49 protein-coding genes and 2 pseudogenes are annotated in these 52,289 nt (G+C 69.0%); 28 read left to right on the forward strand and 23 right to left on the reverse strand.

What is annotated here, in order from left to right:
* The 4 genes and pseudogenes from ACIBO1_RS29470 to ACIBO1_RS29485 form a co-directional block, all read left to right on the forward strand.
* A partial coding sequence (locus ACIBO1_RS29470) for a PH domain-containing protein (protein ID WP_396752111.1) occupies positions 1 to 1,097 on the forward strand: 1,097 nt, incomplete at its 5' end.
* A 317-nt stretch (positions 1,098 to 1,414) separates the two neighbouring features.
* A pseudogene (locus tag ACIBO1_RS29475) lies at positions 1,415 to 2,195 on the forward strand (transposase family protein).
* Positions 2,196 to 2,421: 226 nt separating this feature from the next.
* The gene (locus ACIBO1_RS29480; RefSeq protein ID WP_396752113.1) at positions 2,422 to 3,573 is read left to right on the forward strand and encodes an IS110 family transposase; all 1,152 of its coding nucleotides are present in this window, start codon (positions 2,422 to 2,424) and stop codon (positions 3,571 to 3,573) included.
* A gap of 576 nt (positions 3,574 to 4,149) precedes the next feature.
* Complete coding sequence (locus ACIBO1_RS29485) at positions 4,150 to 5,622, forward strand: hypothetical protein (RefSeq protein WP_396752115.1); 1,473 nt, start codon at positions 4,150 to 4,152, stop codon at positions 5,620 to 5,622.
* A 254-nt stretch (positions 5,623 to 5,876) separates the two neighbouring features.
* Here ACIBO1_RS29485 and ACIBO1_RS29490 read toward each other — a convergent pair whose 3' ends face one another.
* Together ACIBO1_RS29490 and ACIBO1_RS29495 are read right to left on the reverse strand one after the other, a co-directional pair.
* The gene (locus ACIBO1_RS29490) at positions 5,877 to 6,626 is read right to left on the reverse strand and encodes an ABC transporter ATP-binding protein (RefSeq protein ID WP_396752117.1); all 750 of its coding nucleotides are present in this window, start codon (positions 6,624 to 6,626) and stop codon (positions 5,877 to 5,879) included.
* A gap of 3 nt (positions 6,627 to 6,629) precedes the next feature.
* The gene (locus tag ACIBO1_RS29495) at positions 6,630 to 9,425 is read right to left on the reverse strand and encodes an FtsX-like permease family protein (protein WP_396752120.1); all 2,796 of its coding nucleotides are present in this window, start codon (positions 9,423 to 9,425) and stop codon (positions 6,630 to 6,632) included.
* 70 nt (positions 9,426 to 9,495) lie between these two features.
* On the opposite strand from ACIBO1_RS29495, the gene ACIBO1_RS29500 reads away from it, so the two are divergent.
* The gene (locus tag ACIBO1_RS29500) at positions 9,496 to 10,104 is read left to right on the forward strand and encodes a helix-turn-helix transcriptional regulator (protein ID WP_396752122.1); all 609 of its coding nucleotides are present in this window, start codon (positions 9,496 to 9,498) and stop codon (positions 10,102 to 10,104) included.
* A gap of 102 nt (positions 10,105 to 10,206) precedes the next feature.
* Here ACIBO1_RS29500 and ACIBO1_RS29505 read toward each other — a convergent pair whose 3' ends face one another.
* Positions 10,207 to 11,070, reverse strand: coding sequence for a tyrosine-type recombinase/integrase (locus ACIBO1_RS29505; RefSeq protein WP_396752124.1), 864 nt, complete (start codon positions 11,068 to 11,070; stop codon positions 10,207 to 10,209).
* A 184-nt stretch (positions 11,071 to 11,254) separates the two neighbouring features.
* Positions 11,255 to 11,566 (reverse strand): hypothetical protein, encoded by a 312-nt coding sequence (locus ACIBO1_RS29510; RefSeq protein ID WP_396752125.1) that lies wholly within the window; start codon positions 11,564 to 11,566, stop codon positions 11,255 to 11,257.
* A gap of 407 nt (positions 11,567 to 11,973) precedes the next feature.
* On the opposite strand from ACIBO1_RS29510, the gene ACIBO1_RS29515 reads away from it, so the two are divergent.
* Positions 11,974 to 13,134, forward strand: coding sequence for a hypothetical protein (locus ACIBO1_RS29515; RefSeq protein WP_396752128.1), 1,161 nt, complete (start codon positions 11,974 to 11,976; stop codon positions 13,132 to 13,134).
* 306 nt (positions 13,135 to 13,440) lie between these two features.
* Here the strand turns inward: ACIBO1_RS29515 and ACIBO1_RS29520 are convergent, their stop codons facing one another.
* The 9 genes from ACIBO1_RS29520 to ACIBO1_RS29560 all read right to left on the reverse strand — a co-directional run bounded on the left by ACIBO1_RS29520 (position 13,441) and on the right by ACIBO1_RS29560 (position 24,614).
* The gene (locus ACIBO1_RS29520) at positions 13,441 to 15,966 is read right to left on the reverse strand and encodes a S8 family peptidase (protein WP_396752131.1); all 2,526 of its coding nucleotides are present in this window, start codon (positions 15,964 to 15,966) and stop codon (positions 13,441 to 13,443) included.
* A gap of 83 nt (positions 15,967 to 16,049) precedes the next feature.
* Complete coding sequence (locus tag ACIBO1_RS29525; RefSeq protein ID WP_396752133.1) at positions 16,050 to 17,006, reverse strand: AAA family ATPase; 957 nt, start codon at positions 17,004 to 17,006, stop codon at positions 16,050 to 16,052.
* A gap of 548 nt (positions 17,007 to 17,554) precedes the next feature.
* Positions 17,555 to 17,866 (reverse strand): hypothetical protein, encoded by a 312-nt coding sequence (locus ACIBO1_RS29530; protein WP_396752135.1) that lies wholly within the window; start codon positions 17,864 to 17,866, stop codon positions 17,555 to 17,557.
* 72 nt (positions 17,867 to 17,938) lie between these two features.
* A complete protein-coding gene (locus tag ACIBO1_RS29535; RefSeq protein WP_396752137.1) occupies positions 17,939 to 18,556 on the reverse strand; it encodes a GNAT family N-acetyltransferase in 618 nt (205 codons plus the stop codon).
* A gap of 492 nt (positions 18,557 to 19,048) precedes the next feature.
* Positions 19,049 to 19,273 (reverse strand): TetR/AcrR family transcriptional regulator C-terminal domain-containing protein, encoded by a 225-nt coding sequence (locus tag ACIBO1_RS29540; RefSeq protein ID WP_396752140.1) that lies wholly within the window; start codon positions 19,271 to 19,273, stop codon positions 19,049 to 19,051.
* A 338-nt stretch (positions 19,274 to 19,611) separates the two neighbouring features.
* Positions 19,612 to 20,652: an ABC transporter permease gene (locus ACIBO1_RS29545; protein ID WP_396752143.1), complete on the reverse strand. Its 1,041-nt coding sequence runs from the start codon at positions 20,650 to 20,652 to the stop codon at positions 19,612 to 19,614.
* Complete coding sequence (locus ACIBO1_RS29550; protein WP_396752146.1) at positions 20,642 to 22,132, reverse strand: sugar ABC transporter ATP-binding protein; 1,491 nt, start codon at positions 22,130 to 22,132, stop codon at positions 20,642 to 20,644. The genes ACIBO1_RS29545 and ACIBO1_RS29550 overlap by 11 nt, the downstream gene beginning before the upstream one ends.
* Positions 22,129 to 23,598 carry an amidase gene (locus ACIBO1_RS29555; protein WP_396752149.1) on the reverse strand — a complete coding sequence of 490 codons (1,470 nt, stop codon included), beginning with the start codon at positions 23,596 to 23,598 and terminating at the stop codon, positions 22,129 to 22,131. Before ACIBO1_RS29555 ends, ACIBO1_RS29550 begins: the two co-directional genes overlap by 4 nt.
* A 26-nt stretch (positions 23,599 to 23,624) precedes the next feature.
* Entirely contained in the window at positions 23,625 to 24,614 is a 990-nt protein-coding gene (locus ACIBO1_RS29560; protein ID WP_396752152.1) for a sugar ABC transporter substrate-binding protein, read from the reverse strand.
* 442 nt (positions 24,615 to 25,056) lie between these two features.
* On the opposite strand from ACIBO1_RS29560, the gene ACIBO1_RS29565 reads away from it, so the two are divergent.
* From ACIBO1_RS29565 to ACIBO1_RS29640, 16 genes are all read left to right on the forward strand, one after another.
* On the forward strand, positions 25,057 to 25,773 hold the full coding sequence (locus ACIBO1_RS29565) for an aspartate/glutamate racemase family protein (RefSeq protein WP_396752155.1): 717 nt from the start codon (positions 25,057 to 25,059) through the stop codon (positions 25,771 to 25,773).
* Positions 25,770 to 26,564: an alpha/beta fold hydrolase gene (locus ACIBO1_RS29570; protein WP_396752158.1), complete on the forward strand. Its 795-nt coding sequence runs from the start codon at positions 25,770 to 25,772 to the stop codon at positions 26,562 to 26,564. Before ACIBO1_RS29565 ends, ACIBO1_RS29570 begins: the two co-directional genes overlap by 4 nt.
* Before the next feature lie 86 nt (positions 26,565 to 26,650).
* Positions 26,651 to 27,445, forward strand: a complete 795-nt coding sequence (locus tag ACIBO1_RS29575; protein WP_396752161.1) for a 2-keto-4-pentenoate hydratase — start codon at positions 26,651 to 26,653, stop codon at positions 27,443 to 27,445.
* Positions 27,442 to 28,380: an acetaldehyde dehydrogenase (acetylating) gene (locus ACIBO1_RS29580; RefSeq protein WP_396752164.1), complete on the forward strand. Its 939-nt coding sequence runs from the start codon at positions 27,442 to 27,444 to the stop codon at positions 28,378 to 28,380. The genes ACIBO1_RS29575 and ACIBO1_RS29580 overlap by 4 nt, the downstream gene beginning before the upstream one ends.
* A complete protein-coding gene (gene dmpG, locus ACIBO1_RS29585) occupies positions 28,377 to 29,432 on the forward strand; it encodes a 4-hydroxy-2-oxovalerate aldolase (protein ID WP_396752167.1) in 1,056 nt (351 codons plus the stop codon). Before ACIBO1_RS29580 ends, dmpG begins: the two co-directional genes overlap by 4 nt.
* Positions 29,429 to 30,379: a PDR/VanB family oxidoreductase gene (locus ACIBO1_RS29590; protein WP_396752170.1), complete on the forward strand. Its 951-nt coding sequence runs from the start codon at positions 29,429 to 29,431 to the stop codon at positions 30,377 to 30,379. Before dmpG ends, ACIBO1_RS29590 begins: the two co-directional genes overlap by 4 nt.
* A gap of 88 nt (positions 30,380 to 30,467) precedes the next feature.
* Positions 30,468 to 31,652 (forward strand): Rieske 2Fe-2S domain-containing protein, encoded by a 1,185-nt coding sequence (locus tag ACIBO1_RS29595; protein ID WP_396752171.1) that lies wholly within the window; start codon positions 30,468 to 30,470, stop codon positions 31,650 to 31,652.
* A complete protein-coding gene (locus ACIBO1_RS29600) occupies positions 31,642 to 32,463 on the forward strand; it encodes an alpha/beta fold hydrolase (protein ID WP_396752172.1) in 822 nt (273 codons plus the stop codon). Before ACIBO1_RS29595 ends, ACIBO1_RS29600 begins: the two co-directional genes overlap by 11 nt.
* Positions 32,464 to 32,541: 78 nt before the next feature.
* Entirely contained in the window at positions 32,542 to 32,673 is a 132-nt protein-coding gene (locus ACIBO1_RS29605) for a hypothetical protein (protein WP_255446597.1), read from the forward strand.
* A 28-nt stretch (positions 32,674 to 32,701) separates the two neighbouring features.
* Positions 32,702 to 34,021: a M20 family metallopeptidase gene (locus ACIBO1_RS29610; protein WP_396752174.1), complete on the forward strand. Its 1,320-nt coding sequence runs from the start codon at positions 32,702 to 32,704 to the stop codon at positions 34,019 to 34,021.
* Positions 34,018 to 34,950, forward strand: a complete 933-nt coding sequence (locus tag ACIBO1_RS29615) for a hypothetical protein (protein ID WP_396752177.1) — start codon at positions 34,018 to 34,020, stop codon at positions 34,948 to 34,950. The genes ACIBO1_RS29610 and ACIBO1_RS29615 overlap by 4 nt, the downstream gene beginning before the upstream one ends.
* A gap of 30 nt (positions 34,951 to 34,980) precedes the next feature.
* Entirely contained in the window at positions 34,981 to 35,832 is an 852-nt protein-coding gene (locus ACIBO1_RS29620) for an alpha/beta fold hydrolase (RefSeq protein ID WP_396752180.1), read from the forward strand.
* Entirely contained in the window at positions 35,829 to 36,851 is a 1,023-nt protein-coding gene (locus ACIBO1_RS29625; protein WP_396752183.1) for an LLM class flavin-dependent oxidoreductase, read from the forward strand. Before ACIBO1_RS29620 ends, ACIBO1_RS29625 begins: the two co-directional genes overlap by 4 nt.
* Positions 36,848 to 38,176, forward strand: coding sequence for an MmgE/PrpD family protein (locus ACIBO1_RS29630; protein ID WP_396752186.1), 1,329 nt, complete (start codon positions 36,848 to 36,850; stop codon positions 38,174 to 38,176). The genes ACIBO1_RS29625 and ACIBO1_RS29630 overlap by 4 nt, the downstream gene beginning before the upstream one ends.
* 100 nt (positions 38,177 to 38,276) lie before the next feature.
* Positions 38,277 to 38,966, forward strand: coding sequence for a TetR/AcrR family transcriptional regulator (locus ACIBO1_RS29635; protein ID WP_131055310.1), 690 nt, complete (start codon positions 38,277 to 38,279; stop codon positions 38,964 to 38,966).
* Positions 38,967 to 39,142: 176 nt separating this feature from the next.
* Entirely contained in the window at positions 39,143 to 40,165 is a 1,023-nt protein-coding gene (locus ACIBO1_RS29640) for an asparaginase (protein WP_396752191.1), read from the forward strand.
* Positions 40,166 to 40,221: 56 nt separating this feature from the next.
* Here ACIBO1_RS29640 and ACIBO1_RS29645 read toward each other — a convergent pair whose 3' ends face one another.
* The 7 genes from ACIBO1_RS29645 to ACIBO1_RS29675 form a co-directional block, all read right to left on the reverse strand.
* Positions 40,222 to 40,842: a response regulator gene (locus tag ACIBO1_RS29645; RefSeq protein WP_396752194.1), complete on the reverse strand. Its 621-nt coding sequence runs from the start codon at positions 40,840 to 40,842 to the stop codon at positions 40,222 to 40,224.
* Positions 40,839 to 42,056 (reverse strand): sensor histidine kinase, encoded by a 1,218-nt coding sequence (locus ACIBO1_RS29650; RefSeq protein ID WP_396752197.1) that lies wholly within the window; start codon positions 42,054 to 42,056, stop codon positions 40,839 to 40,841. Before ACIBO1_RS29650 ends, ACIBO1_RS29645 begins: the two co-directional genes overlap by 4 nt.
* A gap of 19 nt (positions 42,057 to 42,075) precedes the next feature.
* Positions 42,076 to 42,837 carry an ABC transporter permease gene (locus tag ACIBO1_RS29655; RefSeq protein WP_396752199.1) on the reverse strand — a complete coding sequence of 254 codons (762 nt, stop codon included), beginning with the start codon at positions 42,835 to 42,837 and terminating at the stop codon, positions 42,076 to 42,078.
* Positions 42,837 to 43,742 (reverse strand): ABC transporter ATP-binding protein, encoded by a 906-nt coding sequence (locus ACIBO1_RS29660; RefSeq protein ID WP_396752202.1) that lies wholly within the window; start codon positions 43,740 to 43,742, stop codon positions 42,837 to 42,839. The genes ACIBO1_RS29655 and ACIBO1_RS29660 overlap by 1 nt, the downstream gene beginning before the upstream one ends.
* A 489-nt stretch (positions 43,743 to 44,231) precedes the next feature.
* A complete protein-coding gene (locus ACIBO1_RS29665; protein ID WP_396752205.1) occupies positions 44,232 to 45,407 on the reverse strand; it encodes a zinc-dependent alcohol dehydrogenase in 1,176 nt (391 codons plus the stop codon).
* On the reverse strand, positions 45,404 to 45,946 hold the full coding sequence (locus tag ACIBO1_RS29670) for an SRPBCC family protein (RefSeq protein WP_396752208.1): 543 nt from the start codon (positions 45,944 to 45,946) through the stop codon (positions 45,404 to 45,406). The genes ACIBO1_RS29665 and ACIBO1_RS29670 overlap by 4 nt, the downstream gene beginning before the upstream one ends.
* A gap of 791 nt (positions 45,947 to 46,737) precedes the next feature.
* Positions 46,738 to 47,319, reverse strand: a complete 582-nt coding sequence (locus ACIBO1_RS29675; protein WP_396752210.1) for a type 1 glutamine amidotransferase domain-containing protein — start codon at positions 47,317 to 47,319, stop codon at positions 46,738 to 46,740.
* A gap of 233 nt (positions 47,320 to 47,552) precedes the next feature.
* Here ACIBO1_RS29675 and ACIBO1_RS29680 point away from each other — a divergent pair, with 233 nt between their 5' ends.
* On the forward strand, positions 47,553 to 48,395 hold the full coding sequence (locus ACIBO1_RS29680; RefSeq protein WP_396752213.1) for an aldo/keto reductase: 843 nt from the start codon (positions 47,553 to 47,555) through the stop codon (positions 48,393 to 48,395).
* A 153-nt stretch (positions 48,396 to 48,548) separates the two neighbouring features.
* Here ACIBO1_RS29680 and ACIBO1_RS29685 read toward each other — a convergent pair whose 3' ends face one another.
* Both ACIBO1_RS29685 and ACIBO1_RS29690 read right to left on the reverse strand, forming a co-directional pair.
* Complete coding sequence (locus ACIBO1_RS29685; RefSeq protein ID WP_396752228.1) at positions 48,549 to 48,722, reverse strand: hypothetical protein; 174 nt, start codon at positions 48,720 to 48,722, stop codon at positions 48,549 to 48,551.
* Between the two features lie 91 nt (positions 48,723 to 48,813).
* Positions 48,814 to 49,161 (reverse strand): annotated as a pseudogene (locus ACIBO1_RS29690) (transposase family protein); the annotation flags it as partial.
* Between the two features lie 924 nt (positions 49,162 to 50,085).
* On the opposite strand from ACIBO1_RS29690, the gene ACIBO1_RS29695 reads away from it, so the two are divergent.
* The 3 genes from ACIBO1_RS29695 to ACIBO1_RS29705 all read left to right on the forward strand — a co-directional run bounded on the left by ACIBO1_RS29695 (position 50,086) and on the right by ACIBO1_RS29705 (position 51,057).
* Complete coding sequence (locus tag ACIBO1_RS29695; protein ID WP_131053372.1) at positions 50,086 to 50,331, forward strand: FitA-like ribbon-helix-helix domain-containing protein; 246 nt, start codon at positions 50,086 to 50,088, stop codon at positions 50,329 to 50,331.
* The gene (locus tag ACIBO1_RS29700) at positions 50,328 to 50,756 is read left to right on the forward strand and encodes a type II toxin-antitoxin system VapC family toxin (protein ID WP_396752216.1); all 429 of its coding nucleotides are present in this window, start codon (positions 50,328 to 50,330) and stop codon (positions 50,754 to 50,756) included. The genes ACIBO1_RS29695 and ACIBO1_RS29700 overlap by 4 nt, the downstream gene beginning before the upstream one ends.
* A gap of 100 nt (positions 50,757 to 50,856) precedes the next feature.
* A complete protein-coding gene (locus tag ACIBO1_RS29705) occupies positions 50,857 to 51,057 on the forward strand; it encodes a hypothetical protein (RefSeq protein ID WP_396752231.1) in 201 nt (66 codons plus the stop codon).
* On the opposite strand, the gene ACIBO1_RS29710 is transcribed toward ACIBO1_RS29705, so the two are convergent.
* Positions 51,041 to 51,247 carry an ATP-grasp domain-containing protein gene (locus tag ACIBO1_RS29710; RefSeq protein ID WP_396752219.1) on the reverse strand — a complete coding sequence of 69 codons (207 nt, stop codon included), beginning with the start codon at positions 51,245 to 51,247 and terminating at the stop codon, positions 51,041 to 51,043. The two genes, ACIBO1_RS29705 and ACIBO1_RS29710, sit on opposite strands and share 17 nt — an antisense overlap.
* A 148-nt stretch (positions 51,248 to 51,395) precedes the next feature.
* Between ACIBO1_RS29710 and ACIBO1_RS29715 the strand changes: the two genes are divergently transcribed.
* Both ACIBO1_RS29715 and ACIBO1_RS29720 read left to right on the forward strand, forming a co-directional pair.
* The gene (locus ACIBO1_RS29715; protein ID WP_396752222.1) at positions 51,396 to 51,659 is read left to right on the forward strand and encodes a hypothetical protein; all 264 of its coding nucleotides are present in this window, start codon (positions 51,396 to 51,398) and stop codon (positions 51,657 to 51,659) included.
* A 68-nt stretch (positions 51,660 to 51,727) separates the two neighbouring features.
* Positions 51,728 to 52,168: a hypothetical protein gene (locus ACIBO1_RS29720; protein WP_396752225.1), complete on the forward strand. Its 441-nt coding sequence runs from the start codon at positions 51,728 to 51,730 to the stop codon at positions 52,166 to 52,168.
* Positions 52,169 to 52,289: the final 121 nt, after the last annotated feature.

A 52,289-nucleotide genomic window follows, 5' to 3' on the forward strand; every position in this document is an offset into this window, starting at 1 on the left:
CACCCTGCACTGGTCAATCTGGCGACGAACATCCCAAGCCCGAGCCCGCCGATCCCACTACCAGCGCAGACAGGCCAAGTGACGTTGGAGTACTAGCCGGAGAGCAGAGCCCGATCGAGCAGGTGCTGCGGTCGACCGGCCTCGTGGACTGGGTTCAACAGCGACTTCATCCCCGCCTCGTTCGCCTGCTGGCACCGCTCGGCCGACGGGTAGATACCCGCGCTGCGGCCGCCGGGGTGGAGGCCGATGGTGACCTCACCCGTCGGTTCACCGACGAGGCTGTCTTCGTCCTCCAGGATGAGCGGCCAGACCTGCCGGCAGTGGCCACGCGCGCTGCGCGAATCGTTGTCGACGAGCGTGGACGCGCGGCGGGACATCTCCCGAACGGACGTCTCATCGCCGCGGCCACTCTACGGCTGCCGTTGGGATTCGGCCGGGCCCGCCGCTATCTGCGAGAGCACGCCGAATCATTTTCCTGGCCCAGCGGAAAGCCGATCGCCGACGACATCCCGGAACTGGAAAACATTCGCTTCCCGGTAGAGATGCCAGCTGTTCCGGCCCCGTTTGCACGGCCCGGAGAGACCGTGATCCGAGAGTTTCGGCGGCACCCAGCCCCCAGCCTGATACCGATCTTGTTAGGCCTCGTGGTCGCCATCGCTACGACGATCTTGATCGATGTGGACGTCGGCGGGGTCGAGACGCTCATTTGGGCGCTCTTCGCCCTATGGAGCGCATTCAGGATTGCCGATCATTACGGTGAGATTTATATCTTGACTGATCGACGCCTGGTTCACCGAAGAGGCCTCTTAACCCAACGGATCCACGAGACGCCCGTCAGTTCTATCATGGGATGCGTCGCCTACCAGGGGCCAATCGATCTAGCCCTCAACGTCGGGGAAGTCTTTCTAGACAAGCGCCGAGAGCATCTGCAAGCAACTCGTGAAACCTCCGTCCTCGGACGGATCCTGAACTACTCGACGTGGCTATTCTGGCCGGAGGACCGCAGTTGGATCCCCCAAGTCAGCCGACCGCTCGATGTCTTCATCGCACTACGCGATGCCACACGCAATGCTGCCGCGGGCAGGGACCGAACATGACCTGATGTCGCCGGTAGGCAGCTGCGGGATCTGATAGCACCACTCACGAACCCGCTTCGCGAATACCGGCTGACTATCGATCACATTCTTTGGTCATCACAATGCCAAATCCCCACCCAGAAGAATCGACGATTCGACTGGCCGGGCCCGGTGTCAATGTTCATGTTCAGCGTACTCATCTCGGCTACTTGTTTCATTGAGCCTTTTCCAACCTGGTGGTGCAGGTCAGTGGCGCGAAGGGGCCGGTAGCCGGGTGAGGTGAGGCTCCCGGTAAGACAAGCAATCGACCAAGAAAGATGCCCCTCCCGGGAGCCTCGTTGCTGTCTTACCCTGCCTCGATCCCGTTGTCCACTCGATCCTTGAACCACGTCGCCGACCTGATCCGTACCCATCGCCACCAGCGCCGATCCCGGTGGCGCCGCCTCGACCCCGGCCGCCAAGCCCTGCTCGTGCTGGCCCATCTCCGCAACGGCGACACCCTTGCCCGCCTGGCCGCCGGGTTCGCCATTGGAGTGGCCACCGCCTGGCGCTATGACCACGAAGATCACCCTGCTCGCCGCGACCGCCGACGACCTGCACCAGGCGATGAACAGGATCCGACGGCTGGCCTACGCGATCCTCGACGGCACCCTGATACCGATCGACCGCGTGTACGACCAGAAGCCGTACTACTCCGGGAAACACCGACGGCATGGGATGAACGTGCAGGTCATCGCCGACCCGGCCGGACGCCTCGTCTGGACGTCGGCCGCGCTGCCCGGCTCGACACACGACCTGACCGCCGCCCGCACCCACGACATCGTCGCCACGGTGACCGGCGCGAACGTGATGACCTTCGCGGACAAGGCGTACCAAGGAGCCGGCGGTTCAGTCCGCACACCGTTCAAGCGCCATCGCTACCGCCCGACCCTGTCACGCCGACAGAAGGCCGTGAACAAGACCCACGCCCGCATCCGCGCCCACGGCGAACGCGCTGTCGCCACCCTGAAAACGTGGAAAGTCCTGACCAAGCTGCACTGCAGCCCATCCCGAACGACCGCGATCGTGCAGGCGATCCTCGTCCTGCACCACGTCGAAAACCCGATCTACCCAGGATGAAAAACGCTCATTGAGCTGCGACCGTGGCCCGGCCAGGCTTCGGTCGAGGCGCCCGGGTTGTCGCTCTCATTTCGGCTGCCCACGCTGGTCGTGTGGCTCTCATTTGGCCTGCGCGGCCCGGGCGTCGCCCCAGGGCGGGGAGAGGCTCAAGAGGGGTTTGCTCGGCTCGAAGTAGCGTTGCCCTCCCGGCTCGATGAACCAGGTAGATCGAGCATCGGAGGACCTGTTGAGCATCACGCCGGATCGTGTGGTCATCGGGATGGACCCGCACAAGCGCTCGGCCACGATCGAGGTCATGGCCCGCGACGAGACGATCGTCGGTGGCGGCCGGTTCGACACCGACCGCGACGGCTACACGGCGATGCGCAAGTACGCCAGCCGGTGGCCGAACCGGGTCTGGGCGATCGAGGGCTGCCAAGGGATAGGCCGGCACATCGCCAACCGGCTCCTGGCCGACGGCGAGCAGGTCGTCGACGTGCCACCGAAGCTGTCCGCCCGGGCGCGGGTGTTCGCCACCGGGCAGGGCCGTAAGACCGATGCCACCGACGCCCACTCCATCGCGCTGGTCGGCACCCGCATGGCCGGGCTTCGCCCGGTGGTCAACGACGAGCAGCTGGCCCTGCTGCGGATTCTGGTCGACCGGCGCCGTTCCCTCGGCGTCGACCACACCCGGATGGTCTCCCAGCTGCACCAACTGCTGCTGGAACTGATCCCCGGTGGAGCGAAGAAGAGCCTGTCCGCCGCCCAAGCCAAGGCCCTGCTGGCCACCGTCCGGCCCCGAGACGCCGTCGGAAAGGCCCGACGGCGGGTCGCCGCGGAGCTGATCGCCGACCTCGAGCGGATCTACCGACGCTCCAAGGAAGCCGACAAGGAACTCAAGGAACTGGTCGCCTCCACCGGCACCACGCTGATGAACCTGCACGGCATCGGACCCTCCGGCGCCGCCCGGCTGCTGGTCGAGGTCGGCGACATCACCCGGTTCCCGAACCGGGCCCACTTCGCCTCCTGGAACGGCACCGCCCCCATCGACGCGTCCTCCGGCGAGCAGGTACGCCACCGGCTCTCCCGCGCCGGGAACCGGCAGATCAACCGGGTACTGCACATCATGGCCACCGTCCAGCTCCGCAACCCCACCGAAGGACGCACCTACTTCGACCGGAAGAAAGCCGGCGGCAAGACATCGATGGAGGCCATGCGTGCGCTGAAACGACGCCTGTCCGACATCGTCTACCGCAGCATGATCAACGACGCGGTGGCCACGGCGGCGAGCCCGGGAGGACACCGGGGAACGGCAACTGGCTCCAGCGCGACCGACTCGCATCCCCAAGCCGGCTCTTCGGAGAAGTCCACTCCCCGGACCCGCCGCCACCCAGGATAGAGCTCTCCTCCCGGCGGTGTCTTGACACAGAGGGGAGCCATGAGCGCGCACCACGTCAGGTCGTGGAGACGCGTCCGGCTGACGCGCAATGACGGGCCCCGACGGCCTGGCTCGGGACCCGTCAAGGCGGCCTGATCAGCCGAGCGGAATCGCGCCGATAAGCCGCATCCCGCGCTGGGTATCGGTCTGTGTCGATCCCGACACACACCCGATGCCAACACGCCTGGTCAAGCTCGATTTCGGGGTGTTGACCTTCGAGGCGACTCGAACCCCAACGTTGCACGCGTCGTCGCAGTCGCGAGGTGCCGAGAGGCCGGTAGGGCGCGCGGGGATGGTGCTGGGGCGATAGCGGGTGCCTCAGCGGCCGGGTGCGGCGGGTGGAAGCAGCGAAGCCGTCTGTGGGGTCGATGATCGGGCCGGATCGAGTTCGATCGGATGTGTTGGCTCGGGCAGGATGTCGGGGTGATCTGGGGGAGACGGGGCAGCGGGGTTCAGCGGTCGTCGGTGGGGGAGGGTGGGCCTCTCGGGGCGGTGCGGGTCGCGGTCGACGGTGCCGCTGCGGGTCGGTGGGAGGCGTTGGACCATCTGGTCGAGGTTCTGTTCGAGGTCGATGCTGCCGGTGATGAGGTGGTGGCGGGGTCGGCGTTGATGTTGGTGGCTGGCGCTGCGGGGGTGGTGGTCCGGTTGGACCGGCACGCGCGGCGGGCGCCGTGGTGTGGCCCGTACCAGGAGTCCGCGTTGTGGCGGGTCGGGGCGCGTTTTTCGGTCGCGTCGTCGGGGCCTGTCGCGATGGCGCTGGCGAGCATGCTTGGGGACGGGCGGATCCGGGAACGCGCGGTCGCGGCGATGGTCGGTCGGCCGTGCCCGGAGGTGATGCCGTTCCTGGTGCTGCGTGCCGGTGATTGGGTCAAGCCGGTCCGGGACCGGGCGCGGGCCGGGCTGGCGTTGTTGCTCGCCGATGATCCAGGTCGTTACCTGCCGGCGGTGCTGCCGATGGCGTTGCGCCTCGACGCGCGGCTGCGTGGTGGCTTCGCCGTCATCCAGGTACAGGCGGCGTTGCTGTCGAGCCCGGCGGAGGTGTGGCGCGGGCTGCTGGGATCGGGTTGCCGCAGGCAGCGGCGGTTCGTGTTCGACGTTGTCGTGGCTCAGGGCTGGCTGCGTCTGCCCGACTACGTGGCCTGCGCCGAGACTGATGCGGATGTGGGGATTCGGGTCCGGGCAGCTGAGGCGGCCTGTCGTGAGGCGGTCTGGACCCGCCGGCATGACGTTCTGCATCGTCTGGCCCGGTCGGTTCGGGCTGAGGTACGGGTGGTGGCGTTGACCGGGCTGGTGCGGGTTGGTCAGGACAGTCAGGTTGCCGCGTACCTGGACGATGATGCGCCGCTGGTCCGGGCGGTAGCGCGGGACGCGGCGCGTCGGATCGGCATCGACGCCCGGGCGCATTACCGGACTGCGGTCAGCGCCGGAGAGCCGGCGCTGGGTGTGATCGTTGGGCTTGCCGAGGCCGGCTCGGCAGCGGATACCCCGCTGCTGCGTCCGCTGCTGAGTTATCCGCAAGCCAAGGTCCGCGCCCAGGCGGTACGGGGCCTGCGCCTGCTCGATGCAGTTGTCGTGCAGGAGATGCTTCCGCTGCTGTGGGATCCGTCGCCGGCGGTGGTCCGGGAGGTGACCGCCGCGCTGCGGCCCTTGACCGGTGCCCTGCCGCGGGGCTTGCCGTGGGAGCTGCTGGCGGATGGCCGGGTGGAGTTGCGTCGGGCCGGCTACCGCCTCCTGTGTGGCCAGGGCGTCGACGTCCAGTTGCGTGCTGCCCTGATGCTCACCCTCGACCCGGACCCACGTCTGGCTGAACGTGGCAAGGCCGACGTGACCTGCCTCGCCCGCGACGGCGCACGAACCACCTGGCGCCGCACCCCTCGGCCGCAGTTGTCGGTCACCGCCGCCCAGCACGACGAGCTCGCCGTATTGGCGGCACAAGCGGTGTTGGCACTCGGCGAGGACACCAGCCGGATGCTCACCACGTGGCTGGCGGATACCCGCCCCGACACATGAGTGCGCTCCCCGCCTCACAATGGTCAGCGACCGACCCTGGGCTGGCGGATCTGCCAGTGTGCGTTGGGGGACTGCACGAGGAAATCGCCGCCGATGGATACTCGATGGCGGCAGCGTGACGTCAGGCCCACACCTGGACCGCTTCGGCAGCACGCTGGTTCCTCACCGGGCAGATTCCGGCCGCTCGGCCAGACCACGCGCGACTTGCGGCAGAAGCGGATGCTGGGATTGGCCGGTGGTTGCTGTGGTGGGGGTCAGAGCCGTAGTCGGTTGGCTCGGCTGAGGGTGTCGGTGGGGTCTTCGCCGTTGGTGAGGTCTAGGTCGTCGACGATCTGGCCGTCGGTGAGTCGGAGGAGTCGGTCGCAGCGGGCGGCGATGCGTTGGTCGTGGGTGGCGAGGATGATGGTCATCTGGTGTTCGGCTCTGAGGCGTTGCAGTAGGGCGAGGATCTGGTTTCCGGTGGTGGAGTCCAGGTTGCCGGTGGGTTCGTCGGCGAGGAGGAGTCGGGGTTTGGCCATCAGGGCTCGGGCGATCGCTACTCGTTGTTGCTGGCCGCCGGAGAGTTGGGCCGGGAGGGCGCGTTCCCGGCCGGTGAGTCCGACGTCGGCGAGTAGTTCGCGGGCCCGGGTCGAGTGGTCGGCGCCGCGGGTTCGGTAGGGCAGTACCGGCGCGATGACGTTGTCGAGCACGGTCAGCGCGGGTAGCAGGTGGAAGCGTTGGAAGACGAATCCCACTTGTCGCCGGTAGGTGGCGAGGGCAGCGCGCCGTAGAGTGGTGATCTTCAGATCGTCGATCCGGATGGTGCCGGCGTCGGCCTGTTCGATCGCACCGATCAGGTGCAGCAGAGTGGACTTTCCGGAACCGCTGGGTCCAGTCAGGGCCACCATCGACCCGGCGGTGATCTCCAGTGTCACGTCGTTGACGGCTTTGAGTGGTGCTGTTCCGGTCCGGAAGTGTTTGACGAGGCCGGTGATGTGGATTTCGGCTCCGCTGACGGCGTGCATCGGTTACTCCTCGGCCAGTAGTTGAGCGGTCGGTAGCCGCCGTAGGAGGTGCGCGGGGATGAGCGCGGCGAGACAGGTGACCGCTGTGCCGACCACCGCCACCACGGTGGTGGCCAGTACGAGGGTTTGCGGAAGTTCGCCGACCAGCCAGGTGGTGCCGGCCAGGCCGAGTGCGGCACCGGCGGTGGCGCCGAGCAGCCCCAGGAGGAGTCCCTCGTAGGTGATCAGGCGGCTGAGTAGGGTGTCGGTCCAGCCGATGGCCTGCAGGGTGGCCAGTTCGCGGGCCCGGTCCCGGATGTTGAGGTAGAGCACGTCGGCGACGGCGGCGGCACCGAGCAGCACGGTGGCCGCTGCTGCTGCGGCGTCGGGTCCGCGGATGCTGAGCGAGATGGTGTCGCCGAGCAGGCTGCCGACGATCGCACCATGAAATGCGTACGCGCCGGCGGACACCAGGGTCAGCGCGGCGACCCCGATGGCGAGGGCACTCGCCGCAAGCAGGGTGCGGCCGGGGGTGCGGACGAGGTTGACCATGGCCAGGCCGAGCAAGGTGCGTGGTCGTCGTACCCAGCGGGCAGTCGTGACCGGCGGCCCGAGTGCGGCGGCGGGGTGGGCGCGGCTGGCCCGCAGCGCGGGTAGCAGGCCAGCCGTGAGTGCGAGTAGCAGCGCCACCGGTAGGGCGAGTAGGGCTCGCTGCCATCCGATGCCGAGGCCGAGGGCTGCGGAGATGGGCAGCGCGAGCGCGAGGGAGAGCAGTCCGGCCGCCAGCCCGAGTACGGCCACCTCTCCGAGGATCAGTTGGGTGATCCGCCGTGCCGGCCAGCCGAGGCAGGCGAGCACGGCCAGTTCGGACCGTCGGTCCCGTACCGCAGCGGACACGGCGTTGCCGAGGAACAGCGTGCAGACCACCAGGACCAGCAGGAAGAGCAGCAGGCTCTTACGGTCGACCGCCTGCACGATGGTCGAGGCGACGCCGAGCGCGGACCAGTTCTCGGTCAGCCGGAGTTGCGGTCGGCCGAACGAGCCAGCGGGCACCTCGACGGTCTGCGGATCGGGTGAGGAACCCAGCGTGATGTCGACTTCCAGGCCGGTGTCCCGGGCGATCTGCTCGGCGATCAGCCGGACCCGTTCGGCCGACCGTTCGCTGTAACCGTCGACGTCGGCGACCCGGACCCTAATCGCACTGATGGGCGCTGATCGCTGCGGGCTGCTGCCTCCTTCTAGCAGCTGTGGCACGCTGGCCAGGTTGGTCAGCAGCAGCGGCGGGGCGGAGAGGTACCCGGCCGGGTTGCCACTGGGTAGCAGCGGCTGATGACCGAGTGCCTCGCGGCTGCTCTCATCGGTGCCCTCGGCCAGCGGTGGTTCATATGTCTCCAGCGGCACCTGGGACAGCTCGCTGAAACCGGCCAGCTTCCCCGGGTCGAAGACACCCACCGCCTGCCACTGGCGGACCGGTCCGGAGCCGTGGAGCAACGACAGGCTGGTCAGAGGCCGGTAGGCGAGGTCGTCGGAGAGCCAAGGCAGGGGTACGTAGTTGTACTCCTGCTTGCCGCCGTAGGCGTCCAGGTTCGGTGCGAACGTGCGCGGCCGGAGCGTGCCGTCGGGAAGCTGGTCGTACTCGGTGTGTCCGGGCTGCACCACCACCTGGAGTTGGCCGAAGCAGCATGTATCGCCCAGTCCTTCGGCCAGTTGGGCGCGGTGACCCGCTGCGAGGTCTTGTTCGCTGTTGCCGGCGGGGACAGCCGGAACCTTGCTCAGCACCCGCTTCAGCCGCTCGGGCGGCGTCCCGGTCACCGGCGGCGGTGCGGCGAGCCGGTGGTAGCTGGCGCGGATCGCACCGTCGACGTACGGATGGCTGGTGGCGAGCACCGGGAACAGCCGAGCCGAGCCGTTCGGGCTCATGCTAACGGTGTCGTCGGCATTCAGCGGCCGCCCGTCCACGAGCGCGCCGGTGAGCCCGACCAACTGGTCCTCGGCCTCCGGATCCACAGCGGCGAGTAGATACGGCACGGTGAGTGGTAGGGACATCACCAGCCGGTCGCTGGATCGGTGCGGGACCCAGGCGGAGCCGTACTCGAAGCGGCCATCGGGCAGCAGCCGGGCTGCGTCGACCGACCAGGCCTGACGCTCGCTGATGGGAACGAATTCCCCGTCCGGGTACCAACTGGGGTCGCACACCGGTTCGGTGCGTCCTCCTGTCAGGACCTCCAGTGGCACCGGGCCACAGCGCTCGACGTTGTACGAGCGGCCGTCGGAGTAGGGCAGCGCAGTGAAATCAAACGTGTCCCCGAGCACCGGGAAGATCAACGGCCGTTTGGTGAGGTACACGTACCTGGGGTGGGCTGCGGAGGTGGACAAACCCCGCTCCGCGACGTAGGTCGGATCGACCCGGATCACCTGCCGGTCGACGCTGCGGTCGATCGCGTCGGTCAGGTCGAACTGGGTCTGCACCACCGACGTCGTATGGCCGAGCATCGCGATCGGAGCCGCGACCTCCACCCCCGCCAGCGCTTTCACCTGGTCGTACTGTTCCTTGGTGATGCCACCGAACAAGCCCGAGAGGTAGTTGGGACGGACCAGGCGACGCTCCGCCTCCAGCGGGGTCCGAGCCCCCTCCGGGCGGACCAGGATGTCGTACGCCGCGCGGGTGTTCTGCTCCACCGTGCCGATCACCTGCAACCGGGACGCGGTGGTGGTGCCGGTGAGCACGACGAACCCGGTCGTGGCCACCAGTACGCCGAGCAGCAGTGCCACCGACCGCCCGGCACGGCCACGAAGCTGTTGCCAGATGACATTGAACAAGGCGCCTCCCCTGTGCTGGCACCCACTGTGGGGGATACATTGTGACAATGCAAGAGGTGGAAGGGGAGACATGGCAATCCAGCACGCGGTCCTGGCCCTGCTCGCCAGCGGACCCAGCTACGGCTACGAACTCAAGGCCTCATTCGAGAACGCGGTCGGCCCGCAGTGGGGTCCACTGAACATCGGCCACCTGTACCAGATCCTCGACCGCCTCTCCCGAGACGGACTGGTGGTCGCCGAACGCCAGGCGCAACCAGTCAAGCCCGACCGCGTCGTCTACGAGATCACCAAGAACGGGTACGCGGAACTGGATCGCTGGCTAGCCGAGCCGAGCCCCCGCACCGGAGGCTTCCGAGACGACTTCTTCCTCAAAATCATCGCCGCCGCCCGGTCGGGCTCACCCGAGGCCGTACGCACCGTACTGACCAACCAGCGCGGCCACCTGCTGCGCGAACTGCGCAACCTCGGAAGCCTGCAAACCGAAGCCACCGACATGGTGGTCGGACTGCTGCTCTCAGCCGCGACCCGACACGTCGAAGCCGACCTCGCCTTCATCGAGGACGTCGAGGCAGCACTACTCACCGATGGCGGTGCATCCCTAGCCAAGCTCGCCGAGCCGCACAAGGAGGAAACCAAGACACCGGCCAACACTGCAGAACCACGACGGCGCGCGGGCTGACCACCGGAACCCGCACCGCACAGCGATGGACGCCCACCGCGCTGATGATGGCCCGAAGCCCGACAAGTGCTCGCTCTCATCGGCAAAGCCGTGAGTGGCTAATCATGTTCCGGAGGCCATGTAGGCGGCGAGGATGTAGTTGGGGTGGCGGTCGAGGTTCTTGCGGGCTCGGTCGTAGCGCATGGTGGTTCGGGGGTCGGCGTGGCGGGCGGCGATCTGCACGTCGCGGAGGCTGACGCCGGCGTCGAGCATGGTAGTCACGAACGTGTGGCGCAGCATGTGCGGGTGCATCCTCGGCATCCGGATCCCTGCGGCGTGGGCGAGGTGTTTGAGTCGGCGGGTGGCGGCGTGCCGGTCCATCCGCCCACCATGGATGTTGCGCAGGATCGGCCCGGCGTTGCGGTCGTCGACGGCCCGGTCGATGGCTCGGGCCACCGCTGGCGGTAGTGGGACGAGGACGACCTTGCCGCCTTTACCGCGTACGCGTAGGACCCGGTGGCCGTGTTCCTCGCCGAGGTCGGTGATGTTCGACCCGCAGGTTTCGAAGATCCGCAGCCCGAGCAGGCCCAGGAGCGCGACCAGGGCGAAGTCGTTCGGGTTCGAGGAGTTGCGGGCGGTGGTGATCAGGGCTTCGAACTGTAGGTGCCCGAGTCCGAGGGTCGGTGATTCGGCTGGCACGGTGGGTCGGCGGACGTAGTCGGCCGGTGAGTGCTCCCGGATGGCGTCGATGACGCAGACCCGGTAGAAGCCGACCACGACGGACAGCCGACGGGAGACGGTCGAGGGCTGGTGCCGGCGGATGTCTTGCAGCCATCGCACGTACCGCTCGATGTCCACCCGCGTCGTAGCCAGCGGGTCCAGTTCGTGGTCGGCGCACCAGCGCAGGAAGACACGTAGGTCGGACTCGGTGTGCACGCGGGTCTGGCCGCGGTAACGGCCCAGGAAGGCCGACACCGCGGCGCGCACAACGAGTTGATCGGCCGGTACCACAGGAGACGCGGAAGCAGGAGAGGTAGCCATACATCACCGTGCGTCACCACCGGTGATGAACACCAGTCCACCCCGAGCGGCAGATCAGGTTGGCTGGCTCCGCGGTACCTTATCGTTCTCCCGGGAAGCGGGCGCAGGTGCGGCGGGTGGAGCCAGAACTTCAGACGACCGGGAGGTCGATCCGTCGCTCGGTTCCGTCACCGTTGATGATGGCGAAAACGCCGTTCGGCACACCGTCGAGAGTTGCTACCCGTGACGCGGCGGTCAGCAAGCTGGCCTCGGTCTCTCCGGCGATGTAGAAGACATACACGTCGCCGAGTTCCTCGCCGTCATCATGTACCTCGACCGCACCTTCGTCTTCCAGGTCGACCAGGAAGTCCTCGACCTGGTCGATCCAGGGAAACGCATCGACGCCCGGGTCAAGACCCGGACTGGGTACCAACGGAACGTGAATCTCGACGACACCGGCCATACGACACGATCTCCCAGGCAGACGGCAGAGGCCAAGCAACTCGAAGCAGGGCTACCAGCGTGCGCAGTCGGCGGCATGAGCGTGCATCGCCGCTGGGCCTCGGAGGGAGAGGGACCCATAGGGCAGACGGCCGCGCCGTCTGGAGGAGCCTTCCCGGTTCACACGGGCTTATCGTGTAGGTACTCCCAGTTGAACTCGAGGGGTTGCGACTTTTGGCGGATCTCAGTTTTTACTCCCGCGAGCCCAAAAACACAGATGAGCTACGACGGTTACACCATCGAAAACGTGTCGAGGTGAAACCGAGAGCGCTGGCGATTCGCGCGCTGCACAGTCTGAAATTTGGGTCGGTATGCCCTGGCGAACCTGACGACGGGACAAATGCGGGACGTCTGCTGTCTGGGACCGCGATGAGCTCCGCCATTGGAGGGTTGATCGTCTGGATAATGGTCACTTTCCACATCAACCTCTTCATTGCAGTTCTTTCGATTGCGGCGTTTTTTCTCCTCCTGCTCATGTTGCAGATTCTTCGCATCCTTCGACCGCGTGTGACGTTAAGCGTAACCGTGCTAATCTGGGGCGCTTCCGCTGTCCATGCTAGCGCGAACATGGGCCCGATTGCCCTGCTCTTAATTTGCGTCGCTCCAATTCTGTCGATAGTCGCCCTACGCGCTTCAGTGCGCGCCGCCATACTTGCGCTGCGGGTGCCTGCGTTCATTCCGGCAGCGCTCGCCCTCGTGCTTGCTCCTCTGTTTACCGAGGACCCATGGCGGTTTGCGGCTGCGTCGCAGGAGAGGATCTTCCTTCTCGGCGGCATCGCCGTTCTGCCATTACTGTTCATGGTATTGTTGAGGTTGCGACGAATCCCGCTTGAACCCATATTCGAACGGGCAGGATCGGCACTGGTCGCAGATGCAGACAGGGCAGTTGAGGTAAGCCAAAGGATCCTGAAAAGCCGCGTCCGCTCGACCGAGCATCGTCCACCCGCCGAGGCCATCGAACCTTTCCTGCGCAGGGGATTCCAGGGACACCATTTCGCGGCGACGCTCGACGAACTGCGTTTACGAGCTACAAGCGAATTCCGGCGCCGCGCTGCACTGCGAGTGCTCTCGCTGCTCGCCGGAACCACGACCGCGACATATGCACTTATCTACTCAATGACCGCTGCAACAATGCCGGCCCCACTCGCGGCGGACTGGTCGAACGCTTCCTTCTCAGAGGTCTCTCTCGAGTGGCTGCTTGGCATGCCTATTACGGTGCCGCTGTGGCCCTATGTCGGAGTCGCAGGACTCTTCTCGATCGTGGCGGCAGTGGCGTTCCTCGCGTTAATTCTTACCGAGGAGAGTTACACGACAGCGGTCATCGACGCGGTCTACGGCCATCTTGCCACGCTTTTAATTGCAACGGGAGCACCCCTTCTGGCTAGCGACAAAATCAGGGGCTCCACTCCGGGTTTCTCTGCGGAGACGTCGACTTTAACGTCTACGCCTGACGTTCCCGTGCAACATACCCCGGATTCATCCCCCGGTATTGTCCAAGCTGGCCGCCGCAAGAGAAAGCGCAGGCGGTAACGCAGATGATGAGCCGGCCTTCCTGACACATGACATCTGCCGCAGTCGCGACCCGAGCGTTGGCGCTCTTGTCTGCTCCGAGGGTCCGCTGGTTGTGGTGACCACGTCTCAATCGCGTCGCGCGCTCATCGGCAAGACCGAGCGTTGCGGCACCGGGTAGTCGGTCCCGGCCCGTAGCGCCCGGTCGGCGGCATGTCCGTGCGTGTGGTCAGGTGCCTTGCCCATCCATGGCACGGCGAGGGCAGCGAGCATTCGAATCTGCGCAGAGAACTGACGGTCTCTGTGGCAACCTTCGCTTCGGCGAGGTCAGCTCTGTACCCGCTGACGGGCGCGGTCACGCACGCGCTGCTGCAGTCGTGCCCGTACCTCGTCGTGAATGGTGGTTGAGGTCTGTTCAGCGGTTTCGACCGAGACGACGAGGGCATAGCGGATGCTCTGCTGGGCTCGGAGTCGTTGGGCGTCGTCCATGCATTCCACATGGACTGGGAAGTTGTCGCCGTCGCGGAAGACCATCGCTCGCGTGCCTTGGACGATCTCGTGTTGGAGGCTGCCTCTTCTGACCGTGTTGTGCTCGGCGTCGGCACGATCGCCACCGGCGAGGGCCATGTTGGGGGTGGTGAAGTAGACCTTGGCGCCGCGGTACTGGGTGAGGACGCCGACGGTAGGAGCCATGTAGGCGAGGGTGATCGTAAAGCGGTGCCATTCCGCTCGTGCACGTAGGGATGGCGGTAGGGGGAGCTCGTAGGTGTGGCGCTGGTTTCTGGCGATGCGTCCGCCGGCGATCAGGACAGCTCGGTTGGTAGCCGCCGCACCGAGTCGGCCGACATCCAGTCGGCCATATCCGAGGAAGGCGGTGAGTTGTCGGCGAGCCTGCGGGCTGGTGAGGCCGAGTTCTCGTCGGATTCTCGCTTCCCAGTCGCCCCAGCTGCTGGCATGGGCTAAGAGGGCTCGGACGAGCAGCGGGTGGTACTGCGGGTCCGGAAATGGGCCGTCGTCAGCGTCGGTCGCACGTGCTTCGAGGACGTCGAAGAGCCGATTTGCTTCGCGGGTCACCAGCGCCGTGGCGTGGCTCGTGCCGGTGTCGAAAACGGTGTTGTTGGTTGCGCCAGCTCGCCCCGGGGCCGCGACCTGGAGACCGGGACCGGAGATTGTTGTATGTGCGAGCTCGACGGCGACGGTCTTTTCGTCGCGTGCGGCGACGGGACGCAGGTAGAGCGCTCGGCCGCCGATGTGGTGAAGGTCTGGTTTGACGGAGCGGCCCACCCCCGGGCCTGTCGCGCCATAGTGGGCGGGCGCGCCGGCGTAGGTGATGTCCCATGCCGTGTCGGGCACGTCGATGTCGCCAAGCCCATCCTCATGGATGGAGCCGATAGTCAACGCGTTGAGCGCGTCCCCTGGGGGCAGGATGCCTCGTAGGAGGGTCTCCTCGTAGACGGCTCGACCAACCGCCAACCGGGCGGTCGCAGGGTCGTCCGCGGCGTCGGCCGGGATCGTGATCGGATCTGTGTGATTGCCGGCGCTGACAACGAACAACAGGTTGTAGGAGTGTGCCAGCCAGTCCAGTAGCCGCCCGACCGGGCTCATTCTCCGCACGAGCGCTCTCGTCTGTGCGCCGATGGAGAGATTGACGATTCGTACGCTGGGTGCGGCGGCGCTCCGACCGGCCTCGCCCTCCACGATGCGCCTGACAACGCGGTGAAGTAGATCGGTGAGCAATCTGTTCGGAAGGACCTGCTCGGACCCTGCTGCGAACTCATGCGGACGCATGATGGGCCGCACGTACAGCGGCCGGTGAAGAGCATCGCTGGGAGCAGAGAGGTCGCCGTGGATGATGAGCGACGCCATCGCGGTGCCGTGGTTGCGCGAAGACGCTGGGTAGTTCTCGCCCAGCCCGTCCGGGTCGTCAACCAGCAGCCGGCCGGACAAAGCGTCATGGTTGGGAAATGGCAAACCGTCCAACAGCGCAACTCGCGGCAGCCCGTCTACGCGTGTCCCCCGTGGTAGCCGCACTACCGCGACAGGGTCGAGCAGGGGCGGCGCCACGGTCATGGGGGTGAACGGGCTGACGAACATGACCTCTTCGGCGACCAGCAGTTGGATCGATGCCGCGCCGTCGTCGAGCACCGAGTGGACCTGCTGGATCGGCAGTTCCGCCAGCAAGGCGTGATATGCGATATTGTCGATCTGTGAGCGGTCCAGGACGGTGCCGCCGCTGGCCGTAATGATCTGTTCGGTGTGGGCTTCCGTGTCGGCGCGCTGGGAGGGGTCCCGTCTGTACCAGAGCTCGACTTCGACGATAACGGTGCTGACGGACTGGCCGACCATGTCAAGGGTTTCCTGCCACCGCTCGCGAAGACCGGTCTCACGGATGCGGTCTTCTGGCCCCCAGCGTCGGATCGCGGTCAACCGCTGAAACGCTTCCTTGAACTTCCCCAATCCTCTCTCGAACGATGCCGTCGGGTCTCGCTGCCATTCGGCGAACAGGCGAAGCAGCTGTTCGACTGCCTGAGTGTTGGACATCACCAGGTACAGCGAGTGTGTAACGGGCTTGTTGGTGCGGCCCGTCGCTCGTTCGGTCATGTGAAAGTCGTCGTCGGGTTCGGCTCGGTCTCCCAACAGCTCAGAAAGGAACTCCAGCCCGTCTATCCGTCGGATCGCGTTATGGAAATCTTGGATGCTGCCGGCGATGTCGAACACCACCACCAGCTCTGGGTCGACCTCGTCGGGTGTGCCTTCGGCGAAACGTGCCCGCTCGGCTGCGAACGCTGCGACCAGCGCGTTGAACTGGGGCGTCAGCCGTTCTCCCTGCCGGCCTGGGCTCGGCCGGGACAAGCGGGGCACGTCCCGCGGACTCTGTGTTGGCCGTTCACCGACGACTGGCGGTCCAAATGCCAGGAGCGGCCTGCGCTCCCCGGTCATCCCGTCGCCTGGCCGTGCCGGTGCTCAAGACGTTCCTGGACAATACGTCGAAGGTCACTATTTGGCAGTTCCAGCACCGCCCGGCGGCGTACATCCAACGCAAACTCCTCCAACTCGGCGAAGCTCGCCCCGGCGAGTTTGTCCGCCAGCGTCCGGGGCGCGAAGCCAAGGTCGCCGCCAAGGCGGCCAGCAAGCCGCTCCAGGAACCGGGTGGCCTGGGCACGGCTAGGTGGTGCAAGCTCGGCTCGAATCTGAAACCGCCGCCATGCCGCACGATCGAGCAGCTCACCATGATTAGTTGCGCCGACGAAGATCACGTGTGCTGGGAGCCGGTCGATCTGCAGCAGCAGCGTGGACACCACGCGTTTGATCTCTCCCGTCTCGTGTTCGTCCGATCGCTCCTTGGCGATGGTGTCGAGCTCATCGAAGAATAGGACGCAGCGGCGTGTACGGGCGAAGTCGAAGGCGTTGTCGAGCCGAGCGGCGGTCTCACCGAGGAAGCTCGACACGACGCCTTCGTAACGGACGACATAGAACGGGAGCATCAGCTCGGAAGCTATGGCCTCCGCCACGCTCGTCTTGCCGTTTCCCGGAGGGCCGGACAGCAAAAGCCGGCTCCGCGGCTCGATGCCGTAGCTTCGCAACAGCTCGGCACGCTTCTGTTCCTCGATCAACTCTTGCACGACTCGAAGCGGCACCGGCGCGAGTTCGAGGTCGCTCAGACGACGATCCGGCACGACCTCACGCACCAAGTCGCGGATAGCCGAAGCACGGTCGTCGCGGATGAGACCCTGCCCGGTCGTAGTGATGAGCTCGGAGAGACGGTCAGCCAAGAGGTGGTGCTGGTTGGCGCGCTCCTCCGCGATGACGGCCTCGACCAGGACCCGGAAGCGGTCTCGATCGCCGCGACGCTCTGCCTCAACGAGGTCGAGGAGCAGATCGGCGCGTGCCATCGTGCAGCTCCCTCACTCGCGCGACCACATGACACTCGGATCCTAACGTCGGCCCTCCTGAGTGCGCCATGCCGCGCCGACTCACCGAAGCCGAAAGGTTACCCGCCGGATCGAAACCGCTACCGACTCACCGCGCCACAACAAACGTTCGACTAGATGCATCAGGTGACTACCGCCCATTTGGGTGGATTGCCGACAGGTCGTGTCAGGACGATCTGACCGGTGCGGCACCCGTCGTTGCGCGCCGGCGTAGGCCCAACGGGCGCCGGTTGCGCGAGCTGAGCCGGCCCCGCAGTGGTTGCCGGGATCATCACTGCAGTCGCGCAGCAAGTTGCGGCATAGATAAAATCGCATACGAGGCAAAACATAGCCATACGCCAACTCACCGGACTCCACGGCCGAATCACATCGCCCGGCAGATGATCCGGCATCCGCTCATCGGCCATGAGCGCGCACCGGGTCAGGTCGTGGAGACACGTCCGGCTGAGGGATGCTCGCGCAAAGACGGGCCCCGAACGCCTGGCTCGGGACCCGTCAAGGCAGGCTGATCAGCCGAGCGGGATCGCGCTGATAAGCCGCATCCCGCGCTGGGTATCGGTCTGTGTCGATCCTCGGACACAAACCGAATCCCAACGGTGCGCGGCAAGGTCAACACTTGCCCGCACCGTTTGTGCTTGCGGGTTGTAGGTCAGGTGTAGGCCGAGGTTGCGGTAGACCTCCAGTTTGTGTTCGGGGTCGGCGTCTCGTAGTGCGGTGACCAGGTCGCCAAGTTCGTCGATGATGGCGAGGAGTTCGTTCTTGGTGAGGTGGCTGGCCTTGTCTGGGGCCTTGGCCGTGGTCGCTGTCTGCTGGCCTGCCAAGTTCCCGGACGCTCACTTAGACCTTGATCTCGGGCAGCGGGAGCACCTCGTGTCCGGTCAGGGGGCCCCGGGTCATCGGTCGGCGGTCGGCGGCGAGGTGGAGTCCCGCACGAGCTTCATCGACACGAGTTCGGTAAAGCCGGCGCGTCGCGCGAAGCGCGCTTTCCGACGCTTGTACACCGTGAAGCCGAGCTTGGCGTACAGGCCGAGGGCGGGAGCGTTGGTGTCCTTGATGTCCTCGAGGACGTACTCGCGATACCCCGGCAACGTCAGCAGGTGACGCAGCAACGCGGTCGCGACGCCGCGTCCCTGATGAGCCGGCTCGGTGGCGACGAACCCGATCTCGGCGAGCCCGGGCCGGGCGTGGTCGGAGGGACGCATGAACCATCTCCGGATCACCACGTAGCCGAGCAGCCCCCGCGCCAGCCCGAGATGACGCCGGAGCTCCCGCCAGCGCGGCGCGAACAGCGTCTGGTCGCCCTCGGTGAACGAGGCGAGACCGGCGGGCTCCCCGTCCACGAGCGCGATGTAGAACCGTTCGAGCAGCAGCATGTGCTCGAACGCGTCGGCCAACTTCCCGGTGTCGCGCGAGAACGCGACGAAGTCCGCTGCAAAGCTGCGCACGTAGACCTCGGTGATGCGGCGCCGGTATCCCGCGCCGAGTTCGTCTCCCCGCTCGACCACGACCATCGCCCCGACCATCCTCGTCCACTCCACGTGACACGCACCGGTACGGGTTCGACCATATCCACGGCACACACCCGACCACGCGCCTGAGGCGTGACACCGCGAGCGCCTGGGTGACGGGGGTGTCGGACCGTCGTAGCCGGTGAAGTTGGAGTTGCCGGTCCAGGCTGTCGCCGAACAGGGTGAAGGGGTTCGAGTACCCGGACAGTGGCGTCGGGTCAGGTCCGCTTGCGGCTCGCGGCGATCATCGGTCGCCGGCCATTCCCTTCCGGCCCGGGCGTCCCGTCGGTTCCGGCCACCGGCGGGTGTTGCTTCACTCCCCACCTGCAGCGGCTTGATTGACGGGCGGCGGTTCTGCCCGTTAGAGGCCGGGAGAGGGTGTTGATGAGGCCAAGAGAGGGCCGGGCCATCTGAGTTGTCTTCTCACTCCGTGAGCATGGCGGCCCACTCCTGCTCTGCGGCCAGGCCCTGCGTCAGGATCCTGGCTTTGCGTGTTCAGGGCCGGTATCGGGCGATCCGGGTCTCGACCGTCTCCTCCACGGCCCGCTCGATCGCGGAGCGCTCGGGCGCCCAGTCGGTGAGCAGGAGAGTGGGCCAGTAGACGAAGTTGGAGATCATGCCGAGGAACTGGGTCGCCGCGAGGGTGGGGTCCTCGACCTTCGCGGAGCCGGCGGCGTGTGCGGCGGTCAGGTACCGGCTGACCGACTCCAAGTAGGGCATCTTCCCCTTGGCTGAACTGAACTTCCCCGAGTTCGGGGAAGCGTGGCGGCTCGGCGATGACGATGCGGAACAGTGCGGTCATTCCGGGGCGGGTGAGTAGTTCGGCGTAGTGGTGGCCGATCGCGGTCAGGCCGGCCCGGAGGTACCGGCGGGTTCGGAGGCGAACGACCGTTGTCGGCTCGGCGGGCCGGATCACCGTGCACGCGAGACCGTGCTATCCCGGGTACTCGGCTCTGGTCAGGGAGCTGGGGGATGTGCGTGAGGGGCGGCGTGGGTTACCACGATCACCACCACCCCCCACCGGCGCGTCCACGGGCTCTCAGGCGTGTGCAGCGGGGTCAGGTTCGGCTGCGGCTCTGGAGTCGGTCGAGTGCCACGGCGGCGATGAGGACCGTGCCGGTCACCACGCCCTGCCAGAACGAGGAGACGCCCATGAGACCGAGTCCGTTCTGCAGGACCGCGATCAGCAACACCCCGACCACCGTGCCGCTGATACCGCCGATACCGCCGAAGAAGCTCGTTCCGCCGAGCAGGACGGCGGCGCCGGCGGTCAGGGCGATGGTGGAACCCGCGGTGGGTGAGGCCGCTGAGAGGCGGCTCGCCATGACCAGGCCGGCCAGCGCCGCGGTCAGCGACGCGATGGTGTAGACGGAGATCAGTACCGCCGTGACGTTGATGCCGGCGAGTCTGGCGGCCTCGCGGTTACCGCCGACGGCGTAGACGGCCCGGCCGAACGGGGTGAAGCGCAGCACGGCGCCGGCCAGCAGGACCGCGGCCAGGGCGATCCAGATCGGCGCCGGTACGCCGAGGACACTTCCGTTGCCGATGGCGTAGAAGATGCCGGGGGAGTCGATCGAGTAGGTGCTGCCGTTGGTGGAGACCTGGACGAGCCCGCTGATCAACGTCATCGTGCCGAGGGTCACCACGAAGAAGTTGAGGCGGAAGCCCCCGATGAGTAGGCCGTTGAGCCCGGCGCCGAGCAGAGCCCCGGTCGCGAGCCCGGCGACGAGCGCCACCGGTGCCGGTGCCCCGGCATCCAGCACGAAGTAAACGGTGACCCCGGTGGCGGCCATCACCGACCCGACCGACAGGTCGAAGCCCGCGCTGAGGATGACGAAGGTGAGCCCGACCGCCACCAGCATCAAGGGGCTGTTGGTCGCCAGGACGTTGAGGATGTTCGCCTTCGTCAGGAAGAACGGTTGGGTGCTGATCAGGTAGACGAGCAGGATCAGCAGGCCGCCGAGGGCGCCCCCGTACCCCTTGACGCTTTGGTAGACGTGGCCCACGACGGCCCGGCCGGCCCGGTCGCGCCGGCCGGCGCCACCACCGGCGGGCTCACGGTCGGCCGGTTGCGCCGCGATCGCAGTGTCACTGCTCATGTCCACCGGCCGCATAGTGGGCCACCTCCACCTCTTCGAGTCCGTCGCACTCGCGCTCGGCCACGACGCGCCCGTCGAAGAGCACCAGCACCCGGTCGCAGACACCGATCAGTTCGGAGTTCTCCGAACTGCTGAGGACCACCGCCACCCCGGCGGCGGCCAGTTCGTCGATCAGGCCGTAGATTTCCGACTTGGCGCCCACGTCGATGCCCCGCGTGGGCTCGTCCAGCAGCAGGAGCCGGGGGCCCAGCGCGATCCACTTGGCGAACACCACCTTCTGCTGGTTGCCGCCGGAGAGTTCGCCGGCCAGCCGGTCGGGGTCCGGTGGCCGGATCCGCATCCGTTCGATCAGCTTCGTGACCGTGGCGGCCTCGCCACGACCGGAGATCGGCCGCAGCGAGAGCCGCCCCCGGGCGAGGGTGATGTTCTGCGCCACGCTGCGGCTCAACACCAGGCCCTCGCCCTTGCGGTCGCCGGTGACGAAGGCGACGCCGGAGCGGATGGCTGCTCTGGGCGAGCCGGCGCGCAGCTGACGGCCGTTGACCTGGATCCGGCCCTCGGTGGGCCGGTCGGCGCCGAACACCGCGCGCAACACCTCCGTACGCCCGGAGCCCACCAGCCCGGCCAGCCCGAGCACCTCGCCGGCCCGGACGGTGAAGGACACGGTCTCGGCCCGGCCACCCGCCGCGAGTCCGGAGACCTCCAGGACCGGTTCTCCGGGGCTGCGTCGACGGGAACGGTGGAAGTAGTCGTCCAGGGAACGCCCGACGATCAGGCGGGTGATCCGGTCCTCGGTCGCCTCCGCCACGGGCAGCGTGCCGACCACCTGTCCGTCGCGCAGCGCGGTGATCCGGTCCGCGACCTGACTCAGGTCGGGGAGCCGCTGCGAGATGAAGATCAGCCCCAGGCCCTGGTCCCGGAGGCGTCGTACGATGTCGAACAGGGCCTGGGCCCGGTCCTCGGTCAGCGAGCTGGTCGGTTCGTCCAGCACGATCACCCTGGCCTGGGTGGCCAGCGCGCGGGCGATGGCCACCACCTGACGGTCGTTGGGGGCCAGCGCCGACACCGGTGTCCCGGGATCGAGGGTCGACTGGAGCTGATCGAGGACCTGTGCGGCCTGGTCCCGCATCCGTCGCCGACTGACGACCGTGCCGGCCCGCGGCCATCGCCCGAGGACGATGTTCTCGCCGACGCTGAGGCTGTCGACCAGCGGAACCTCCTGCGCGACCGCCACGACGCCGTGCCGGGCGGCGTCCTGCGGGGTACGCAGGGTGACCGTCTCGCCGTCGACGCGGATCTCCCCGGCGGAGGGTTGCAGCTCACCGTAGGCGATCTTCATCAGGGTCGACTTGCCCGAGCCGTTCTCCCCGACCAGCCCGTGCACCTCACCCGGGCGTACCTCGAAATCCACCCCGGCGAGCGCGGCCACCGGGCCGAACCTCTTGTGGATCCCGGTCAGTTGCAGCAGCGGAGCACTCATTCCCGTACCTCCGCTCCGGGCCGGAGCGCGGTGCCGGCCAGCCCGACCGGATGACGACCGGCCCATGGGCGGGCGTCCTCCAGCTGTGCGGCGAGTTGGAGCAGCAGGTCCTCGCGGCCGTAGTCGGCGACGAGTTGCACGCCGAGTGGCAGGCCGTCGCGTTCGAACAGCGGCACCGCCACGGCGGGCTGGCCGGTGCTGTTGAACTGGGGAACGAACCGGAGGAACTCGATGGACCGTCGGACCCCGGCCGGTCCGTCGAACCAGCCCAGCGGCGGGGGCGGCCACGGCGACACCGGGGTGACCAGCACGTCGTGTTCCCGCCACCAGGCCAGCATCCGCTCGCGGTAGCGGTCCATCCAGGCCATCACCCGCCGGTGGCCGGTGGCGTCGAGGGCCCGTCCCCGCTCGATCCAGAAGCGCGAGATGAGGCCGTATTCGCTCTCGTCGACCGGGCGACCGACCATCGTCGGGATCAGCTCGGCGAGGAGGCTGACCGCAGGGCTCAACGCGTCCACGAACCGTTCGTGGTAGTCCGGGTCGAACAGCGCCTCGGGATGGGAGGTCCGCACGGTGTGCCCGAGTTGGCCGAGCAATTCGCCGCACTCCCGTATGGCGTCGCGGTTGGCGGGCTCGACGAACTCCTGCGGCAGCCGGTCGGCGTCGAGGAGCCCGATGGTGAGCCCGGTGGCGGGACGGGTGATCGCCTCGGTGTAAAGGCTCGACGGCCCCGGCGCGACCGCCGGATCGCCCGGCTCGTAGCCCTGGAGCAGGTCGAGCAGCGCGGCCGTGTCGCGCACCGATCGGGTGAGCACCCCGAACGTGGCGTGACCGACCAGAGCGTCCGGGGTGTCCGGGCCGGAACTGACCCGGCCCCGGCTGGGCTTGAGCCCGACCAGCCCGCAGTAGGCCGCCGGGTTGCGGATCGACCCGCCGCCGTCGCTGCCCTGGGCGAGGGGGACCATGCCCGCCGCCACCGCCGCGGCGGCCCCACCGGAGGAGCCCCCCGCGACCCGGTCGAGGGCCCACGGGTTGCGGGTCGCGCCGTGCGCGGCACTCTCCGTGCTGCCCGCCAGGCCGAACTCGGGGACGGCGGTCCGGCCGAGCACGACGAAACCGGCGGCCCGCAGCCGGCGGGTGGCGTGGGCGTCCCGGGCGGCCCGGTGGTCGGCGTCGCGTAGGACCACCGAACCCTGCTGGTCCGGCTCGCCGGCTATCGCGCAGCCGAGGTCCTTGAGCAGCATGGGCACTCCGGGGAAGGGCAGGTCCGAGCGCCCGGCCAGGGCGTCGGCCTCGGCGACCGCGGCGGCGAAGCGGCGGTGGATCACGGCGTTGACCGTCGGATCCATCCGTTCGATCCGCGAGACCGCCGCCCGCACCAGGTCACCGGGCGTGAGCTGGCCCGCGTGGACCAGGGCCGCCTGGCTGTGGGCGTCCAGCCAGGTCAACTCCTCGGTAGTAGTCATCGCTCTCCCTGCTCGGTGCCGGCCGGTCAGCGCAGATGTTCCGGGCATCCCCCGTTGGCGCAGGTCAGCTCGCCACTCTCGATCTGCCTGATCGCCTCGTCCCAGTCCAGGCGCTCGCCGATGGTCTCCTGGGTGTAGAGCTCCGGCTGCAGGTAGGTGACCGGCTTGACCGTCTCGCCCGCGAGGAGGCGCCGCATGATCTCGACCCCGACGAGGCCCTGACGCCAGGGAACGAGGTCGACGATCGCGTCGATCTGCCCCTGCTGCACCGCACGGGCACCCTCCGGGTCGCCGTTCTGCCCGACGATCACGACGCCGTTGATGCCGGCCCGGTTGAGCGCCACCGCGGCGCCGATCGCGCTCGCCGTGTTGTAGGCCATCACCGCGTCGATCTCGCCCCGGAACCGGGCGATCGCCTCGGTGGCGGCCCGCTCCCCGCCGGCCTGGTCGTCGGTGGCGTTGTCGACGGTGCCGAGCCACTCGATGCCTGGCCGGTCCTCGGTCACGTACTTCTCGTAGTTCTCGACCATGAACTTGATCGAGGGAACGGGAGCGCCGATGCCGATGCCGAGCACGCGGCCCTTGCCGTTGAGCCGCTCGGCCACATGGTCGGCGAGCAGCCGGGCGCCGCCGACGTCGGAGTTCTGGTTGAAGGCGGCGTCGTAGGGTGCGACCGGTTCGGTCGGCTCGCTCTCGGAGATGATCGCGGAGGCGCCCAGCACCTTGATCCCGGCGGTGCGGGCACGTTCGAGGGCGGGGTCGACCGCGTTCGGGGCGAGCGGGAAGACGATCACGCCGTCCATCTGCTGGGCGACGAACTGGTCGATGTCGGAGACCTGCTTGTTGGCGTCGAGGGCGGCGTCGAGCACGGTCACGTCGATGCCGGCGCGCTTGCCCGCCGCGATCGTGGCCTGTCCCCAGGCGCGGTCGAGCGGTTGCGACGACACCGGGTCCGACAGGCCCACCCGGTAGGAGCCGTTCGCGGCGGCGGAGTCATCGCTTCCGCAGGCCGCCACGGAAGGTAGGAGAAGAACTGCCACCGTCGCCGTCACGGCAGAGGTTTTCCACTTCATCTGGCACTCCCAAAGGGTCGAGACACCGCGGGACGGATCGGTGAGAAGGGTTCGGCAACTACGGGGAACTCCGGCGGCCTGCACCACTGAGGACATCACGCTCCGTGCCGGCCAAACGCTTGCCGTACTATGTACCGTTCGATGTCACCCGGTCAAGGGGTGGATGCGTGATCGTGACTTCCGAGGTCTCCTACCAGCTCCATCGAGAGATCGGGTCGTCCTCTGGTTGGCCTTTCGCCGGGCGTACACCCTTTTCGGAAGATGAAGGTGCTCACGCGAAGTAACTGCGAGCGGCAACCCCTGGCCGTGCCGAACAACCTACCGTACGTTGTACGAGTCGGCACCGGTTCGGTGGCGGCCTTCGGCGAGACACGGAGGTGGTGGGATGAGTCTGGGATTCGGCACAGCGGCGCGGATCGGACATCTCTATCCGTCCGGTGGCCTCTGCGACTACGAGTTGCAGCTGATGGCCCCGGACGGGGTGCAACTGGTGACCACGCGGATGCCGTTTCGTCGTTCGAGCCTGGCCGACGATCACGCGCTCCTGGCCGACCTGGAGGCGCACAGTCGGCTGCTGGCCGATGCCGAAGTCGACCTCATCGCGATGAACTGCACCGCGGCCACGCTGCTCGCCGGCCCGGAGTCGGTGAACGCCCGCATCCACGCCAGCACCGGTCTGCCGTCGACCACGACCATCGAGGCGGTGCTGGACGCGCTCGAACGCGCCGGGATCGGCCGGATCGCGTTGCTCACCCCGTACGTCGAGGAGGTGACCTCGGCCGAGGTCGAGCTGCTCACCGCCCGCGGTCTCGAGGTCGTCTCCGTCGCGAGCCTGCCCTGTGCGACCCCGGTGGAGCAGGCCACGCACGACCCACAGGTCTGGCGGGACCTCGCCGCCGGTCTGGCCGGCAGCACCGCGGACGGACTGTTGATCAGCTGTGCCGGAATCCGGCTGGCGCCGGTGCTGGCCGCGATCGAGGAGGACTTCGGCCGGCCCGTGGTCGCCAGCAACCAGGCCCTGCTCTGGCGCTGCCTACGGACCTGCGGCGTGTCCGAGCGGCCACAGGGATACGGCGCGCTGTTGGCGGGGGAGTTCGATTGAGCGCCCGCCGCCGTTATGTCGACACCGCTCTCGGACAGTTGCACCTGGTCGAGTGCGGGGCGGGCCCGCCAGTCCTCTTCCTGCACCAGACCCCGCGATCCTGGCACGAGTACGCCGGGGTGCTGCCCCTGGTGGGGCGGCGGACCCGCGCGATGGCGATGGACACCATCGGGTTCGGCCAGTCGGCGCGGGTGACTGACCCCTGGTCGATCGGGCTCTTCGCCGACGGGGTCGAGGCCCTCCTCGACGCACTCGACCTGCCGTCCGTGACCCTCGTCGGCAACCACACCGGCGCGGTGGTGGCGGTCGAGGTCGCCGCGCGGGCCGCCGAGCGGGTCTCCGCGCTGGTGCTCTGCGGCATGCCCTACGTCGACGAGGCCCGTCGCCGCCGGGTCCGGGCCCAGCCGCCGATCGACCACGTCGAGCCGCGTGCCGACGGCACCCACCTGACCGAGCTGTGGTCCCGCCGCCGGGGCTTCTACTCGCCCGGCGAGGAGCGCTACCTGACCCGGTTCGTGGCCGACGCGTTGGAGGTCGCCGACCGGGTCGAGGAGGGGCACGTGCGGGTGAACGAGTACCGGATGGAGGACCGGCTGCCGCTCGTCCGCGCGCGGACGCTCGTGCTGTGCGGTGCGGACGACCGTTATTCGCTGCCGGACGTGCCGATCCTGTCCCGGCTGCTCGACTGCTGCAGCGTGGTGCTGGCCGATGGCGGGGTCGCCCTGCCCGAGCAGCGTCCCGAGGCTTTCGCCCGAGAGGTGCTCGCGTTCCTCGGCCATGCCGAGCGGTGAACCCTTGACCCCTCGTACTATGTACGGTACAAAGCTTTGGCGCGGCCGGCACAGGCCGGCGCACCCCCGACCGGCAGGAGCATGACGTGACCGAGCAGCAGCTCACGGAGGCCGCTGAACGCCTGCACGAGGCGGGGCGTACCGGCCGACCGTGCGCGCCCGTGCGGGATCTGTTCGCCCCGGGTGACGTCGACGGCGCCTACGCGGTGCAGCGGCTCAACGTCGCGCGTACCGAGGCCACCGGCGCGCGACGGGTCGGCCGGAAGATCGGCCTGACCTCGGTCGCGGTGCAGCGTCAGCTCGGCGTCGACCAGCCCGACTTCGGCACGTTGTTCGACAGCATGGCGGTGGGCCAGGACGAGCCGATCGCGGCGACGCGGCTGCTCCAGCCGAAGATCGAGGCCGAGGTGGCGTTCGTTCTCGCGGTGGACCTGCCGGACCGCCCGGTCGCCGCGCTGGACGTGCTGCGGGCCACGGAATTCGTGCTCCCGGCCCTGGAGGTGGTGGACAGCCGGGTGGCGGCCTGGGACATCACCATCGTCGACACCGTCGCCGACAACGCCTCCAGCGGCCTGTTCGTGCTCGGCACCCGGCCGGTGTCGCCGGGCGCGATCGAGCTGCCGGCGGCGCCGATGCGGCTCGACCGCGACGGCGTGGAGGTCTCCGCCGGCGCCGGCGCGGCCTGTCTGGGCGATCCGGTCAACGCGGTGGTCTGGCTCGCCAACACCGCCCAGCGCCTGGGTGATCCGCTGCGCGGCGGCGAGCTGGTGCTCAGCGGGGCGCTCGGCCCGATGGTCCCGGTGACACCCGGGGCGCGGTACGTGGCCACGATCGGCGGCCTCGGCACGGTGCGCGCGACGTTCGGCGAGGAGGGCCAGTGAGCAGCACGACGAAGGTGGCCGTGATCGGCTCCGGAAACATCGGCACCGACCTGATGATCAAGGTGCTCCGGCTCTCCGAGACGCTGGAGATGGGCGCCATGGTCGGCATCGACCCCGCCTCCGACGGGTTGGCCCGCGCCGGGCGGCTCGGCGTGCCGACCACCGCGCAGGGCGTCGAGGGGCTCGTCGCGATGCCGGGCTTCGCCGACATCGAGATCGTCTTCGACGCGACCTCGGCGGGCGCGCACGCCCACCACGACGCGGTGCTTGGCCGCCACGGCAAACAGGTCGTCGACCTGACGCCGGCGGCGATCGGGCCCTACGTGGTGCCGACGGTCAACCTCGACGAGCATCTGCAGTCGCCGAACGTGAACATGGTGACCTGCGGTGGACAGGCGACCATTCCCATCGTCGCCGCGATCTCCGCGGTGACACCGGTCCGGTACGCCGAGATCGTGGCCTCGATCGCCTCCCGGTCGGCGGGGCCGGGCACCCGGGCCAACATCGACGAGTTCACCGAGACGACCGCCCGGGGCCTGGAGGTGGTCGGTGGGGCCACCCGCGGCAAGGCGATCATCGTCCTGAATCCGGCCGAGCCACCGCTGATCATGCGTGACACCGTGCTGTGCCTGGTCGACGACTGCGACCAGGCCGAGGTGGCCGCCTCGGTCGCCGAGATGGTCGCCCGAGTCCAGGAGTACGTGCCGGGATACCGACTCAAACAGCAGGTCCAGTTCCGGCGGGTAGCGCCGGGGGAACCGGTCGACGCGCTCACCGACGCCCCCGGCGGGCACGACTGCTGGGTGGTGCAGGTCTTCCTCGAGGTGGAGGGTGCCGCCCACTATCTGCCCGCGTACGCCGGGAACCTGGACATCATGACGTCCGCCGCGCTGCGCGTCGCCGAGCGGATGGCGCGACGGGAGGCGCAGGCATGAGCGGGCCCCGGGTCTACGTCCAGGACGTGACGCTGCGCGACGGCATGCACGCCGTTCGGCACCGATACTCGATTGCCCAGGTGACCTCGATCGCGGCCGCCCTCGACGCGGCCGGCGTCGCCGCCATCGAGGTCACCCACGGCGACGGGCTGGCGGGCAGCAGCCTCACCTACGGGCTCGGCGCCCACACCGACTGGGAGTGGATCAGTCAGGCCGCCACGGTGGTGCGCGACGCGAAGCTCACCGCGTTGCTGCTGCCGGGCATCGGCACGCTGCACGATCTGCGCCGCGCCCACGACCTCGGCGTGACCTCTGTGCGGGTGGCCACCCACTGCACCGAGGCCGACATCTCCGCACAGCACCTCGCACACGCCCGTGAGCTGGGGATGGACGTCTCCGGCTTCCTGATGATGTCGCATCTGGCCGAACCGGCGGAACTGGCCCGACAGGCCACGCTGATGGAGTCGTACGGAGCGCACTGCGTCTACGTGACCGACTCCGGCGGCCGGCTGACCATGGACGGCGTACGCGACCGGGTCCGGGCCTACCGCGACGCGCTGCGCCCCGAGACGGAGATCGGCATCCACGCCCACCACAACCTCGGGCTGGGGGTGGCGAACTCGGTCGTCGCGGTGGAGAACGGCGCGTCGCGGGTGGACGCCTCGTTGGCCGGCCAGGGCGCCGGCGCCGGCAACTGCCCGCTGGAGGCGTTCATCGCCGTCGCCGATCTGCTCGGCTGGCAGCACGACTGCCAGCTCTTCGCGCTGATGGACGCGGCCGACGACCTGGTCCGGCCCACGCAGGAGCGACCCGTGCGGGTGGACCGCGAGACCCTGACGCTCGGCTACGCCGGGGTGTACTCCAGCTTCCTGCGGCACGCGGAGGCGGCGGCCGAGCGCTACGGGCTGGACACCCGGTCCATCCTCGTCGAGGTCGGCCGACGAGGGCTGGTCGGCGGGCAGGAAGACATGATCGTGGACGTCGCGCTGGACCTGGCAGCGGCGTCGACCGCCGCCTCCGGCACGGGCGATGCGGAGGGAGAGCAGCCATGACGGTGTCGGAACCGGAGTGGGAGCTGCTGGTCCGGGCCATGCGGTGGGAGTCCGACTGCGTGATCTCGGTGGTCCTCGAGGACCCCGACGGCGGCGAGCTGCCGGCCTGGGCACCGGGCGCCCACATCGACCTGCTGCTGCCCGCCGCGACGCGGCAGTACTCCCTCTGCGGCGACCCGGCGGACCGGCGCCGTTACCGGGTGGCCGTGCTGAACGAGCCGGCCAGTCGGGGCGGCTCGCGGTATGTCCACGAATCGCTGCGCCCCGGCGACCTGGTCCGGGTACGTGGCCCCCGCAACCGGTTCGCGCTGGAACCGGCGCAGCGGTACCTCTTCATCGCAGGCGGCATCGGCGTGACGCCGCTGCTGCCGATGGTGGCGCAGGCGCAGGCCGACGGCGCCGACTGGCGACTCGTCTACGGTGGCCGGTCGCGGCGCACCCTGGCCTTCGTCGACGAGCTGGACCACCACGGCGATCGCGTCCAGGTGGTGCCCGAGGACGAGGCGGGCCTGTTGAACCTCGCCGACCTGCTCGGCGATCTCCGGCCGGGCACCACCGTCTACTGCTGCGGCCCCGAGAGGTTGCTCGACGCCGTCGAGGAGCGTTGCGCCGGCTGGCCCGACGGAACGCTGCACCTGGAGCGGTTCCGGGCCCGGGAGGTCGTCGTCGAGGGGGAGGACCGCCCCTTCGAGCTGGTCTGCGCGGCCTCTGGTGTCACCGTGACGGTGGGGGCCGACGAGAGCGCGGTGGATGCGCTGGACGCGGTGCAGGTCTCCATCCCCAGCGCGTGCCGGGAGGGCATCTGCGGCACCTGCGAGGTGAAGGTCCTCGACGGCGTCCCGGACCACCGCGACTCACTGCTCACCGACGACGAGCGGGCGGCGGGCCGGACCATCATGCTCTGCGTCTCCCGGGCTTCCGGTGAACGTCTGGTCGTGGACGCGTGACCTGGGGATACCTTGACTCCCGTGCACTACACCGTACTATGTACCGGACATGCGTAGTTCGGCGAAACGCCAGCCGAGAGGACGGGTCATGACTGTTCAGCCCAAGGACGAGAGCGCGCCGTCCCGCCCCACCGCCGGTCGCGCGAACCGACCCCAGCCCGGCCAGGACTGGTCGCAGTGGCCCACCTACGACGCGGCCGCGCTGGGCTTCCGCAACTACTGGTACCCCGTGGTGTGGGAGCGCGAGATCGGCGACAAGCCGCACGCGGTGACGCTGCTGGGCGAGAAGATCGTGCTGGTCCGCAAGGGCGACGTCGTGCACGCCCTGCACGACCGGTGCCCGCACCGCGGCGTGCCGCTCTCCCTCGGTCGGCGCGAGTTCCCCGGCACGGTCAGCTGCCCCTACCACGGCTGGACCTTCGACGTCACCAACGGCAAGCTCGCCGCCGTCCTCACCGACGGCCCGGAGTCGCCGATCTGCGGCCGGGTGTCGGTCAAGACCTACCCGACGGCACAGCGCCTCGGACTGGTCTGGGTCTTCGTCGGCGACGACCAGCCGCACCCGATCGAGCAGGACATCCCGGCGGAACTGCTCGACAACGACCACGTGCTGGGCGGCAAGTACGACATCCGCGAGGGCAACTGGCGCTTCGCCGCCGAGAACGGCTTCGACGAGGGGCACGCGAAGTACCTGCACAACACCGCGCTCTGGCGGCTGTTCAAGGTGATGCCGGCCTGGAACAAGACCCGGGTGGAGGAGCACGGCCCCTGGCTGATCCGGGTGCAGGACGAGGTGCACTGGGACGCGCACTTCCCGGGCCTGGGCACCTTCACCAACAAGCGCTGGTGGAAGCGGATGCCACTGCCCGACGCCCCGGGCAAGGGCAAGAACGTCAACCCCGTCATCGCCGGCCTGAACCTGCCCGGCTTCGTCTCGATCCGGCTGCCCGGGCTGCTGCGGGTCGCGTACCCGGACTTCATCCACTACGAGTGGTACGTGCCGGTGGACGCCGACCGGGTCCGCTACGTGCAGATCATGGTGCGGTTCGAGGACGGGCCCAAGGGCCTGCTCTTCAAGGCGAAGTACCTGGCCGCGATCCGATGGCTGTTCCACGGCCAGTTCACCGCGCAGGACGCGTGGATGGTCGACGTCATGGATGCCCCGCCGGAGAAGCTCTACCGGCCCGACCTGTCCATCACCGGCTGGCGGCGGATGATCGAGAAGGCGGCGCCCACACCGCAGCCACACAAGGCACCGCCGAATGGCTGCTGAGGCACTGCGGGTCGACGCCGCAGGGGTGGCGTTGCACTACCGCGAGATGGGCACCGGCCGACCCACCGTCGTGCTGCACGGCGGCGGTCCCGGATGCTCGGCGTGGAACGACTTCGGCCCGGTCGCGGATCGGCTCGCCGCCGGGCGCCGACTGATCCTGCTCGACCTGCCCCAGTTCGGGGCCTCGGACGTACCCGTGGTGACCGATCCGGTCTTCAGCTGGCACGCCCGGCATCTGCTCGCGGCCATCGACGCGCTCGATCTGCCCACCGTGGATCTGCTCTGCCAGTCCTTCGGCGGCTCGGTCGCGCTGCGGCTGGCCGCCCTGGCACCCGAGCGGGTGAGGCGGATCGTGCTCACCGGCAGCGTGCCCATCCCGAACCCGACCGGTACCGGTGTCTCCGGACCGGCGATCCGGGACACCTACTTCGGCGGCGACGGACCGTCGTTGGCGAAGATGGCAGACCTGATCGGCAGGTACGAGTGGTTCGACCACGCGGGGGTGCCGGCGCAGACCGTGCGCGACCGGTACGCGGCGAGCATCCGGCCGGAGTGCCGGGCCATCGCCACCGACGCCAGCCGACGCGGCGCCCCCGAGGACCTCACCCGGCACCTCCCACAGGTGACGGCGCCGGTGCTGCTGCTCTGGGGCTCGCACGACCCCTTCGCCGACCCGGCATACGCGCTGCGCCTCGCGTCGGCGCTGCCCCGCGCCGACGTGCACGTGCTCGGTCGCAGCCGACACCACCCGCAGCAGGAGCGGCCGGCGGCCTACACGGCCGTGGCCCGCGCCTTCCTGGACGCCGACTGACCCGCCTCGCCGACTGACCCGCGTCGCCGACCGGCGAACCAGCGGACGTCCCGCAGTACACCCAGTGGAGGAGGACCCATGCGCAAAGTGTTGCTGTCCGTTCCGGTGCTGGCCGTCGCGGCCCTGACCATCCCGCCGGTACGGCGGTGGCTGGACACCGTGCTGATCCGCACCACGGGCACGACCGTCCGGACGAACCGGAGGGTGTGAGGTGTCCGCGACCGCAAGGAGCACCGACGTGAGCACGACCCCCCAGGAGCGGGAGTGGATCACCGCCGCCCGGGACCAGATCGACCGGACCGAGCTGCGCGACCTGATCGCCGGCATGACGGGCATCCCGAGCCCCACCGGGCAGGAGGCACCGCTGGCGCGGTGGCTCGCCCAGGAGTTGACCACCCGCGGTCTTCACGGCCGATACCAGCCGATCGACGAGGAGCAGGGCAACGCCGTCGGCCGGCTGCGCGGCGACGGGACCGGCGCCGACCTGCTGCTGTACGCCCCGATCGACACCCTCACCGTCGGCACCGAGCAGGAGGACCTTCCCTGGATCGGCGACGAACTGCGGCGCGACATGCGGGCCGAGGCGTCGATCGAGGGCGACTACGTGCTCGGCCTGGGCGCGAGCAACCCCAAGGGACACGGCGCGTGCCTGATCGCCGCGGTCGACGCCGTCCGCAGGGCCGGGGTGCCGCTGCGCGGGGACGCGATCGTCGGCCTCGGCGCGGGCGGCATGCCCACCAACCGTCGCCCCGGGGCGACGCGCTACAACGCCGGTCAGGGCAACGGCTGCTCGTTCCTGCTGGAGCAGGGCATCTGGGCGGACTACGCCCTGATCGCCAAGCCCGGCTGGGCCGTGCACTGGGAGGAGGTCGGGCTCTGCTGGTTCGAGGTCACGGTGCGCGGCACGTACGGCTATGTCGGTAGCCGGCACCGGGTGCCGTACCGCAACGCCATCGTCGACGCCGGCATCGTGGCCCAGGGCCTGGAGCGCTTCTTCGTGGCGTACGCCGAGTCGCACACCCGGGGCCTGGTCGCGCCGCAGGGCCACATCGGCTCCATCGAGGGCGGCTGGCCACGCACCGCCGCCATCTCGCCCGCCCAGTGTCGACTCCGGGTCGACCTGCGGCTCGGCCCGCACCAGGACCCGATGTCCGTCAAGCGGGAGTTCGAGGCGGCGCTCGCCTTGATCGTCGCGGCCAACCCGGGACTCGACGCCAGCTCGGAGATGACCCTGTCGATCCCGGCCACGGCGACCCCCGAGGAGAACTGGATCGTCCGGGCGGCAAAGGCCGCCTGGGCGGAGAGCGAGGGCCGGCCGCACGAGCCGATCCTGGCCAGCAGCGGCGCGACCGACGCGAACATCCTGCGCGCCCGGGGGCTACCGACCGCGCGGATCGGCATGAACCGGGCCGGCGCGGGCGCCCCGCTGCCGGTCGACTTCCCGATGGGCATGAACGTCGTGGACGTACGGGAGATGGAGCGTCTCACCCGCACCCTGATCCACGCGATCGTGACCACCTGCACCCGCGACCGCGCAGAGCTGGAGAAGCTGCCATGAGCTCGATCGTCCTCGGTGTCGGCGCCTCGCACAGCACCCTGATGAACACCCACTGGGACGAGGTCGCGGACGAACCCGGCGCGATCGACTTCCGGGCGGGCCTCGCGGCAGCCCGCGACGAACTCGCACAAGCCCGCCCGGACACCGTGGTCATCATCGGCTCGAACCACTTCCGGGGCATGTTCCTGGACCTGATGCCGGCGGTCACGGTCGGGGTGGGGGAGGTGCTCGGCGCCGGGGAGGCGAAGACCCCCGAGGGGCGGCTGCCCGCCGACCCCGAGCTCGCCCGGCACCTGGTCGACATCCTGAGCGAGGACTTCGATCCCGCCTTCTCGCTACGCATGCAGGTCGACCACGGGATCACCCACAGCTACCAGCACCTGGTGCCGTCGTTGGACGTGCCCATCGTGCCGGTGGTGGTGAACATGTTCGCCCCGCCGCTGCCCTCGTTGCGCCGCTGCCATGCGCTCGGCGCGGCGATCGGGCGGGCGATCCGCGCAGACGGGCGGGACAAACGGGTCGCGGTCATCGCCTCGGGTGGCCTGTCCCACCGGCTGCCCTGGCCCAAGTGGTACGAGACGCTCTCCGACGACGACCGCTTCCTGGTCGAGGCATGGCTGGAGGGCCGCAACTCCTGGCAGGAGTACGAGGTCCGCCGGCGCCAGATCATCCGGGCCGCCGAGGCGGACATCAACCCCGAATTCGACAGGCGGTTCCTGGCGGCGTTGGTCGCCGGCGACCTCAGCGAGTTCGTCGGGCTCTCCGCCGAGCAGGTCGACGAGGAGGCCGGCAACGGCGCCCAGGAGATCCGGTCGTGGGTGGCCATGGCCGCCGCGGTCGGCCCGGCCCAGAGCACCACCCACGCGTACGCGCCGATCGCGCAGTGGCTGACCGGCATGGCCGTCGCCTCGCTGCGTCCCGCCTGCTGACCGTAGACAGACTCCCGAATCGAGGTATCCATGAGCATCTGGACCGACCTGACCGAGCTGGAGTTCCGGCTCCGCTTCGTCGACGCGAACGGGGTCCGCACCCGGACGCTACAGGCGGGTTCGGGCGACCCCGTGATCTTCCTGCACGGCACCAGCGGACACCTGGAGGCGTTCGTCCGCAACCTGCCGGCGCACGCCGCGCGCTTCGCCTGCCACGCGATCGACATGCTGGGCCACGGCTACACCGACACCGTGGCGGAGCCCTACCGCATCGAGCGGTACGTCCGGCACGTGCTGGACTACGCGGATGCCGAGGGTCTGGACCGCTTCCACATCGTCGGCGAGTCACTGGGCGGCTGGGTCGGCGGACGGCTCGCGGCCGACCACCCCGACCGGGTTCGTCACCTGACACTGGTCGCCCCCGGCGGCACCGTCGCCAACCCGGCCGTGATGGAGCGGATCAAGACCAGCACCCGCGCCGCGGTCACCAGCGACGACATCGACCTGACCAGGAAGCGCCTGCACCTGCTGATGTACGAGCCCGCCAAGGACGTCAGCGAGGAACTGGTGGAGATCCGCCACGCGATCTATCACCGTCCCGAGTTCGTCGCGGCGATCGACAACCTGCTGGCGTTGCAGGAGATCGAAAACCGCCAGCCGGACCTGCTCACCGAGGAGCAGATGGGCCGGATCCAGGCGCCCACCCTGATCGTCTGGGGCGCGGAGAACCCGTTCGGTGAGATCCCCGAGGCCAACCGCATGCACAAGAGCATCCCCGGCTCCACGTTGGAGATCTTCCCGAAGTGCGGCCACTGGCCGCAGCACGAGCACAGCGAACGCTTCGACGAGCTGAACATCGCGCACCTGTCGAGAGCGGCGTGAGCGTCCGGATCGGCATCCGGCTGCCGGCCTGCCGCCCGGTCGACCAACTCGCCCAGGCGGCACAGCGCGCCGAGGAACTCGGCTTCGACGAGGTCTGGGTGCCGGACTCCCAGCTGCTCTGGCGAGACGTCTTCGCCACCCTGACCGCGATGGCGCTGCGGACCGAGCGGCTGCGCCTCGGCACGGCGGTGACCAACGTGGAGACCCGGCATCCGTCGGTGGTCGCCTCAGGGGCACGGACCGTGGCCGAAGCGGCGCCGGGCCGCTTCGTGCTCGGCGTCGGAGTGGGCAACAGCGCGGTGGAGCCGGTCGGGCTGCGCTCCACCACCCAGGCCAACCTGCGGGAGCGGCTGGGGCAGGTCCGCGACCTGCTCGGCGGCGCGGAGGTCGACTTCGGCCCGGTGCGCTCGCGGCTGCGCGACCCGAACGCCGAGCTGCCGGTCTTCGTCGCGGCGAGCGGACCGAAGAACCTGCGGCTGGCCGGTGAGATCGCCGACGGGGTGATCCTGCTCTCCGGGGTCTCCCCGGCGACCCTCACCGCAGGTCTCGGCCGGGTCCGCGAGGGCGCACAGGCCAGCGGCAGGTCCCTGGCGGACCTGGAGATCGTGGTGTCGGCGTACTGCCACGTCACCGACGACATCGAGGCCGACGCCCGGATGCTCAAGCCGATCTGCGCGGGGATCGCGCAGAAGGGCGGCGCCGCCGCGCTGGCCCTGGCCGGGATCGACGTGCAGGTGCCGCCGGTCGTGCCGGGGCTCTACCCGGACACCGTGCACGCCGAGGACTGGGCCGAGGCGGTCCGGGTCTGCGGTCAGTGGATCACCGACGAGATGGCGGTGCGCTTCGCCCAGGCGTTCTGCCTCTTCGGCACCACCGCACAGATCGCCGCCCGGATCGACGAGGTCGCGGCGGCGGGAGCGACGAACGTCTTCCTCCAGCACGTCGGCTCCTACGACCTGCCGTACGAGCTGATGGAGTCCTTCGCACCGAGCCTGGCTGCCAGGACGCGGGCGGCATGAGCGGCTCGCTCGTCCCCACGATCGTCGCCCGCGCCGACGCGGTGGTCGACGCCGTCGACCCGAGCGTGCGCACGCGCGTCGGCCTGCACCTGCTGGACGCGCTGGGCTGTCTGGTCGCGGGCGTGACGCACCCCAGCGTCGCGCCGCTGCGCCGCTTCGCCGACCTCGTCGACGAGGCGGGGCCGGTGCCCGTGCTGGGCGACGCCTCGCCCCGTTCGCTGCGGACGGCAGTCCTGCTGGAATCGACCTACCTGCACCTGGACGAGTTCGACGCGATCCACTCCGCCGGTGCCGTGGTGCCACCGGCGGTCGTCGTACCGGCGGCGCTGGCCGTCGCCGCCCGGGTCGGCAGCTCCGGCCGGGACCTGGCCGATGCGCTGCTCGGCGGCTACGAGGTGGTCGTCGAGGCGGGGCTGCGGCTCGGCGGCCCGGGGCTGTACGCGTACCGCTGGTGGCCTACCGCCGCGCTCGGCGCGCTCGGGGCGGCCTGGGCCACCGCCCGGTTACTGGGTCTGGACGAGGCGGGCCGGCGGCAGGCGGTGGCGCTGGCCGCGCACGCCAGCGGTGGCCCGATCGGCGGCGGGGCGCTGGGGGAGGGGCACTACCTGGCGGGCGGCCGGGCGGCGGCCTGCGGCGTGGAGGCCGGGTACCAGGCGGCGGCCGGTCTGCGCGGGGATGTCACGTTGCTGGACGAGGGGCTGCCGGGAGTGGCGGTGCCACCGACGCCGCCGACCGGGAGCAGCACGCCGCACCTGCTCGGCTGTGCCGTCAAGCGCTACCCCTTCGCCCGGCCGTTGCATGCCGCGCTCGCCGCGCTGGACCACCTGTCGGCCGAGGGCACGCCGGTGGCGAAGGCGCGGCGGGTGGAGGTGCACCTGCCGGCGCCGTTGTGCCGCTTCGTCACCGACACCCGGTCGCCGCAGGGACCGGCCGAGGCGGCGGCGAGCGCCACGGTCGCGGTCGCGGCCCATGTGGCCGGCCGCACCCGCGACGTGACCTTCATCCGCGCGGCGCTGTCTCCGGCGGCACCCCCGGTCGAGTTGGTGCCCGCCGAGGACCTGACGGAGGATCTGCCGGCGCGCTGGAGCGCCCGGGTGGAGGTGTATCTGCCGGACGCGGAGCCCGTTCGGGCGTACGTGGGCGATGCGCCCAGCCTGGACGACGGGCGGGAGATCGTCGAGAAGTACCAGCGCAACGTGGGAGCGGCGATGCCCGGCCCCGCGACCGAGTTGATCGAGCTGTGTGCCGGCCTGGACGAGCTGTCGTCGGCGGCCCGGCTGCGTGAGGTGCTTCTTGCGACGGTGACGCCGACGACGATCGGATGAGGTGCCCTCAGCCTCGCGGCCGATCGCAGGAACGTTGTACGGTATGGTGCACCAACGAGGATCGGTGGTGAGTGCTTCACGGCCGCTTGGAGGATCGACGATGCCGGCTTCCCGCACGAGCAGAACGTCGCTGCCCCGCAGCACGGTCACCCGCGAGCACATCATCGAGGCGGCGACGCGGATCGCGGACGAGGAGAGCATCGAGGCCCTCACCATCCGCCGGCTCGCCGCCGACGTCGGCAGCGGTGCGATGACGCTGTACAGCTACTTCCGCAACAAGGAAGAGATCCTCGACGCCATCGCCGACCACGTGCTCGGTGGCTTCACCCTGCCGCCGGCAGAGGAGACGGAACCGCGGGCGGTGGTGCAGAGCCTGGCCTCGGCGTTCCTCCGGATGATGCGGGAGCATCCCAGCATCGTGCGGCTCTTCACCACCCGCGTGACCACCAGCCCGGATTCGCTGCGTGGGGCGATGGAGGCGGTGGTGGGCAGGCTGCGCGAGGTCGGGTTCGAGGGTCGTGAGGCGGTCCAGGCGTACGGTCTGATCGTCCATTACACCCTCGGCTTCGCCAGCTACCAGGCACCCCGCCCGTGGGGCAAGCCCGACCTGCCCGATGTCGAGGAGTTGTGCCGCCAGCGGACCCACTTCTACTCCGCGTTGCCCTTGGCGGAGTTCCCGAATCTGGTGTCGCTCGCCGGCGACGTGACGACGCTGCCGAGCGACGAGCAGTTCCAGTTCGGGTTGGACTGCCTGCTCGACGGGCTCCTGCGTCGGATCCAGGCGAACTGACCAGCGGAAACACCTCCCGCCCTCCTCCACGTTCCGCCGCCACCGTTCTTGATTACCCGTATCGTACGGCGTACGATACGGGTAATGTCAGGCTCGGAGTTCCGATCACCAGGAGAGGTGGCCCCGACGATGCTCGGGAGTGCCACCGCGTCGGCGCGCAGATGACCGGCGCGGGCGTGAACGCAGCGAAGGTCGTCGCCCTGGTCGGCACCGGCGGCACGATCACGGGCTGGTCGCCGAGCAGCCTGGACCTGACCGGTTACGCGGAAACGGAGTCGCAGCGGCTGTCGCTGGCCGAGGTGGTGGCCGCGGTGCCGGAGATCGCCGAGATCGCCGAGATACGGCAAATCAGCCTCCCCGCAGCCCCGAGCCACGCCCTCGACCTGCCGGACATGCTCGGCATCGCCGGACACGTGCGCACCGCCCTGGCCGACGACGAGGTGACGGGGGTCGTGATCACACACGGCACCAACACCCTCGAGGAACTGGCATTCCTGCTGGAGTTGGTGCTTGCGCCCGGCAAGCCGGTGGTCCTCACCGCCGCGATGCGCCCGCTCTCGGCGCTGAGCGGGGACGGCCCGCTCAACCTCGTCGACGCGGTACGGGTGGCAGTCAGCCCACAGACGGCGGGGCGGGGACCAGTGGTGGCGATGAACGGGGCGATCTGGTCACCCCGACGGGTGACCAAGGCATACACCGCCGGATCCGATGCCTTCCGCAGCCCTGAGCTGGGACCGCTCGGCTTTGTTGACCCCGATGGCACCGTGATCTTCCACCACCGGGAGGAGCACACCCCGCCGGTGCTGGACGTCATGGGCGCTGCCGTGCCAAGGGTGGACCTGGTGGTCTCCTACCCCGGCGCCGACGGGGTGCTGATCGACGCGGCGGTCGCCGCCGGCACGGCCGGCCTGGTCAGCGCCGGCACCGGTGCCGGTTTCCCCACTCCGGCCGAACACGCCGCCCTGCTCCGCGCGGTAGCGGCTGGGGTAGTGGTGTGCCAGTCGTACCGCAGTGGCGCGGGCCGGGTGCGGCCAAGTCCTCGACTCCGCCGAGCAGGCATCGTCGCCGGTCAGGGCCTCAGCCCCGGCAAGTGTCGGGTCCTGCTCGCGCTCGCCCTGGCAACGGGGGCCCGAGCCGGCCGGGTTCAGGAACTGTTCGACCGCGTCGACGGCCGGACCTGTTCGGCGAGCGCCAGGTAGGCGTCGCCGAGACGACTGCCGGCGAGGTCGATCCGGCGGGTGGGCCAGGTTGACCGCTATCGCAGCAGGCCGCGCCGGTAGCCCTCGCCGACGGCGGCGGCCCGGTCCCGGACGCCGAGCTTGTCGTAGACGTGCTGGAGGTGGGTCTTGATGCTTGCTTCGCTGACGAACAGGAGTCTGGCCGCCTCCCGGTTGGAGGCGCCGTCGGCGACCAGTTGGAGTACCTCCAGTTCTCGGTTGCTCAGCGCCAACCCGGTCGGTTTGCGGACCCGGCCCATGAGTTGACTTGCGGCCGAGGGCGCGAGGACGGACTCACCGCGATGGGCGGCGCGGACGGCGCGGATCAGGTCCTCGGGTGGTGTGTCCTTGAGCAGGTATCCGGTGGCGCCCGCCTCGACCGCCGGCAGCACGTCGGTTTCGCTGTCGAAGGTGGTGAGCACCAGCACGTGTATGGACGGCGCGGCCTGGGCGAGGGCGGCGATCGCCTGCACGCCGTTCATCTGCGGCATCCGCAGATCCATCAGCACCACGTCGACGTCCAGCCGCACCGCTTCGGTCACCGCTTCGCGACCGTTGGCGGCCTCGCCGGCGACCTCGATGTCGGGCAGGTCTGCGAAGGCCCCCCGGAGGCCGTTACGAACGATGGGATGGTCGTCGGCGATCAGGATGCGGATCATGATGCCGCCATCGGGATCGCCGGCACCCGTACGCTGATCGCCGAGCCCTCGCCAGGGGCGCTCTCGATCTCCACCACACCTCCCACGCTCCGGACCCGCTGCATCATGCTCCTAAGGCCGAACCCCTGAGCCGAGTCACCGTCCATGCCACGCCCGTCGTCACGGACGTCGAGCAGGACCACGTCGGTCAGGTAGGAGAGGGTCAGTCCCACCCGGGATGCGCGGGCGTGTCGGACCACGTTGTGCAGCGCTTCCTGCGCGACCCGGAACAGGGTGACATCGATGGCCGGGCTCAGCGCGACCTGTTCGCCGGTGATCTCGAACCGTACCGTGATGCCGGTGTCGTCCTCCCATCGCCGGGCCAGGTCGCCGAGGGCGTCTGGCAGGTGGGCCGCCTCCAGTTGGCGCGGCCCTAACGCCTGAACCGACCGGCGGGCCTCGTCCAGGCCGTCCCGGGCCAGGGCCAACGCCCGGTCGACGTGCTCACGCGTCTGTGGCGGCGCGTGCCAGACCCGCTGGGCTGCCTGCATCTGGGTGATGATGCCGGTCAGGCCCTGCGCCAGCGAGTCGTGGATCTCGCCGGCCATCCGATGCCGCTCGTCCAGCACGCCGGCTTCGCGGGCCTGAGTCAGCAACTGGGCGTGCAGCCCGGCGTTCTCCTCCAGCGCCGCCTCCAGCCGGGCGACCATCTGCTGGCGTCGTTCGTGCTGCTCGGCGCTTCTTTCGGCCAGCACGATGCCGGAGCTGATCGCCGCGGTCTGCACCACGATCACTCCCAGGTAGGTGCCGAGGGACTGCACCGTCGCGGCCGGTGCGTCGGACGCCATGGTGTTGATGGCGACCGAGGTGCCGAGCACCCCGGCCACCCCCAACGGCCACGGTCGCAGCTGGTACGCGTGCAGGAACCCGGTGATGGCGAAGAGCAGGAAGACCACGTCGCAAGCCATCAGTGCGATGCAGAGCGCGAGCAGTCCGGCGAAGTAGACCAGCATCGGCAGGGTCCGCTTGCGGCGTTCACGCGGCACCCGGGTGTGCCCCAGATACACCCACCCGGCCGCCGCCCCCACCAGCCCTAGGGTGATCGCCCGGTCGTGCCAGGTCTGGCTGGGCTGGGCCATGGCGATCGCTGTCGAGCAGGGGAGTAGCAGCCAGGGCGCCAGGACGAGCAGCTTCTCGTACCAGCGGTCCCAGTCGGGACCGGCGTCACCGCTCATCGACGCTCGCACCTTCGACTCATTCCCAGCGGAACAGCTTCGCTGCCGCAGCACCGGCCACGACCGCGAACAGCGCCATTATCCCGAGTTGCAGGAGCAGCGGCGACGCCGCCGTGTCGGCCCCCGCCACCGCATCACCGGACCAGCCGAGCAGGAGCGCCTGCGCGCCGGGTGGGGTGTAGTCGCCCATCCGCATCAGGAAGTCCGGCAGCAGGAAGCGCGGCAGGAAGACCCCTCCGGCGAACATGGTCACCATGTAGACGGCGGTCGCCAGTCCGGTGGCGGCCCGGGAGGTGGGCGCGACCGCGGCGATCAGCATGCCCATCGCCAGTACCGCGCCGAAACCGAGCAGGAACGCGACCGCGAACCTGAACGGGTGCCGAGGCAGAGGCACGTCGAGCACCAGCCGGGCCGAGACGATCAGCAGTGTCGCCGCCGTGACCGCAGCGGCCAGGGCGACGATGAGCTGCGCCGCCAGCACCGTGCCGGGGTGGACCGGCGTGGTAGACATCCGCCGTAGGATGCCCCGCTCGCGATAGGTGGCCACCACCGACGGGATGTGTTGCAGCCCGACGAGCCCGAGCCCGAGCACGAGTGCGCTCGGGGCCCAGAGTTCTACGAACCGCACCCCGCCGAACTCCTCCGACGGCGCCCGCAGCGCGGGGACGAGGCCGAGCCCGAGCAGGATCGCGGTCGGAAACAGCACCCCGAAGACGAACGCCATCGGCTCCCGCAGGAACAGCTTCGCCTCGGCAACAGTGAGTCTGTACAGGGCGGACACTACGACAACTTCTTTCGAGTGAGGGTGACGAAGGCGTCGTCCAGGCTGGCCTGCTCGACCCGGAGTTCCTGGGCGATGACGCGCTGCTGGGTCAAGACCGAGGTGACAGCCTGTAGCAGGTTTCCGGTGCCGGTCACCACCACCTGCTGCCCGTGGCGCTGCACGCCGGTCACCTCCGGCAGGTCGGTCAGCAGCCGCTCCACCACAGGGGTCGACGGCCGGAACCGCACCCGCTGCTCGGCGGCAGCGCGCGCGACCAGGCCGGCAGGCGTGTCGAGGGCGACCACGCGCCCGGAGTCGATCAGCGCGAGACGGTCACAGAGCCGCTCCGCCTCATCCATGAAGTGCGTGACGAGAACGATCGTGACGCCGGAGTCGCGTACCTCTTCGACCAGATCCCAGGTGTCGCGCCGAGCTTGTGGATCGAGCCCGGTGGTGAGTTCGTCCAGCACCGCGACGGTGGGGCCACCCACCAGGGCCAGCGCGACCGACAGCCGCTGCTGCTGCCCACCGGAGAGCTTCCGGTACTGGGTGTGGCGTTTCTCGGCGAGTCCCAGCATCTCCAGCAGCCGCGCCCCATCCGCCGGCGCGCGGTAGAACGAACGGTAGAGATCCATCGCCTCGGCCACCGTCTGCTTGTCCGGCAGTTGGTGCCCCTGTAGCTGGACCCCGACCCGTTCCCGCACCTCCGCCCGATCCCGCCGCGGATCGAGGCCGAGCACCGAGATCCCGCCACGATCGGGAGTGCGCAGGCCGCTCACACACTCGACCGTGGTCGTCTTGCCGGCGCCGTTCGGACCGAGAATCCCGAAGATCTCGCCCGCCTCGACCACGAACGACACATCGTCGACAGCGACCGTGTTCCCGTACCGCTTGTGGAGGTTCGTCACCTCGATGATCCCCATAGCGGCAGCCTCGCCGCCGCCGCTGGATGCCGGATCACCCAGCTGGTGCCGAGGTCGGTCGACCCTCGGATCAACCAATCGGTTGACCCAGGGCGGGCGCTTGTGGTTCCGACGGCAGCCGCCGCGGCCTGCGCGCGTCGGCACCGCGCGACTTCTGTGAACATCCCGTCGCCGGTCGGATTGTGCAACGTGGCAACGCCACGACGGCGGCGGACGATTCTCAGGCCAGCCTCGTGGTGATATTCCTGCGCCCGTTCGAAGAGGAGGGCGACGGTGACGAGGCCAGGCCGCCATCCGCGCTGCGGCAAGGTCGCCTAAGTGAGCGTTTCGCATGTCTGTCAGTCGGGTGTGTTGAGGGTGCGGCGTTGTTGGCGGGTGGCGGGTCCGCCTCGGGTGAGGCGGGCGAGCATGCCGGCGATGGTCGGTGCCTGCGGACAGACGCCGCATCCGGCCACCGGGCGTGCCGCGGTGGCCGGATGCGGATGGTGGTCAGGGTTTGAGGACGACCTTCTCGCAGTTGTCCTGCTTGTTCTTGAAGATCTCGAAGCCGCGTTCTGCCTGGTCGAGCGGCAGGGTGTGGGTGATGACCCGGGTCGGGTCGATCTCCCCGCGTTCGATGCGCTGCAACAGCGGTTTCATGTAGCGCTGCACGTGGCATTGACCGGTCCGCAGGGTCAGCGCCCGGTTCATCCACGCGCCCGCCGGGAACTTGTCGAGGAAGCCGCCGTACACACCGATGACCGACACGATGCCGCCGCTGCGACAGGACAGGATCGCCTGCCGTAGTGCGTGCGGACGCTCCGTCTCCGAGCGCACTGCCTGCTTGATCCGGTCGTAGGCGTGCACGTGTGCGGCACCGTGGCTGGCCTCCATGCCGACCGCGTCGATGCACTTGTCCGGTCCCCGCCCGCCGGTCAGTTCGAGCAGCCGGGACCGCACGTCCACATCCTCGAAGTTCACCGGCGTGTGGCCCGCCCGTTCGGCCATCTGCAGCCGGTACGGCTCTTTGTCGATAGCGATGACCTTCGCCGCGCCGAGTGCCCGGGCACTGTCCATCGCGAACTGCCCGACCGGACCCGCGCCCCACACCGCCACCACGTCGGTGGGCTGGATATCGCACATCTCGGCGCCCATGTAGCCGGTCGGCAGGATGTCGGACAGGAACAGCACCTGCTCGTCGGTCAGGTCCGCCTCGATCTTCAGCGGACCGACGTCGGCGAACGGCACCCGCGCGTACTGCGCCTGACCCCCGGCGAAGCCGCCGGTCAGATGCGAATAGCCGAAGATCCCGGCGACCGGGTGACCGAACATCTTCTCGGCGATCCCGGCGTTGGGGTTGGAGTTCTCGCAGCAGGAGTACAAGTCGGCGGCGCAGGCCCCACACGCGCCGCAGGCGATCGGGAACGGCACGACGACCCGGTCGCCGACGCGCAGGCGACCCGGGTCGACGCCTCGGCCGACCTCGATGACCTCGCCCATGAACTCGTGACCCATGACGTCGCCGTCCTGCATCGTGGGCACGTACCCGTCGAGGAGGTGCAGGTCGGAGCCGCAGATCGCGGTGGAGGTAATCCGTACGATGGCGTCGCGGTCGTTGAGGATCTTCGGGTCCGGCACGTCACGGACCTTGACCTTGTTGCGGCCCGTCCAGGTGTTCGCCTTCACGCGCCTGCCCCCTTCGCCAGCTCGGCGTCCGAGAGCGGTTGCGCCGGACGTTGCGGGAACTCCTTGCGGGCCCGCTTGCCCCACGGGGCGCCTTCGGATCGGACCACCTGCCCGGTCTCCAGCACCTGCTTGAGCCGGCGCAGGTCGTCGTCGAGCTGCTGGTGTGGTTCCTCGCCGAAGTACTTGGCGATCGCCTTGCCGACCGCGCCGCCCGGGATGTCGTAGGACATGACGACGTGTACCTCGGTGCTGGCCCCGTCCGGGGCGGGCACAAACCGGACGGTGCCGGCGTTCGGCACGTCGGCGTTACCGGTGGACCGCCACGCGATCTTGTGCCCGGGCGTCTCGTCGGTGATCTCCGCGTCCCACTCGACGTTCTTGCCGAAAGGCGCGCTGGCGGACCAGTGGCTCGTGCGGTCGCCGGTGGCACGGATCTTCTCGAGGTGTGCCATGAAGGTGGGGAGGTTGTCCAGGTCACGCCAGAACGCGTAGACCGTGGGTGCGGGTTTGCGGATGGTTGTCGTGGCTGTCAGCTCCATGGATCCTCCTTGGCGTGAGCCTTGTAGCGCCAGCGCCGAACCGCTCCTCGTGGCGCGGGTGGCTTGCAGGGCGGTCAGAAGGTCCACGACCGTGATTCCGACGATGGCGCCGGTGACACCGACGAGGCGACGGCGGCGGTGCCCGCTACGGTGGGCGATGGCCACCCCGAGAGAGGCCAGGTCCATCGCGTCGCCCACGACCCGGGTCCATGCCCAGATGCCCTTGCGGCGGCTCGTCAGGAGCCCGGCCGCATGGACCAGTTCTCGCGCCCCGACAAGCGGTACCACCGTCCGGGATGTCGAGGAGTCGTCCACCCCGCTGATCCGGCGCACCGTGTCCGGCGCCGCCAGCTGTGCCACCCCCAGACCGAGACTCATCCAGCCGAGCCGGCGCCCTCGCCGTCGCACGTCGTCCTGCCTGGCCTGCGCTGCCTCTCGGGTTGCTAGTTGAGTCACGGGTAGCCTCCGTATCCAGTCGCAGCCCGGCCGAGCCATTCCGGCTCAAGAAGTCCGGGACGCGACCCACAGAGGCCCCGCATACCCCTCGAAAAACACCTCAACCCGTGCATCTGTCGCGGCACGGAGGTGATCCCTGTCCTGCGGCTCAGCAGGACCTGCGGGCCGCTACCGCCAGCAGCGGTACGGCCCGGTCGTCGTCGCCCCTGCCGAGCGCCTGTATCCGGACGTCGATCCAAGAGCCTCACCGCGGCGGCGCTACGACCGGCGGAGCGCCGCCGCGGTGCGGGCTCAGACCTCGGTTCTGCTCCTCTGGGTTCTGAGCCCTCACCACGTCAGGCGGTCGCCATCTGGTGGACGGTCTCGCCCTGGGCGAACACCTCGATCATCTTGGCGCAGAACGCCGGGAGATCGTTGGGGTTGCGGCTGGTGACCAGGCCGTTGTCGACCTGTACCTGTTGGTCCACCCAGTTCCCGCCCGCGTTGCGGATGTCGGTGCGCAGACTGGGGAACGAGGTGACGGTCCGGCCGCTCACCAGGCCGGTCTCGACCAACGACCAGGGGCCATGGCAGATCGCCGCCACCGGCTTCTGTTGCTGGAAGAACGCCCGGACGAAGTCCATGGCTTGCGGGTTCATCCGGAGCCGGTCGGGGTTGACCGTCCCGCCCGGCAGCAGCAGGGCGTCGAAGTCGGCCGCAGTGGCCTCGTTCACGGTCCGATCCACCCGATAGCGGTTGGCCGGGTCGATGTCCTGGTTCATCGACTGGATCTCGCCGGAGTTCAACGAGATCAGGTGGACCTCGGCGCCCGCCTGCTCCGCGGCTGCCCGGGACTGGGTGTACTCCACGTCCTCCACCCCGTCGGCGGCGAGACAAGCGATTCGTTTGCCGGTCAGTGGCTGCTGGCTCTGCGCCATTTCGGGTGGCCTCTCCCTCGCAGCGCCGCCCCGTCGACGGCGCATCGTTCGCTCGCGGCCGCCTTCCCGGTGTTGGAACCGGGAAACAGGTCACCGAAGGTCGCTCAGGGATGACGGATAGGTGCGCCCGCCGATGCGGCGGGGCACGGAGGATGGGTCGCCGTACGAGACTGCCTTCGCTCGAAGCGGGTAACGCACTGAACCACTGGCGCCGAGGCCCCGGGAAGGCCGACATGACTCTCCCTCACGCTTCGATCGAGCTGCCGTCCGGTCAGACCATGCCCGTGTTCGGCCAGGGCACGTGGTACCTGGGTGAGCGTCCCGCGAGGCGACGGGATGAGCTGGCGGCCCTGCACGCTGGCCTGGACCTGGGCATGACCTTGATCGATACTGCGGAGATGTACGGCGATGGCGCCTCCGAGGAGCTTGTCGGTAAGGCGATTGTCGGACGACGCGACGATGTGTTCCTGGTCGACGAGGTGCTGCCGTCCAATGGCAGCCGGCAGGGAGCCGTGCAGGCCTGCCGGCGCAGCCTGCAACGACTCGGTGTCGACCATATCGATCTCTACCTGCTGCACTGGCGCGGCTTACATCCACTCTCGGAGATGATCGAGGCGTTCGCCGAACTCGTCGACGCCGGCGACATCGGGCAGTGGGGCGTGAGCAACTTCGACCTGTCCGACATGACCGAGTTGCTCGATGCGGGCGGGAACGACTGCGCGACCAACCAGATCCTGTACAACCTCTCCCGGCGCGGGTCTGAGTACGACCTGCTGCCGTGCCTCCGTGAACACCGGATCCCGGTGATGGCGTACTCCCCGATCGAGCAGGGCAGACTACTCGGCCACGACCAGGTCGCGGAGGTCGCCGCCCGACACGGGGCGACGCCCGCTCAGGTCGCACTGGCCTGGGTGCTGAGGCGGGAAATGGTCGCGGCCATCCCCCGATCGTCCAACTCGGAACACACCCGCCAGAACGCGGAGGCGCGCGACCTGCACCTGACCGAGGAAGACATCGCGGCTCTTGACAGGGCGTTCCCGCCACCTGCTGGCCCGCAACCGTTGGAGATGTTGTAGGGCCGGTGGCCGTACCAGCGGGAGCAGTGCCGGCGCCCTGACCAGCGGAAACGCCGCGAGTGTCACAAACACCCCCGGGCGGGGTCCGCCCTTTATGAAAGGTTTTGCTCTGAAGGTTGCTGATCTTCGACGGTGCCGAACGAGCAGAGGCGGTCACTGCCGCAGGAACAAGCCGAGATCAAGAACCACACGACCGTTGAAACTGCCCGTCGTGTGAGCTTCGCCGGTCAGTAGGTCGACTCGGTACGCCCGGCTGCCGGCGGCACCGTTGAGCACGGCGTAGGCGTTGTTGGCCACGGCGCGATCGCCACGCAGAGCGCTGTGGATGTCGAAGCCTGCCTGTTAGGGGCGCGTCGACTCCGAGTGAACCGGTGGCGGCCAGTTGCCGGGAGTTCGCGGGGGGATTGCAGCGCGACCTGGGCTTCTGGTCGTAGACGCGGTCGATCGATATCAGGGTGCCGTCGCCGATGGCGTAGGCCAGCCGCCGGATCCTGCTCATCGCCTGGTGCAGGTCGTCAGCGGTCGCGGCGAGCAGGGTGATCGCTTCGTGGACATCGCGCCAGGCGGTGGTCACTCCGATAGCGAATCCGGCGGCGAGGCGGGCGAGGGTGTCGCCGTTGCGGAGATGGGTCAGCACGAGCAGGGCTTGGCGGCCGGGGTGGCGGCGCCACCGGGATCGGCGTTGGTGGCGATGGGTACGGATCAGGTCGGCGACGTGGTTCAAGGATCGAGTGGACAACGGGATCGAGGCAGGGTAAGACAGCAGCGAGGCTCCCGAAAGGGGCATCTTTCTTGGTCGATTGCGTCGTACCGGGAGCCTCACTGCACCCGGCTACCGGCCCCCTCCACACCGCTGACCTGCACCACCAGGTTGGAAAAGGCTCATTGAAGGACTACTGGCTACGCGCCGACGATGTGCTCTGCGTGCGGACCGGGGCATTTACGGCACCCACCGTCGTGCGACCGACCGAGACGGATTGGCTCCTGAGCACAAGCCTGCTGCGTCTGCGAGTCTCCGACCTGGATGTCCTCAACCCCTACTACCTGTACGCATATCTACGCTCCGCAGCGGGCACGGATGGGATGAAGGCGTTCGTACGGGCTACCGTAACCGCATACGTAACCGCAGTGGACGTCGCGGCGTAGTGATCTCGGGCGGTGTCGGGGTCGTCGCAGCCGTGCTGTTCTACCACAGCGGAGCTGACCCTTCCACGGCGGTGATCGCGGGCGGCGCAGCCTTCGGCGCGACCATGACACTCGTCCTGGAAGTCCTCAAATACCTTCGCGGCCTATGAATTCGGCGACCGCCGAGATCAGTTGCCTACGAATCCGTACACATCCCAGGAGTTGTGCACGGCGAAAGCGATCCTTAGGTTGTCAACGCTGGCTGAACTTTTCAGGCGGAGCCGACATAGGTCAGTAACGCCCTGCTTCTCCGCCGGCCGGCTTCGCCTCGGTACGGCGGGGCGGCGCTGGTGACGCTGTCCAGCCGTCGCCTGCGCGATTTGCGTTACACGCTCAGGCCACGGCATCCAGTTGTCCCACGGGTCAGGCCCCAGTCCCGGACAGCGCTCGCCAAGTCTCACAGTTGTCCCAGATCAGCACTAACCGGCGTACGCCCTGAGCGGACCGCGGCGGCAGTCCGTGCCTGTGCTAGCATTGCTCTCATTGTCTGAGGTGAGGAGGAGTGATGGCAGCGCTCAGCATCAGGGATCTCGACGATGCGGTGCGGGAGAAGTTGCGCCGTCGCGCTGCGCAGCATGGCCGATCCATGGAGGCCGAGATCCGCGACATCCTCACCAGGGCCGTCGCCGAGGATGCGCCGGTGAATGATCTATTCGGCGCACTCACTGATCGATTTGCCAGACTCGGGGGCGTCGAATTGGAGCTGCCGTCTCGTTCGACGTCACCCCGCGCAGCGAGCCTGCCCGAATGATGATCGTTCTGGACACCAACGTCGTTTCTGAACTCATGCGGGCCGAGCCCGCACCGGTGGTACTCGCGTGGATCCAGCAGAACTCGCGTGCCGGCCTGTACACCACGGCGATCACTGTCGCTGAGATCCGCTACGGCATCGCGCGGCTGCCGGCAGGGCAGCGCCGGGAGTCACTGCACCAGGCCGCCAGCGAGATCTTCGCCGCCTTTCCCCGCCAAGTGCTGCCCTTCGACCTCGCCGCAGCCAGCGCCTACGCCGACGTCGTCGCCGGGCGGGACAGACTCGGCCACCCGATCGACGGGTTCGACGCCCAGATCGCCGCCATCTGCCGCGCCCAAGCTGCCACCCTCGCCACCCGTAACACCAAGGACTTCACCGACACGGGGATCGGCGTCGTCGATCCCTGGCAGGACGCGACCACCTGAAACCACCACTTCGCCTGCCGCCGTCAGCGGTCCGCGTTCAATCCTGAGTGACGTCTCGTGTCTCTCTCATGCGTCCATGGCGGATCATGTCCAGGTGTAGGTGATCTCGGCGGCCCGCCGGGAGTGGATCTTTCCGTTCGCCGGGCTGCAGCCCGCCCAGTTCCGGCACCACCGCACCGTCCGAGCCCAGGTCGAACACGTCCTGGCCCGCATGAAGTGCTTCAAGATCCCGCTCGACTACCGTCGCGCCGCCCACACATTGACCAGGCCGCATCCGGTATCGCTCACCTCCGCAACATGATCCTCGCCAGATGACACCAACACCGTTGACCAGCAACGCCTTCGGCGCTGGTGAGGTGTTCGAAGGCGCGCAGGACGAACCCGCCGGTGAAGTCATCGGCGCGTAGTTCAAGGAAACGGGCGGCGATCTGCCAGCGGTGGTGGGGTCGCAGGTCGGGGATGAAGGCCGCCTCGTGCCAATGGTGTTTCATCGATTTGGTGTAGTCGCGCAGTACGGCGGCGCCGGTGCCGAGTTGTGTCCGGGCGTGGTCGAAGGCAGTTCGCTGCGCGCTGGTGGTGCCAACCGGGAAGTTCGTGGGCGGGGCGGTACTGGTCGCCGTTGGTGCGCAGGGTCACGCCGTGGGTGGTGAGGGCATCGGCGAAGGCGGCGTACTGGTCGCTGTGGAGCATCCAGCCGCAGTAGACCGCGACGCGGCCGGCGGGCACGGCTGCGACGGCGCGGTGCGGCTCGTCGCGGGTCAGTGCGTCGTGGTCGACCACGGCGACGTCGATCCCGGCTTCGCGGGCGGCGTGGGCCTCGGGCGCGAACGGGGACTCCCCACAGCTCAGTCGACAGACGAGGCGGTACGGGACCTGGAGCCGGACCGCCTCTTCTGTCCGTAGGGTGTTGGGAGTCGCCCCCCGCAGCGGGCCGGCCGTCCGTTCCTCGTTTACGCCGTGGGAGAGACACCATGACATCCACGTCTGTTCGACGGTTGACGGGTGTGGTCGGCCAGGTCGTGTTGGGCGTGATGCTGCTCGTTGCCGGCACCGCTCACCTGACCGTCGCGCGCGAGGAGTTTCTGGCGCAGGTGCCCTCCTGGCTCCCGCTCGATGCCGACTTCGTCGTGGTCGCCTCCGGAGTGGTCGAGATCTGTCTGGGGCTGGCCCTGCTCGCCGCTTGGAGACAGCCTGTGCGTGGCCTCACCGGAGCGGTCGTAGCGGCCTTCTTCGTCGCGGTCTTCCCGGGCAACATCGCTCAGTTCACTGAAGGGCGTGACGGATTCGGCCTGGACACCGACGCGGCACGGGCGGTCCGCCTGCTCTTCCAGCCGCTGCTCGTGCTCTGGGCGCTCGCCGCCACCGACGCGGTTCCCGCGCTGCGTTCACTGCGCCGTCGCCCCGAATCCTGACGTCCCGACCAGGTCGAGGGGGGGGCCCGCGCCGGGGGGGGGGCCCGGCCCGGGGTCGGCGGCGAGCAGGATGGGGTTTGTGTGGCGAGGGGGTTGGTGGGGGGGTATCGGAAACCCGGGT

The sequence above is a fragment of the Micromonospora sp. NPDC049903 genome, assembly GCF_044460945.1.
Taxonomy (GTDB): domain Bacteria; phylum Actinomycetota; class Actinomycetes; order Mycobacteriales; family Micromonosporaceae; genus Micromonospora.

What these genes read in the sequence shown, in the direction of transcription:
- ACIBO1_RS29490 (WP_396752117.1), bottom strand. Translation starts at nt 6,626, where the DNA reads ATGCACGCCGTCAGCGGAGCCGAAATCCACATCACCGGCCTCGTCAAA.
- ACIBO1_RS29500 (WP_396752122.1), top strand. Translation starts at nt 9,496, where the DNA reads ATGGCAATCCAGCACGCGGTCCTGGCCCTGCTCGCCAGCGGACCCAGC.
- ACIBO1_RS29510 (WP_396752125.1), bottom strand. Translation starts at nt 11,566, where the DNA reads ATGGCCGGTGTCGTCGAGATTCACGTTCCGTTGGTACCCAGTCCGGGT.
- ACIBO1_RS29515 (WP_396752128.1), top strand. Translation starts at nt 11,974, where the DNA reads ATGAGCTCCGCCATTGGAGGGTTGATCGTCTGGATAATGGTCACTTTC.
- ACIBO1_RS29525 (WP_396752133.1), bottom strand. Translation starts at nt 17,006, where the DNA reads ATGGCACGCGCCGATCTGCTCCTCGACCTCGTTGAGGCAGAGCGTCGC.
- ACIBO1_RS29535 (WP_396752137.1), bottom strand. Translation starts at nt 18,556, where the DNA reads ATGGTCGTGGTCGAGCGGGGAGACGAACTCGGCGCGGGATACCGGCGC.
- ACIBO1_RS29540 (WP_396752140.1), bottom strand. Translation starts at nt 19,273, where the DNA reads ATGCCCTACTTGGAGTCGGTCAGCCGGTACCTGACCGCCGCACACGCC.
- ACIBO1_RS29545 (WP_396752143.1), bottom strand. Translation starts at nt 20,652, where the DNA reads ATGAGCAGTGACACTGCGATCGCGGCGCAACCGGCCGACCGTGAGCCC.
- ACIBO1_RS29550 (WP_396752146.1), bottom strand. Translation starts at nt 22,132, where the DNA reads ATGAGTGCTCCGCTGCTGCAACTGACCGGGATCCACAAGAGGTTCGGC.
- ACIBO1_RS29555 (WP_396752149.1), bottom strand. Translation starts at nt 23,598, where the DNA reads ATGACTACTACCGAGGAGTTGACCTGGCTGGACGCCCACAGCCAGGCG.
- ACIBO1_RS29565 (WP_396752155.1), top strand. Translation starts at nt 25,057, where the DNA reads ATGAGTCTGGGATTCGGCACAGCGGCGCGGATCGGACATCTCTATCCG.
- dmpG (WP_396752167.1), top strand. Translation starts at nt 28,377, where the DNA reads ATGAGCGGGCCCCGGGTCTACGTCCAGGACGTGACGCTGCGCGACGGC.
- ACIBO1_RS29590 (WP_396752170.1), top strand. Translation starts at nt 29,429, where the DNA reads ATGACGGTGTCGGAACCGGAGTGGGAGCTGCTGGTCCGGGCCATGCGG.
- ACIBO1_RS29595 (WP_396752171.1), top strand. Translation starts at nt 30,468, where the DNA reads ATGACTGTTCAGCCCAAGGACGAGAGCGCGCCGTCCCGCCCCACCGCC.
- ACIBO1_RS29600 (WP_396752172.1), top strand. Translation starts at nt 31,642, where the DNA reads ATGGCTGCTGAGGCACTGCGGGTCGACGCCGCAGGGGTGGCGTTGCAC.
- ACIBO1_RS29605 (WP_255446597.1), top strand. Translation starts at nt 32,542, where the DNA reads ATGCGCAAAGTGTTGCTGTCCGTTCCGGTGCTGGCCGTCGCGGCCCTG.
- ACIBO1_RS29615 (WP_396752177.1), top strand. Translation starts at nt 34,018, where the DNA reads ATGAGCTCGATCGTCCTCGGTGTCGGCGCCTCGCACAGCACCCTGATG.
- ACIBO1_RS29620 (WP_396752180.1), top strand. Translation starts at nt 34,981, where the DNA reads ATGAGCATCTGGACCGACCTGACCGAGCTGGAGTTCCGGCTCCGCTTC.
- ACIBO1_RS29630 (WP_396752186.1), top strand. Translation starts at nt 36,848, where the DNA reads ATGAGCGGCTCGCTCGTCCCCACGATCGTCGCCCGCGCCGACGCGGTG.
- ACIBO1_RS29635 (WP_131055310.1), top strand. Translation starts at nt 38,277, where the DNA reads ATGCCGGCTTCCCGCACGAGCAGAACGTCGCTGCCCCGCAGCACGGTC.
- ACIBO1_RS29645 (WP_396752194.1), bottom strand. Translation starts at nt 40,842, where the DNA reads ATGATCCGCATCCTGATCGCCGACGACCATCCCATCGTTCGTAACGGC.
- ACIBO1_RS29650 (WP_396752197.1), bottom strand. Translation starts at nt 42,056, where the DNA reads ATGAGCGGTGACGCCGGTCCCGACTGGGACCGCTGGTACGAGAAGCTG.
- ACIBO1_RS29660 (WP_396752202.1), bottom strand. Translation starts at nt 43,742, where the DNA reads ATGGGGATCATCGAGGTGACGAACCTCCACAAGCGGTACGGGAACACG.
- ACIBO1_RS29670 (WP_396752208.1), bottom strand. Translation starts at nt 45,946, where the DNA reads ATGGAGCTGACAGCCACGACAACCATCCGCAAACCCGCACCCACGGTC.
- ACIBO1_RS29675 (WP_396752210.1), bottom strand. Translation starts at nt 47,319, where the DNA reads ATGGCGCAGAGCCAGCAGCCACTGACCGGCAAACGAATCGCTTGTCTC.
- ACIBO1_RS29680 (WP_396752213.1), top strand. Translation starts at nt 47,553, where the DNA reads ATGACTCTCCCTCACGCTTCGATCGAGCTGCCGTCCGGTCAGACCATG.
- ACIBO1_RS29695 (WP_131053372.1), top strand. Translation starts at nt 50,086, where the DNA reads ATGGCAGCGCTCAGCATCAGGGATCTCGACGATGCGGTGCGGGAGAAG.
- ACIBO1_RS29700 (WP_396752216.1), top strand. Translation starts at nt 50,328, where the DNA reads ATGATGATCGTTCTGGACACCAACGTCGTTTCTGAACTCATGCGGGCC.
- ACIBO1_RS29710 (WP_396752219.1), bottom strand. Translation starts at nt 51,247, where the DNA reads ATGAAACACCATTGGCACGAGGCGGCCTTCATCCCCGACCTGCGACCC.
- ACIBO1_RS29720 (WP_396752225.1), top strand. Translation starts at nt 51,728, where the DNA reads ATGACATCCACGTCTGTTCGACGGTTGACGGGTGTGGTCGGCCAGGTC.